Genomic DNA, 55,795 nt, shown 5'->3' with positions numbered 1-55,795 from the left:
GACCATCGTCGGCGCCGACTCCCCCGACGCCATCGACGGCTCGTACATCGTCGTCCTCGAGGACGACGCGACCGGGCTCGGCGCCCTCGCCGACGACCTCGGCGTCGACGTCGAGATCGAGCACACCCTCGACACCCTCAACGGCTACGTCGCCGAGCTCACCGAGTCCGAGGCCCTCGAACTCGCCGCCGACGAGGACGTCGCCTACGTCGAACAGGACCAGACCGCGCACGTGGCCGAGGTCCAGACCGACCCGCCGTCGTGGGGCCTCGACCGCCTCGACCAGGACGCCCTCCCGCTCGACGCCTCGTACGAGTACGCGCAGACCGGCGCCGGCGTCGAGGCGTTCGTGCTCGACACCGGCCTCAACGCCACGCACGCCGAATTCGAAGGGCGCGTGGGCGAAGGCTACGACTTCATCGACGACGACGCCGACCCCGCCGACGGCCACGGCCACGGCACCCACGTCGCCGGCACCATCGGCGGCACCGCCTACGGCGTCGCCAAGGACGTCACCATCCGGCCCGTCCGCGTCCTCGACGACAACGGCTCGGGCTCCTACTCCGCGATCATCGCCGGCATCGACTGGGTCGCCGAGAGCGCGACCGGCCCGGCCGTCGCCAACATGAGCCTCGGCGGGGGCTTCAGCCAGGCCCTCAACGACGCCATCGCCGCCGCCGTCGACGCGGGCGTCACCTTCGCCATCGCCGCCGGCAACGAGGGCCAGGACGCCTGCAACGTGTCCCCCGGCTCCGAGCCCTCCGCGATCACCGTGGGCGCCACCGACGAGAGCGACGCGGCCGCGTCCTTCTCCAACTTCGGCGAGTGCGTCGACCTCCTCGCGCCCGGCGTCGGCATCACCTCCGCGTGGATCGGCGCCGACGACGCCGAGAACACCATCTCCGGCACCTCCATGGCGACCCCGCACGTCGCCGGCGTCGCCGCCCTCTACCTGGAGACCGCCCCGGACGCCACCCCCGGCGACGTGGCGGCCGCGCTCACCGGCGGCGCCCTGGCCGACGCCGTCTCCGGCGTCAACGGCAGCCCGAACCTGCTGCTGAACACCGCCTTCCTCGGGTAGGCGCCGCGACCCGAACCGATTGGGATGAGGAGACAGGGCCCGCGCCTTCCCGGCGCGGGCCCTGCCGCATCCTCCGGAATCAGGTCTTGCGGGCGATCCCCGCCATCTGCGTGCGCTCGTACGGCTCCAGCTCGTCCACGTCGCGGACCGGCCGGTCCGGCTCCTCCGGGAACCAGCGCGGGATGTACTCCAGGCCCGGCGCGACCATCTCCATGCCCAGGAAGTGGCTCTCCAGCACCGGGACCGGCCGCATCCAGCCGTTCCCGAGCGTCTCGATGCACGCCGCCGACAGGGCCGCCTGCGCCGGCTCGCCCGTGTCCGGCCACGACGTCAGCAGCAGGTGGCTGCCGGCGGGCATCGCACCCATGAGCGCCGCGATGATGTCGTTCGGGCGCTGCTCGTCGCTGATCTGCATGATCATCCCGACCAGCAGCAGCGCGATCGGGCGGTCGAAGTCCAGGAACGCGCGGATCTCGGTGCGCGACAGGATGTAGTCGGGGTCGAGGAGGTCGGCCTCGACCACGATCGCGGACTCGTTCCCGGCCAGGAGCGCGTTCGCGTGGGCGATCACCATGGGGTCGTGGTCGACGTAGACGACCTTCGCGTCGGGGTTGATCCCGGCCGCGACCTGGTGCGTGTTCTGCGCGGTCGGCAGGCCGCACCCGATGTCGAGGATCTGGTCGATCCCAGCGGTGCGGACCAGGTACTCGACGCCGCGGATGAGCGCGCTGCGGTTGATCTTCGCGCACTCGCGGGCCTGCGGGATGTGCTGCGCGAACACGTCGGCGGCGACCCGGTCGACCGCGAGGTTGGTGGAGCCGCCCAGCAGCGCGTCGTAGACGCGCGCGGTGGCCGGGACGGAGGTGTCGGTGCCCGGCGGCAACTCGATGTCAGTGTCGTCGTGCATGGCCTGCCTTCCTGCAAGAACGCGACGGAGGCGCGGGGCCGCGGCCCCGCAGGGGTCTGCAGTCGACGGTACCGGCTCAGCGAGGACGGTGCCGGACACCAAGTGCGGCTTGACCTCTCAAGATCCGCTCGCTTCGCGCCACTCCCGCCACGTGCGTGCTCCCCCACCGAGCTGCTTGGCCCGGAACGAACTCCACGACGTCCGGCTCGGGCCCGGCCCGGCGGCGCGGCGCTCCTCGCCGGGTCACGGAACGGGCCCGGTGTGGCCGACCCGGAACGGGCTGTCGACGCTCAGCAGAAGCCCGGTTCGAGCTCCCAGTAGGTGAGGGTCACGGTCTCGTCGTAGTGGAGGGCGGTGCCGCCGGGCGGGCTCTGGGAGACCACGGCGCATTCGGTCTGGCCGCCGTCGGGCTCCTCGGTGACGGGGACGAGGACGACGGACTCCCAGCCGGCGGCGTCGAGCTCGTCGCGCGCGTCGGTGTACCAGATCCCGGTGACCCAGGGGAGGGTCGCGGCGCCGGGTTCGACCTGGCCGGGCTCGTCCTCCTCCTCGGACCCGCCGACGGTGCCGCCGTCGCCGCTGCCGCCGGTGTCGCCGTCCTGGCCCGTGGCGTCGGCCTCGGCGTCGTCCGCGGCGGCCGTGGTCGCCTCCTCCTCCGCGGACTCGCTCGCCGAGGCCCCGGGCGACGGGGAGCCGGCGCCGGTGCGGGCCTGGTCGGTCGTCTCCGCCGGCGTCCCTGCGGTGGCGGCCGCGTCGGCGACCCCGTCGCCGCCGTCGGGGCGGCTCCACGGGGACAGCGCGAACAGTGCGGCCGCCGCGAGGACCGCGACCGCGGCGGGCACGGCGAAGCGGCGGAGGCGGGGCCGGCGGGGCGCGGCGATCGGCGCGGTAGCGGGCTCGAACGGGTTGACCCCCGCGGGCGGCGTCCACGGCGCGGCGGGGACCGGCGGGACCGCTTGCGGGGTCATGGGATCGGCGGCGGCGTCGCGGCAGACGCGCGCGAATTCGTCGGCGGTGGGCCAGCGCCGCCCGGGGTCCTTGGCGAGGGCGTGCATGATCGCGGCCGCGGGGGCGGGCGGGACGCCGGGGCCGAGGGGCGGGGGCGGCTGGTTGAGGTGTCCGTTGAGGATGGTCCCGGCGGTGTCGCCGGTGAACGGCGGTGCGCCGGAGAGGCATTCGTAGGCGACGGCGCCGAGGGAGTAGACGTCGGTGGCGCCGGTGAGCGGGCGGCCTTCGAGCTGCTCGGGCGAGGCGTAGTAGAGGGTGCCCATGAGCATCCCGGACTCGGTGATGGTGCCGCGGCCGGGCGAGAGGGCGATGCCGAAGTCGACGAGGACGGCCCGGCCGCCGCGGTCGACGATGATGTTGGCGGGCTTGATGTCCCGGTGGACGATGCCGGTCTCGTGGGCGTGGTGGAGGGCGGCGGCGACGTCGGCGGTGAGGCCCATGGCCTCGGCGGGCGCGAGCGGGCCGCCGCGGAGCCGGGCGGTGAGGGTGGGGCCCTCGATGAGCGCCATGACGAGGTAGGCGAGGGTCTCGCCGTGGTCGCCGCCGGTCTCGCCGTAGTCGTGGAGGGCGGCGATGCCGGGGTGGCGGAGGGCGGCGACGGCCTGCGCCTCGTGCTGGAAGCGGGCGCGGGCGGTCGCGTCGGTTTCGAGGTCCGACTTGAGGATCTTGACGGCGACGTCGCGTTCGAGCCTGGTGTCGCGGGCCTTCCAGACGGAGCCCATGCCGCCGGTGGCGATCGGAGCGTCGAGTCGGTAGCGGTCGGCGATCATCGATCCGGTCTGCACGGCGATCCTCGCAAGCGGTCGGGCGGTGGCGGGTCCGCCCAGCATGGCGCCGGCCGCCACGATTCGCTCACGCGAACGTCATGACGGGGGCGGGCCCGACCGGTGATCCGGGGGTCTGCATGACTGCGCCGGGGCCCTTGCGGTTCGAGAATCGGGTGATCGGCTTCCGATGTGGAGGGAAACCATGACACCACGAGAGAAGAGCCTCAGCCGCCGGGTGCTGCTGGGGAGCGCCGCGGCGGTGGCGTCGGCCGGGGTGCCGGCGGTGGTCCATGCGGCGCTGCCGTTCAGCGGCGAGGACTTCGGGCTGTTCATGGACGGCCGGACCGGCACGTACACGTACCTCGGCGTCCAGGCGCCGGGCGCGGACATCGCGACGGCGTTCCCGCACTTCCCGGGGTTCGCGCCGGACGAGGCCGCGATCGGCCACGGGGTGCGCGCGATGTCGAAGTGGCTCATGGCGCGGGCCGGCCGCTGACGCGCGACGGGCGGCGGCCGATACGGCCGCCGCCCGTCCATTGTGGTTGTTCCTACGCGATGATGTTCATGCCGCCCCAGCCGGAGCCGACCTTCACCAGCGCGGTGTAGGAGCCGGCGCCGTTGCCCTTGTACAGGTAGAGGCTGCCGTTGGTGTGGCGGGCGACCCAGTCGACGCGGCCGTCGCCGTTGAAGTCGCCGGTCGCGGCGACGGTGTTCATGACGTCCCAGCCGCAGCCGATCTTCACGCCGTTCTTCACGCCGCCGGCGGGCTTGCCGGCGTAGAAGTACATGCAGTTGTCGGAGTTCTTCTTCGCGATGACGTCGGCGACGCCGTCGTGGTTGAGGTCCCCGACCGCGGTGATCAGCGACATGCCGTTCCAGCCGGTGCCGATGAGCACGCGGGTGCCGTGCGAGCCGGTCCCGGTGCCCGGGTAGAGCCACAGGTTGCCGGTGGCGGACTCGCGGGCGAGGAGGTCGGACCGGCCGTCGGCGTTGTAGTCGTACCCGGAGACGATGGCGCTCATGGAGTTCCAGCCGCCGCCGATGCGGATGCGCTCGGTGTGGGTGCCGGTGCCGGTGCCCGGGTAGACGTACAGGGTGCCGCCGGTGGTGCGGGCGAGGAGGTCGGGCCGGTTGTCGCCGTCGAAGTCGCCCGCGGTCTCCAGCAGGTTCATGCCGGAGAACTCGGTGCCCCAGGAGTACGCGCCGCTGTAGAAGGTCCCGGCGCCGGTCCCGTAGTACGCGAACGTGTAGCCGTCGGAGCGGCGCGCGAGCAGGTCGGAGCCGCCGTCCTCGTCGAAGTCGTGGGCCCGGTCGAGGGTGACCATCGGGAGGCTCGCGCCGGACCAGCCGGAGGACTGGACGGTCCGGTAGGAGTTCACCCAGCCGGTCAGGGAGAAGCCCTGGCGGTAGAGGCCGCCGGAGCGCGTGTCGAGCGAGAGCAGTTCGACCTGGCCGTCCCGGTCGAGGTCGCCCGCGCCGACGAGCTGGCGGAAGCGGCGGCCGTCGGGGTCGCCCAGCGTCTGGCTGAGTTCGACGGGCTCGGCCGCGGTGCTGGCGAACACCCAGTACTCCTGGGTCTGGCTGAGCCGGAACATGACGTCGTCGACGCCGTCCTTGTCGACGTCGCCGACCGAGACCATCGCGTCGATGAAGTTGTACCCGGTGCCGAGGAGGACGCCGCCCGCGAAGGTGCCGTCGCCGTTGCCCGCGTAGTAGTACAGGCCGCCGTCGGACTTGCGGACCGCCATGATGTCGGTCATCCCGTCGCCGTCGACGTCGAAGGTCGTGAAGACCCCCATCGTGTTCCAGCTCGTCCCGGAGCGGATGCGCGTCCTCAGGCCGCCGTCGCCGTCACCGGGGTAGGTGTACAGCGTCCCGGTCGCGTTGTCGCGCACCAGGAGGTCGGCGTGCCCGTCGGAGTTGACCTCGCCGGCCATGACGACGTCGTACCCGCCCCAGCCGGAGGCGGCCATGGTGGTCGCGCCGTCGAAGGTGCCGTCGCCGTTGCCGGTGTTCAGGCGCAGCGCGCCGTCGGACCTGCGTACGGACACGAGGTCTTCGAGGCCGTCGCCGTCGAAGTCGTTGCGCGCCAGCGGGACGCCGGGGCGGCCGTTGATGACCGTCCAGACGTCGTTCCAGGGCTGGGAGTCCAGGGTGTCGGTGTACTCGGTGGGGTAGGTCGCGGCGACCTCGAAGCGGCCGGGCTCGTTGGCGCCCTCGGTGATCCTCGTGCCGATCGACAGGCTCGCGTACTGGGTGCCGGCGAGGACCGACTCGAAGTAGCAGACGAAGTCGAAGCGGTCGAGCTGCGTGTCCTCGGTCCGCGCGTACTCGGCTTCGAGCTCGGACTCGTCGAGGCAGGACCACCTGGTGCTGTTGTTGGAGTTGACCGAGGTGAGCTCGATGCCGTCGGGCATCCGCCCGCGGAAGACGTAGGCCCCGGGGCCGTCCTCGGTCATGTCGAACGCGGTCGCGGGGCCCGCGTTGTTGACCGAGAGGCTGCGGCTCGGCTGGTCGCCGATGCTCCCGGTCCACTGCTCGAGGCCGCTCACGTAGAGGTCGAACTGCTGCTCGGTGGTCACGACGGTGATCGCGCCGGTGCCGGCCCCGGTCGCCGCGTCGGCGGGTTCGTCGAACGGCCGGTCGGCGAGGGCGGCGACCCCGATCAGGTTCGAGGAGGCGGGGTCCCAGGTGATGTGGCCGTATCCGGCGGCGAGCTCGTCGGCGTCGACCGCGGCGACGGTGTACTCGCAGCCGCAGATGTCGATCGGGCCCGGGGCCTTCGCGTCGATCGCGTAGCCGATCGGGCCGGTCAGGGTCAGCACGTCGCCGACCGCCCCGGTGTGGCCGGTGACGACGCAGGCGATCCCGCCGCCGGTGAGGTCGCCGCAGTTGTCGTAGGTCTCGGTGGCCTGCGCGGCCGGGGCGCCGAGCCGGTCGGCGACGGAGTCGGAGAACTCGATCACGACGGCGGCGGCGTCTGCGGGGAGGTCCTGCTCCTGGCGGAAGACCGGGGTGAGGTTCACGGTGGTGCCGGGGGCCGCCTCGGTGACTGAGACGTCGCCGGCGAGGAACGGCTCGGGCGCCTCCTGGGCGGCAGCGGGGGCCGCGAACGCGGCGGCCGCCATGAGGCCGACGGCGGCACCCGCGATCAGGCGCACTGGGGTGCGCCCGAGGGAATCGGGGTTCATTGAGCTCCTTGTTCAGTTTGCGGGGGTATCGCATAGGGGTGTCGTGGGGTCCGACGTGGACTACACGCGTTGTTTCCGAAACCGGTTGCAGTCCGGACGTGCGAAAGGCGGCCCCGCCGGAGCGGGGCCGTCTTCGACGCGTCGTGCCGGTGCTAGGCGAGGAGGTCCATCCCGTTCCAGCCGGAGCCGACGACCGACGAGGACGTGTACGTCCCCGCGCCGTTGCCCTTGTACAGGTACAGGCTCCCGTTGGTGTGGCGGGCGACCCAGTCGGCGTGGCCGTCGCCGTTGAAGTCGCCGACGCTTGCGACGGCGTTCATGACGTTCCAGCCGCAGCCGATCTTCACGCCGTTCTTCACCCCGCCGGCGGGCTTGCCGGCGTAGAAGTACATGCAGTTGTCGCTGTTCTTGCGGGCGATCACGTCGGCGGCGCCGTCGTGGTCGAGGTCGCCCACGGCGGTGATGAGCGACATCGAGTTCCAACCGGTCCCGATGAGCACGCGGGTGCCGTGCGAACCGGTGGCCGTGCCCGGGTACAGCCACAGGTTCCCCGTGGCCGACTCGCGCGCGACGATGTCGGTCTTGCCGTCGTTGTTGAAGTCCGAGCCGGACACGATGGCGCTCATCGCGTTCCAGCCGCCCCCGATCCGGATCGGGGGCTCCTCGTAGTCGCCGGTGTTCGTGCCGGGGAAGACGTAGAGGACGCCGCCGGTCGTGCGCGCGAGCAGGTCGAGCTTGCCGTCGCCGGTGAAGTCGCCCGCGGTCTCCAGCAGGTTCATGCCGCTGAAGGTCGGACCCCATGAGGAGCTTCCGGCGAACGCGCCGGTCCCGTCGCCGAAGTACAGGTACGTGGTGCCGTTGGCGTTCCGGCCGATGAGGTCGTTGCCGCCGTCCTGGTCGTAGTCGGTGGCGCGGTCGGTCGAGGAGGCGGCGAGGCGCATCGCGCCCCAGCCGCCGGCGCCGATCGTCGAGTGGTCGCCGAGCTCGTGCTCGCCGATGCCCTGGAGGTGCAGGGCGCCCGAGCGGGAGTCGACCAGGACGAGGTCGGTCAGGCCGTCCCGGTCCAGGTCGCCGACGCTCGTGAACTGCGAGTAGGTGCGGCTCTGCGAGCCGTCGCCCAGCCAGGTGTCCCACATGACCGCGCCGGTGGTGCTGGTCGAGGCGAACAGCCAGTACTCCTGGGTCTGCCCGATGCGCACGAGGAAGTCGTCCCGGCCGTCGGCGTCGACGTCGCCCACGCCCGTCAGGCCGTCGATCCAGTTGAACCCGGTCCGGGCCTGCTGCGCCGCACCGAAAGTGCCGTCGCCCCTGCCCGGGTAGAGGAGCATCGCGCCGTCGGAGTCGCGGACGGCCAGGATGTCGACCGTGCCGGACCCGTCGTAGTCGAGCGCCGTGAACAGGCCCATCGCGCCCCACCCGGAGCCGACCTTGACGGCGGCGCCGAGGCCGCCGTTCCCGTCGCCCGCACAGCGGTAGAGCGTCCCGGTCCGCTTGTCGCGGCCCAGCACGTCGGCGATGCCGTCGCCGGTCAGGTCGCCGGCCATGACGACGTCGTAGGTCGCCCAGCCGGTCGAGACGACCCGCGGGGACACGAGCGAACCGGCGGCGTCGCCGGAGTACAGCAGCAGCGAGCCGTCGGACTCGCGGACCGCGAGCAGATCCTGGAAGCCGTCGCCGTTGTAGTCGTTGCTGAGCTCCTCGGCCTCCTCGGCCATGTTCTGGAGCGCGCCGACGTTGTCGATGAAGTCCGCTTCGAGGCTCGCGCCGCCGACGCCGGTCGTGAGGCCGACGATCTCGACGTAACCGAGGTCGAACCCGCCCGCGGTGAGGTCCAGCGTGAACGTGAAGTCGACGGTCTCGCCCGCCGCGAGCGGCGTCATCAGGAAGCAGTACAGGTCGTACCGGTCGAGCACGGTCTCGGTGCGCTCGTACTCGTCGGCCAGCGACTCGGGGTCGAGGCAGGTCCAGTCGTCGGTGCCGTCGGAGTCGATCGAGTCGAGCGCGGTCCCGACGGGCAGCTCGACGCGGATCGAGGCGGAGCCGAAGTCGTCGGAGCGGTTGTACACCGTGGCGGGGCCGTTGTTGGTCACCGGGACGGTGACCTGGGAGGTCCGTCCGATCGAGCCTTCGACGTCGCCGCTGGGGACCGCGAGGTCGAACGGGTTCGCGGTGGTGGTGATCGAGATCAGGCCCTCCCACTGCGCCATCTCGGGGTCGGCCGGGTCGGTCCAGGTGTCGGTCGCCTCGATGCCGAGGAGGTCCTCGGACGCCGGGTCCCAGGTGATGTGGCCGTAGTCCTCCGCGAGTGTCGCGGCGTCGACCGTGCGAACGGAGTACACGCACTCGCAGACCTCGAAGGGCCCGAGCGCGTCGGCGTCGACCGCGTACTGGATCGGCTCGGAGAACGTGAACGCCGAACCGGTCTGGCCGGTGAAGCCGGTGAACACGCACTCGACGCCGCCGAAGATGTCCTCCTCGGTCTGCGGGGCGCAGTTGTCGTAGTCGGCGACGACCGACGCGCCCTCCTGGCTGATGCCGACGCGCGAGAACGGGTCGGAGATGGAGGCGACGACCGCGGCCGCGTCCGCGTCGAGGTCCCGCTCCTGGCGGAAGAGCGGCTCGACGGTGACGGTCGAGCCCGGGACGGCGCCGGTGACGGGCGCCGCGTCGCCGTGCAGGAAGGGCTTGTGCGGGTCGGGCTCGCCCTCGCCGATGACGAGGAGCGTGCCGGTCTCGGAGGCGAACTCGACGCCGTCGATGCTCGCGGTGACCGTGTACGGGTACGTGGTGTCCTCGCCGGGTGCATCGGCGGAGAGGTCGAAGCTGAAGACCCAGTAGGGGCCCGCGGTGGGATAGGTGCAGTAGATGCGCACGCCGGCGCTCGCGGAGCAGTCGTCGCCGGGATCGATGCCCAGCGTCCCGGAGGCGCCCTCGAACTCGATCTCGACCGTGACGGCGTGGTCGACGTCCTCGTACCCGGCCGTCGGGGTGTACTCGACCTGGACCAGAGCCCGCTCGGGGTCCTCGCCGGGGGTGATCGAGTACGGGAGGATCGGGTTGATGGAGGCGCTCGCGACACCGGTCACGATGTCCGCGTGGGCGGGAGCGGCGAAGGCCCCGGCGGCCATGAGGCCGATCAGGCCTGCCGCCGCCAGTCGCCTAGGCGTTCGCCCGGGCGCGGGGGGTTCGGAGTGCATGGGGCTCCTGTTCAGTTGGGTGAGTCAGGGTGCGTCGTGGGGTCCGACGTGGACTACACGCGTTGTTTCCGAAACCGGTTGCATCGCGGGCGCGGAAAGGGCGGCCCCGCACCGGCGGGGCCGCCCTCGAGAGCGCGCCGGTCACGCGATCTGGAGACCGCCCCAGCCGGTGCCGATCACCGTGTAGGAGGAGTACAGGCCCTGGCCGCCGGCGCCCTTGTACAGGTAGAGGTTGCCGTTGGCGTGCCTGGCGACCCAGTCGGTGTCGCCGTCGCCGTTGTAGTCGCCCACGGCCGCGATCGTGTTCATGACGTCCCAGCCGCAGCCGATCTTCACGCCGTTCTTGAGGCCGCCGGCGGGCTTGCCCGCGAACCAGTACAGGCAGTTGTCGGCGTTCTTGCGGGCGATGACGTCGGCGGCGCCGTCGTGGTCGAGGTCGCCCACGGTGGTGATGAGGGACATGGAGTTCCAGCCGGTGCCGATGAGGGTCCGGACGCCGTGGCGACCGTCGCCGGTGCCCGGGTAGAGCCACAGGTTGCCGGTCGCGGCCTCGCGGGCGACGATGTCGTGCTTGCCGTCGCCGTTGTAGTCCGAGCCGGAGAGGATGGCGCTCATGGTGTTCCAGCCGCCGCCGATGCGGGTGGAGAGGTTGACCGGTGCGCCGAAGTAGCCCCAGCCGTGGTCGACCCACAGTTCGCCGGTGGTGGTCCGCACGAGGCGGTCGGGCAGGTTGTCGCCGTCGAAGTCGCCGGCGTTCTCGACGTAGTCGACGGCGGTGCTGTAGGAGCCCATGGAGATCCGGGACCCGATGGCGCCGGAGTGGTGGCCCGGGTAGATGTAGGCCTGCCCGGACGAGGTGCGGGCGAAGAGGTCGGTGGTGCTGTTCATGTCGACGTCGTACGCGCGGTCCGCGGACGCCTCGGCGATGGTGTTGCGGTCCCAGCCGGTGCCGATGAGCGTGTGGTCGTAGATGAAGGTGATGTACTGGCTCGCCGACATGCGCCAGAGCTCGCCGGTCTCGCCGTCGACGCCGACGAGTTCGGTGTCGCCGTCCCCGTCGGTGTCGCCGAGGAACGTCACCTGGCTGATGAACGGGTCGGTCACGCCGTCGCTCAGGCCGAGGTCGGTGAGCTCCCAGTCCGAGCCGTCGCGGCCGCTGAGGTGGAACCGGTAGACCTGGAAGCCGATCCCCTCGAGGTCGTTGACGCGGACCATGAAGTCGTCCCGGCCGTCGAAGTCGAGGTCGCCGGTGCCGACGATGAGGTCGACCTGGTGGAAGTCCCCGGCCTCGGTCACCGGGGCGTCGAAGGTGCCGTCGCCGTTGCCGTGGAAGACGAACAGGCGGGTGTCGTGCCTTCGGGTCGCGAGCAGGTCGATGTGGCCGTCGCCGTCGTGGTCGATGTTCGACGCGAAGACCTCGATGTCGCCCAGGGGCATGCCGACGTGGTCGAAGGAGTCGAAGCCGCCCGCGCCGTCGCCGAAGCGGACGATCATGCCGCCGGTCTCGTAGTCGAGTTCGATGAGGTCGGCGTTGCCGTCGGAGGTGAGGTCGCCGGCCATGGAGAGGTTCAGGCCGCCCCAGGCCGCCGGCGCGAGGAGGGAGGGTTCGCCGAAGGTGCCGTCGGCGCGGCCGGGGTAGAGGAGGAGTGCGGCGTCGGCGTTGCGGACCGCGACGACGTCGGCGAGGCCGTCGCCGTTGTAGTCGTTGCGGGGCGGGTTCTCCTGGGCCGAGGCGGGCGCCGCGAAGGACGCGGCGGCCAGGAGGCCGGTCGCGGCGGCCGCCGCGGTGCGCATGAGGGTGCGGGATCGGGTGTGCATGGTGCTCCAGTCGTCTGGGGATGGCGGAGTGCACGGGGTCCACGGTGGAATATACGGCAGATCGGGCCCGTCCGGGGGCACGGCGAGGGCGGCCCCGCGGATGCGGGGCCGCCCTGTCGCGTTGCAGGCGTTACGCGGTGACGCGGTCGAGGACGATCGGGCCGCGCTCGGCGGGCTCGGCGCCGACGGTCCAGTTGCCCGCGAGGGACTCCTTCGCCGCGGCGAAGCGGTCGGGGGTGTCGGTGTGGAGGCGCAGGACCGGCTCGCCGGCCTTGACGGGCTCGCCCACGGTCTTGAGGATCTCGATCCCGGCGCCGAACTGGACGGGCTGGCCCTGGCGCTCGCGGCCCGCGCCGAGGCGCCAGGCGGCGACGCCCACGGCGTAGGCGTCCATGGAGGCGATGAAGCCGTCGGCGTCGGCGGTGACCTCCTCGGTCTCGCGGGCGACCGGGAGCGGGGCGTCGACCTCGCCGCCCTGGGCCGCGACCATCCTGCGCCAGGCGTCCATCGCGCGGCCGTCCTCGAGCGCGGCGGCCGGGTCGGCGTCGGGCTTGCCGGCGGCGGCGAGCATCTCCTTGGCGAGGGCCACGGTGAGCTCGACGACGTCGGCGGGGCCGCCGCCGGCGAGGACCTCGACGGACTCGCGCACTTCGAGGGCGTTGCCGGCGGTGCGGCCCAAGGGGACCGACATGTCGGTGAGCAGGGCGCGGGTGTCGACGCCGTGGTCGGCGCCGAGGCGGACCATGGTCTCGGCGAGCTCCTTGGCCTTGGCGAAGTCCTTCATGAAGGCGCCGGAGCCGACCTTGACGTCGAGGACGATCGCGTCGGCCCCTTCGGCGATCTTCTTGCACATGATCGAGGAGGCGATCAGCGGAATCGACTCCACAGTGGAGGTGATGTCGCGGAGGGCGTACAGCTTCTTGTCGGCCGGGGCGAGGTCGCCGGTCGCGGCGCAGATGACCGCCCCGATGTCCTTGAGCTGCTGGATGACCCGGGCCTCGGACATGTCGACCTGGAAGCCGGGGATGGACTCGAGCTTGTCGAGGGTGCCGCCGGTGTGGCCGAGGCCGCGGCCCGAGAGCTGCGGGACGGCGACGTCGAAGGCGGCCACGAGCGGGGCGAGCGGGAGGGTGATCTTGTCGCCGACGCCGCCGGTGGAGTGCTTGTCGACGCACGGCTTGCCGACCTCGGCGAGGTCGAGCGTGATGCCCGAGCGGATCATCGCGGCGGTCCAGTCGGCGATCTCGCGCGGCTCGGCGCCGTTGAGGAAGATCGCCATCGCGAGGGCCGACATCTGCTCGTCCGCGACGTCGCCCTTCGTGTACGCGTCGATGACCCAGTCGATCTGGGCGGTCGAGAGCGCGCCGCCGTCCCGTTTGGCGCGGATGACGTCCACAGCGGTGATCATTGGCGTTCCCTCACTAGTTCCGATGGTGAAAACCCGAACGGCATCGGAAGGGCCCGTGGGCCTTCCGATGCCGAGGGGCGCGATTCAGTTGGGCGACAGGTGGTCGGGGCCGAACGCGCCGGGGAGCAGGGCCCCCACGGTCGTCGGCTCCGGCCGCTCGTCCACGAGGCAGTCCGGGCCGCCGTGCTCGAACAGGAGCTGGCGGCAGCGGCCGCAGGGGGTGAGGGGCTCCCCCGCGCCGTCGACGCAGGCGACCGCCACGAGGCGCCCGCCGCCGGTGGCGGCGAGCCGCGAGACCATGCCGCACTCGGCGCACAGGGTCAGGCCGTACGAGGCGTTCTCGACGTTGCAGCCGGTGACGACCCGGCCGTCGTCGACGAGCCCGGCGACGCCGACCGGGTACTTCGAGTACGGCACGTACGCGTGGCGCATGGCCGCGCGCGCCTCGTCCCGCAGTACGTCCCAGTCGATGTCCATCGCTACTTGTCCCCCGGGTTGTACGGCACGCCGTCGGCCGCGGGGGCCTTGGCCTTGCCGATGAGGCCCGCCACGACCACGAGCGTGACCGCGTACGGGAGCATCTGGAGGAACTCGCCGGGCACCGAGGAGCCGGCGGCCGACAGGTCGCGGGCGATCTGCGTGGTGAAGCCGAAGATCAGGGCCCCGGCGAGGACGCCGAGCGGGTTCCAGCGGCCCACGATCATGACCGCGAGCGCCACGAAGCCGAGTCCGGCGGTCATGTTCTTGTTGAACGCCAGGGAGTTCCCGAGCGTGAACCAGGCCCCGCCGAAGCCGGCGAGGAGGCCCGCGGCGACCACGTTCCAGTAGCGGAGGCGGTTGACGTTGACGCCCATGGAGTCGGCGGCGGCCGGGTGCTCGCCGACCGCGCGGGTCCGCAGGCCCCAGCGGGTGCGGTACAGCAGGAACCAGACGACGGCGACCATGACGAGGCCGACGTACACGAACAGCTTCTGCTGGAACAGGACCGGGCCGATCACCGGGATGTCGGCGAGCGGGCCCCAGGAGATCACCGGCACGGAGAACGCGTCGTTGAACCCTTCGGCCTTCTTCAGCTGGTCGTACATGAAGCTGGTGAAGCCGAGCGCCAGCAGGTTGAGGATGACGCCGACGACGACCTGGTTGACCTGGTACTTCGTGGCCAGGAGCGCGAGGAGCATGGTCGAGAGCGACCCGGCGATCATCGCGCCGGCCAGGCCCGCGTAGATGCTGCCGGTGATGTTCGCGACGAGCACGCCGGTGAAGGCGCCCATGAGGAACTGGCCCTCGATGCCGATGTTGATGACGCCGGAGCGCTCGCAGACGACGCCCGAGAGCGCGCCGAAGATGTACGGCATCGACAGGAACAGGGCCCCGGCGAGGATCGACTCGGCGCGGAAGACCGTGCCCTCCTGGGAGTACGCCCAGAACAGCAGCGCGAGGACGAACGCGGTCACCGCGACCGCCGAGGCGGTCCTGAAGCGGCGCTGCGGGAGTCCGGCGATCATCCAGGCGCCGGCGAGGGCGCACACGGCGCCGAGCCCGAGCACGACGGCGAGCGTGGGCACGGCCCAGGTCGCGTCGGTCAGGGTCTTGTCGACCGCGATCGTGGTGGTGTGCCCGCCGAGCAGGGTCAGGGCGACGACGACCAGGAGCAGTCCGAGGACCGCGTACGTGATGCCCGCCTTCAGGTGGCGGGCCGGGGCGCGGTCGTCCGCGAGGGCCGGCGCCGGCGCGGGCGCGGTGTCCACTGCCATGGGGCTCACCAGCCTTTCGCTTCGAGGGTGACCAGGCCGCCGCGCGGTGTGCGCAGGTGGAGGATCGCCTTGACCAGGGCCGGTGCCGCGATGAACAGCACGATGGTGGCCTGGAGCAGGGTCGAGATGTCGACCGGGACGTCCGGCTGGGCCGAGAGCGCGCCGGCCTTCAAGGCGCCGAACAGGAGCGCGGAGGCGACGATGCCGCCGGGGTTGGCGCGGCCCAGGAGCGCGACGGTGATGCCGCTGAACCCGTAGTCGAGCGCGGTGTTCGTGGTGATGCCGCCGGAGGAGACGCCGAGCGCGAGGGCCGCGCCGCCGAGTCCGGCGAGGGCGCCCGCGGCGGCCATCGTGGTCGTGTAGGTCGAGCCGATGCGCATGCCCGCGGTCTGCGCGGCGTGCTCGTTGAAGCCGACCGCGCGGATGCGGAACCCGAACGTGGACTTCGACAGCAGCCACCAGGTGAAGACCGCGGCGGCGATGCCGATGACCAGCGCGAGGTTGACGCGCAGGCTCGGGTTGAGCGAGGACAGGAGCGTCGGGAGGACCGCCGACTCGTCGACCGACTTGGACACCAGGTCCGACTTGGTCTCGGAGTGGAGGAACGTCGTGCCGAGCGCCCACACCAGGAACAGCGCGGCGATGTTGTTCAGCATGATCGAGGAGATGACCTCGTGCGCGCCGGTGCTGGCCTTGAGGACGCCGGGGACGGCGCCGAAGAGGCCGCCGGCGACGGCGCCCGCGATGACGGCGAGCGGCAGGTGCAGCCAGATCGGCAGGTCGAGGCTGAAGCCGACGATGAGCGCGCCCATCATGCCGAAGATGAGCTGGCCCTGGGCGCCGATGTTGAACAGGCCGGCGCGGAAGGCGAGGCCGACGGCGAGGCCGGTGAAGATCAGCGGGGTCGCGTAGGTGAGCGTCTCCGACAGGGGCCGCAGGAGGTTCCCGAAGTCGGCCTGCCCGGCCTGGTAGGACTCGAGGGTGTTGAAGTTGAGGATCGCGCCCTCGAACAGCGCCGTGTAGGACTCGGCGATGAGGTCGCGGGAGGCGTACCAGGCGTCCTGGGGCCGCGCGAAGAAGTACGTGAACGTCGAGCGGGTGTACTCGTCGGAGACGATGAGGAGGATCGCGCCGATGAGGAACGCCAGGACCAGGGAGTAGATCGTGACCATGACCGAGTTGGCCTCGGTCAGGTAGCGCCCGAAGGTGCGGACGAAGCTCGGCTTGGGGGCCTCGCCGCCGTCGGCGTCCGGTGCGGGCGGCTGCGCCGGGGCCTCAGTGGTGGTGCTGTCGCTCATCGGTCACCTCCATTGGCGTCCTCGTCGGTCGGGGTTGCGGGCGTCGCGGAGGCGCCGACCATGAGCCGGCCGATGACCTCGCGGGGCGTGTCGGGTCCGACCTCGCCGACGATGCGGCCGTTGTAGATCACGGCGATGCGGTCGGCCAGGGCGTAGATCTCGTCGAGTTCGGACGAGATGAGGAGGACCCCGGTGCCGGTGTCGCGCTCGGCGACCAGGCGGGAGTGGATGAACTCGGTGGCGCCGACGTCGACGCCGCGGGTCGGCTGCGCCGCGACGAGGAACCGGCGGGGCCGGGAGAACTCGCGGGCGATGATGACCTTCTGCTGGTTGCCGCCCGAGAGCGACGAGGCGCTCTCCTCGGGCGACTGGGTGCGGATGTCGAACTCGGCGATGGAGTCGACGGCGCGCTTGCGGACGGCGGCGGCGTCGACGACGCCGCCCTTGGAGAACGGGGCGTCCTTGTACTGGTTGAGGACGAGGTTCTCGGCGACGGAGAACTCGGCGACGAGGCCGTCGCGGCCGCGGTCCTCGGGGATGTAGCCGAGGCCGTCGGCGATGCGCCTGGCCGGGGAGCGGCCGTGGGCGTCGCGGCCGTCGACGGCGATGCGCCCGGCGTCGGGCCTGACGAGGCCCAGGATCGCGCGGGCGAGCTCGGTCTGGCCGTTGCCCTCGACGCCGGCGAGGCCGACGATCTCGCCGGACCTGACGGTGAGCGAGAGCCCGTCGAGGACCTTGACGCCGGCGTCGGAGACGACGGTGAGGTCCTCGACCTCCAGGCGCGGCTCGCCGGGGGCGGCGGGGGTCTTGTCGACCTGGAGGGAGACCGCGCGGCCGACCATGGCCGAGGCCATCTCGGACTCCGACGCGGTCGGCGCCAGCTCGGCGACGACCTTGCCGCGCCTGATCACGGTGATCTTGTCGGCGACGGCCTGGACCTCTTTGAGCTTGTGCGAGATGAACAGGATCGAGGTCCCCGCCGCGGCGAGGTTGCGCATGATCTGGAGCAGCTCGGTGATCTCGGCGGGCGTGAGCACCGCCGTCGGCTCGTCGAGGATGAGCAGCTGCGTCTCGGGGCCCGAGAGGGCCTTGACGATCTCGACGCGCTGCTGGACGCCCACGGGGAGGTCCTCGCAGATCGCGTCGGGGTCGAGCCGGAGCCCGTACTGCTCCGACACGTCCAGGACGGCCTTGCGTGCGGCCCCGGCCGAGAGCACCCCCGCACCGCGGGTGTGCTCCCGGCCGAGCTGCACGTTGTCGGCGACACTGAAGGGCCCGACGAGTTTGAAGTGCTGGTGCACCATCCCGATCCCGGCGGCGATCGCGTCGCCCGGGCCCGAGAAGGAGACCGGCTCCCCGTCGATGAGGATCTCGCCGCTGGTGGGCGTGAGGATCCCGTAGAGCATGTTCATGAGCGTCGACTTGCCCGCGCCGTTCTCACCCAGAATCGCGTGGATCTGGCCGGGCTCGACCACCAGGTCGATGTCGTCGTCGGCGGTGAACGAGCCGAACTTCTTCGTCAGGCCCTTCAGTTCGAGTCGCAATGCACGTCCCTCTTGTGGATGCCGGTGCGGTCGGTTACGGAGCGACCGGGCTGGCCGGGGACTCGACGACGAGCGAGCCGTCGATGATCGCCGCCTGGAGGGCGTCGAGCTCGGCCTTGGTCTCGTCGGAGACCGCGGCGTCGAAGTCGTGGAACGGCGCGATCGAGACGCCCTCGTTGGCGAGGGTCCCGACGTAGGTGCCGTTGCCGGCGTCGCCGTCGTAGGCGGCGAGGACCGCGTCGCGGACCGCGTTGGCGAGGCCCTTCTCAGCGGAGGTGATGAGCTTGGAGCCGTAGTCGGTGGACTCGAAGCCGTCGGTGTCGACCCAGATCGCGTTGACCGCGTCGCCGGCCTCTTCGGCCGCGGTCAGCGCGCCGATGCCGGCGGGGCCGGCGACCGGGAAGAGGATGTCGGCGCCCTGCGAGATGAACGTGTCCGAGGTGCTCTTGCCGGCGGCGGCGTCCTCGAAGGAGTTCAGGAAGGTACCGGTCTGGGCGGCCTCGTCCCAGCCGAGGAGCTGCACGTCGGTGCCCTTGTCCTCGTTGTGCTTGGCGATGCCCTCGGCGAAGCCGTCCATGAAGATGGTCACCGGCGGGATCTGCATGCCGCCCCAGGTGGCGACGGTGCCGGTCTGCGTCTGCGACGCGGCGACGTAGCCCGCGAGGAACGCCGACTGGGCGGTGTCGAACTGGATGGAGTACACGTTCTCGGTCTCGACCGGCGCGCCCGAGGCGTCCGAAGGGGACCCGTCGACGATCGCGAAGCCGACACCGGTGTTCGCCAGCGCGGCGGTGGTGACGTTCGCGGCCATGAGCCCGCCGACGCCGACGATGAAGTCGCAGCCGTCGTCGACCGAGGCCTGGAGGTTCGGGTCGTAGTCGTCGGTGTTCGAGGACTCCTTGTAGCTGACCTCGATGTCGTCGTTCTCGGACTGCGCGGCTTCCATGCCGGCCCAGGCCGATTCGTTGAACGACTTGTCGTCGATGCCGCCGGAGTCGGTCACCATGCAGGCGCTGAACGAAGCGTCGGCGTTGTCGCCGCCGTTCGAGTCGGACGGGGCCTCGCCGCAGGCGGCGAGAGCGGCGAGGCCGACGGCGGAAAGGCCCGCCACGGCCAGCTTGAACGGCTTGACAGCCATTACGGTCTCCTTTGACGATCCAAGGGGGTAAGTCGATACCCGCCTAATCATGGCCGCACTTGTCGGCCTGTGACACGCTCCTTGATGATTTCGTTACCGAAACATCCTATGACTGAGACCAGGAGTGAACAGGTGTTTCGCCGCTCTTACGGCCGGATTGCGGCCCCGGGTGTGACCGGGCGGTGAACCGGGGCGGGCGCCTACTGCCAGAAGACGGCCACGCCCGCGGTGACGGCGATGAGCCCGCCGGTGGCCCAGAAGTGCCCGGCCGCGACCCGCTCGCGCTTCTTCCAGACGGGGATCGCGATCATGACGCCGAGGAGCAGCGCGAGGACGGCCTTGACGCCGATCTTCGCGTGGTTGGCGTCCGGTTCGGCGCTGGCCAGGCCCGCGAGGACGATGCCGGTGGCGAGCTGGACGGCGATGCCGTAGAGCATCGCGGTGTTGAAGTTGAACTTGCGCGACAGCCACGCCACGAGCCAGCCGCCGAAGACCGCGGCGAAGCCGAGCAGGTGGAGGTACCGCAGCACGAGGTGCACGAGATCCATGCCGCGGAGTATTCCAGAGTGCGGGATGCGTGACGCTGGAGCACCGGCGGTCCCGCAATCGCAGTCACATCGCGGACACCGGTGCGGCGCGGCGGGCCCTATCCTGGGCTGACCCCCACCTCCCAGAGGAGCTTTCATGACCGAGCCGTCGCCCGAGAACGAGCCGGAAGCGAAGCAGCGGACCGCGGCAGCGGACGAGCCGGAGGCCCGGTCGGAGGCCGAGGCGGAGCCGGAGGCCCGGTCGGCGCCGGTGCCCGAGACGGAGGCCGAAGCGGATTCCGAAGCGGAACCGGACTCCGGGACACCGGAACCGGGGGCCGCCGCCGCGTCCGACCCCGATACGCGGTCTGACGCGGAGGCCGAGCCGGAATCCGAGGCCGTCCTGCGGCTGCAGGTCGGACCGGAGGCGACGGAGTCGGAGTCCGGAGGCGACCTGCCGCCCGAGCTCGGTCCGATGCCCGGAGAGGGGAAGCTCGCCGTCGCCGCGCTGTGGCTGTTCGCGACCGGATGCTGCGTGGGCTTCCTGATCCCGGCTGCCATCCTCTTCTTCGACCTGGCCTCCGGGCAGACCCCGGCGGGCCAGATCGTCCGCAGCGTGCTCTCGGTGGCCGGGTTCGGCGCGCTCACGGTCCTGCACGTGGCCGTCGCGCTCAACCTGCGCGCGGGCGGGAACCGGGCGCGGATCGTCGCGGTGGTCCTCCAGGCCGCGGCGATCGGCGCGTGCCTGGTCGGGACCGCGGTCGCGGTCATGCCGCGGTTCGACCTCTCGACCCGGTATGCGGGGCTGTTCCTGCTCGCGAGCGTGCTGTTCGCCAGCCTCATCACGATGCTGTCCACGCACGCGATGCGCGACTGGTGCGATCCCTCGCGGGGCGTGCCGATGCCGGAGGGCAAGGTGTCGCGGCTCCTGCGGTGAGACGGGAACGGGGCCGGACGCGCGTCCGGCCCCGTTCCCGCTCTGCCTTATTTGACCCGGTGGGCGCCCTGGGCGGCGCGGGCCACGAAGACGCGCGGGACCGGGAGTCCGGCCTGGGCGGCCGCGGCGATGACGGCGTCCTCGACCTTCCCGGCCGAGGCGGCCTCGACGAGGGCGATCGCGGAGCCGCCGAAGCCGCCGCCGGTCATGCGCGCGCCGAGGGCGCCGGCGCCCAGCGCCGCGTCGACCGCGGAGTCGAGCTCGACCGATGAGACCTCGTAGTCGTCGCGCAGCGAGGTGTGCGAGGCGGTGAGCAGCTCGCCGATCCCGGCGATGCGCCCGCTCCGCAGGATCGCGGCGGTCTTGAGCACGCGGTCGTTCTCGGTGACGACGTGGTGCATCCGCTTGTTCAGCTGGTCGTCGTCGAGCTTCGCGTGGCGCGGCGCGTCCCGCAGGGAGGCGACGCCGAGCTGGCGGGCGGCCTCCTCGCAGTCGGCGCGGCGGGCGGCGTACTCGCCGTCGGCGTGCCGGTGCGGGGCCTGGGTGTCGATGACGAGCATCGCCAGGCCCTCGGCGGCCAGGTCGAAGGGGACCTGTTCGCGGGAGAGGTCGCGGCAGTCCATGAACATGACGTGCCCGGTCTCGCACAGCAGCGAGGCGGACTGGTCGAGGACGCCCGTGGGCGCGCCGACGTACTCGTTCTCGGCCTTCTGGGCGATGCGGGCGGCCTCGGCGCGGTCGATCTCGTGGCCGTAGAGGTCGGCGAGCGCGATGAGGACCGCGCACTCGATCGCGGCCGAGGACGACAGGCCGCCGCCGACGGGCACGTCCGAGTGCAGGGCGATCTTCGCGGGGCCGACCGGGTGGCCGGACTCGTTCAGGGCCCAGGCGGTCCCGGCGAGGTACGCGGCCCAGCCCTCGACGCCGTCGAGGTCGGCGGTGCGGAGGGTCTCGCCGTTGCCGTAGGTGGAGTGGAAGGACCACTCGTCGGCCTTGGAGGCGGCGACCGCGGCGTAGAACGGCAGCGCGAACGGCATCACGAAGCCGTCGTTGTAGTCGGTGTGCTCGCCGATGAGGTTGACGCGGCCGGGCGCGGCCCACAGGCCCTCGGGCTCTTCGAGGTGGGCGTCGCGGAAGGCCGCGGCGGCGGCCTCGGCGAGTTCGAGGGCGTGGGGGTCGGGGCTAAGGTCGGGCATGCTGGTAGTACTCCCAGGCGTCGGCGACCATGCGGTCGAGGGTGTCGCGGCTGGGCTTCCAGCCGAGTTCGTGCTTGGCGCGCTCGGAGGAGGCGACGAGCTCCGCGGGGTCGCCGGCGCGGCGGGGGCCGTACTCGACGGGGAAGTCGGTGCCGGTGACGTCCTTGACGACCGCGACGACCTCCTTGTTGGAGAAGCCGTTGCCGTTGCCGAGGTTGTAGATCTTGTGCTCGCCCGGCGCGGCCGCGCCGAGGGCGAGGAGGTGGGCCTCGGCGAGGTCGGCGACGTGGATGTAGTCGCGGACGCAGGTGCCGTCGGGGGTCGGGTAGTCGTCGCCGAAGATCGCGAAGGACGCGCGGCGCCCGGAGGCGGCGTCGAAGGCGATCGGGATGATGTGGGTCTCCGGCTCGTGGTTCTCGCCGTGCCAGATCCCGCTCCGGTCCTGGTAGGCGCCCACGACGTTGAAGTAGCGCAGGGAGACCGCGGCGAGGCCGTGCGCGGTGGCCTCGGACTGGATCGCCATGTCGCTGGAGAGCTTGGTGGCGCCGTACGTGGAGGTGGGGGCCTTGGCGGCCTCCTCCTTGATGGGCACCTCGAGGGGGTTGCCGTAGACGGCGGCGGTGGAGGAGAACACGAGGGTCCGCACGCCGGCGTCGCGCATGGCGGCGAGGAGCGCGAACGTGCCGTTGGTGTTGGCCTCCCAGTAGATCTCGGGCTTCTCCATGGACTCGCCCGCGGCGATGAGCCCGGCGAAGTGGAGGACGCCGTCGAAGGAGCCGTCGAGGACCTCCGCGATCCGCTGCACGGGCTTGCGCACGAGCTCGGCCCCGGCGGGGACGCGCTCGGCGGCGCCGGTCGAGCAGTCGTCGAGGACGACGACCTCGTGGCCCGCCTCGAGCAGCATCGTGGCGACGATCGAGCCGATGTAGCCGGCGCCGCCGGTCACGAGGTATTTCACAGTGCCCCCTTGAGCATGTCTGCGGCCGTCTCGGGACCGAGGTCGTGGACCCATCCGCCCATGACCGATTCCGAGGAGGCCAGGAATTTCACTTTGCCCGCGCCGCGGCGGATCGAAACGAGTTCGAGGCGAAGGCGCCCGAATTCGCGGTCCTCGCCGACCGGGGCCTGGTGCCAGCCGGCCATGTACGGCATCTGCTCGCCAGGGTAGGCGGCGTCGCAGCGTTTGAGGACCTCCAGGTACAGCGGCGCGAACGAGTCGATGTGCGCGTCGGGGAGCTCGGTGAGGTCCGCGAAGCGCTCGTTCGGGTAGAAGTGCACCTCGAAGGGCCAGCGGGCCGCGTACGGCGTGAAGGCGATCCAGTGCTCGTTCTCGGCGATGACGCGGGGGCCGCGACGCTCGGACGCGATGACGTCGTCGAACAGGTCGCGGCCGGTCGCGGCGCGGTGGCGCTTGTTCGCGTCGAGGTACTTGCGGGTCTGCGGGGTCACGTACGGGTAGCCGTAGATCTGCCCGTGCGGGTGGTGGAGGGTCACGCCGACCTCGACGCCGCGGTTCTCGAACGGGAAGACCTGGGCGATGTCGCCGCGCGCCGAGAGGGCGGCGGTGCGTTGGGCCTGGGCGCGCACGATGAGGGCGACCCGCTCGGGGCTGAGGTCGACGAGGGAGGAGTCGTGGTCGTCGGAGAAGACCACGACCTCGCAGCGGCCGGAGGCCGGGACCGCGGTCTCCATGCCCGTCACCTCGGCGGGCGGGAGCGGACCGGGCTCGGAGCATCCCCCGAACGAGGGAAAGCGGTTCTCGAAGACCGCGACCTCGTAGTCGGGCGCGGGGACCTCGGTCAGCTCGTCGCCGCCGGAGGGGCACAGCGGGCAGGCGACGGGGAGGGTGGGGCGGTTGGACCGCCCGGCCGAGACGGCCACCCACTCGTCGCGGAGCACGTCGTACCGGATCTCCCCGGCGCTGACGCGGTCGCCCAGGTCGCGCTTGTCGGCGAACGAGGCGCGGCCGGCGTCCGGCGCGGTGTTGAAGTAGAGGATCTGGCGGCCGTCGGCGAGGCCTCCGGTCTCCAAGTGGAACGAGGTCATGGTCTCTTCTCGGGTCGGTTCGCGGCGTCTTCGGTCGGTTCCGGGGCGGGGCGGCGCGCGTGCGGGCGCTTCGCGGGGCCGTGCGGCTCCGCGGCCGGGACGGGCGCGAGCACGACCTGGTCGACGTGCGCGCCGAGGGCCCGGCGGGCCTCCTCGTCGAGGAGGGAGTCGGTGACGACGACGTCGGCGTCGGCGAGGGACGCGATGGTGGCGATGCCGACGACGTCGAACTTGGTGTGGTCGGCGACGACGACGAGGCGGCGGCCCTTGGCGGCGAGGGTCGCGACGGTCTCGGCCTCGAGGAGGTTCGGGGTGGTGAACCCGGCCCGCTCGGACATGCCGTGGACGCCGAGGAAGACGGTGTCGACGTTGACCTTCTCGAGGGAGGCGACGGCGAAGGGCCCGACGAGCGCGTCGGAGGGGGTGCGCACGCCGCCGGTGAGGATGACGGTCTGGTCCGGGCGGCCGGCCCGGTAGAAGACGTCGGCGACGGGGACCGAGTTGGTGACGACGGTGAGGTCGGGGACGTCGGTGAGGCGGTGCGCGAGGGTCCAGGTGGTGGTCCCGGCGGAGAGGGCGATGGCCTGGCCGGGCCCGACGAGGGTCGCGGCGGCGTCGGCGATGGCCTGCTTCTCGGCCTCCTGGCGGACCTGCTTGACGGCGAACCCGGGTTCGGAGGTGGAGCCGAAGTCGACGGCGGTCGCGCCGCCGTGCACCTTGGCGACCAGCCCGCGGTCGGCGAGGGTCTCGAGGTCGCGGCGGATGGTCATGTCGGAGACGCCGAACTCCTCGACCAGCTCGGCCACCCGGACCGCCCCGGTCCGGTGGACGCGTTCGGCGATCCGGCTCTGTCGCTGCTGCGCCAGCATCGGCGGCTCTCCTTCCGATCCTGTCTTCCGATCAAGATCAAACACAATTGAACATCAGGATCGGCCGGGCCGCAATACCGGGTGGCCGCTCTCTCGGCCCGGATGTCAGAATCGGTCCATGACCACTGCCGACCGGAAGCCCCGTGTCTTCTCCGGGATCCAGCCCACCTCGGACTCGTTCCACCTCGGGAACTACCTGGGGGCGGTGCGGCAGTGGGTGGCGATGCAGGACACCACGGACGCGCTCTACTGCGTCGTCGACCAGCACGCGATCACCGTCGATCACGACCCAAAGGTATTGCACCAGCGCTCACGCGTCAGCGCGGCGCAGCTGCTCGCGCTGGGCCTCGACCCCGAGCGGTGCACGCTGTTCGTCCAGTCGCAGGTCCCCGAGCACGCGATGCTCTCCTGGATCCTCGGTTCGGAGACCGGTTTCGGCGAGGCGAGCCGGATGACGCAGTTCAAGGACAAGTCCGCCAAACAAGAACGCACAACCGTGGGGCTGTTCACCTACCCGATCCTCATGGCCGCCGACATCCTGCTGTACCGGACCGACCAGGTCCCCGTCGGCGAGGACCAGCGCCAGCACCTGGAGCTCACCCGCGACCTCGCGATCCGCTTCAACGGCACGTACGGCGAGACCTTCACCGTGCCCGAGCCCTACATCGTCAAGGAGACCGCGACGATCAAGGACCTCTCCGAGCCCGAGAAGAAGATGTCGAAGTCCTCCAGCGGCCCGCGCGGGTGCCTGTACCTGCTCGACGAGCCGAACCAGATGCGCAAGAAGATCAAGGGCGCCGTCACCGACTCCGAGGCCGAGGTCCGGTTCGACCCCGAGCGCAAGCCCGGCGTGTCGAACCTGATGAACATCTACACGGCCCTGGCCGGGACCACGACGGAGAAGCTCGAGGCGGAGTACGCCGGGCGCGGCTACGGCGACTTCAAGGGCGACCTCGCCGAGGTCGTGGCCGACACCCTCGGCCCGATCGCGCTGCGCACCAAGGAGATCCTGGCCGACAAGGCCGAGCTGGACCGCATCCTCACCCTAGGGGCGGAGAAGGCGCGGCACCTGGCGGTGCGGACCATCGCCAAGACGTACAAGAAGATCGGCTTCTACCCGCCGGTGGCGCTTTAGTGGAGGCGGGCGCGGCGCCGGCGGGCAGGCCGCCGACCGTGACCGTGGGCGTCGCCATTCCGGTGCCCGCGCCCTGGGGCGACCTCCTGGACCGGGCGCGGCTCGCCTCGGGCGACCCGCTCGGCGGAATCGTCCCGGCGCACCTGACGCTGCTGGGCCCGACCGAGATGCCGCGGGCGGCGCTCCCGGCGTTCGGCGAGCACCTCGCGTCGGTGGCCGCCGCCTGCCCGGTCTTCGACCTGCACCTGCGCGGCACCGGCTCGTTCCGGCCGGTCACCGAGGTCGTGTTCGTGGCCGTCGTCGACGGCATCGCCGTGTGCGAGCAGCTGGAGTCGGCGATCCGCAGCGGCCCGGCCGAGCGCGAGCGGACCTTCCCGTACCACCCGCACATCACCATCGCCCACAACGTGAGCACCGAGGCCCTGGACCGGGCGTTCAACGCGCTCGCGGGGTTCGAGGCGAAGTTCCGGGTCGAGTCGTTCACGCTCTACACGCACCCCAACCCGGGCGCTTGGAGCTTCGAGACCCTCGCCGGGGCCCCGGTCCCGTGGACCCCGAGAGGCGTCTTCCCGCTCGGAACATGAGGCGGCATCGTGTTACAAGTTGTGATACGATCACAGTATGAGCATGTTGAACGTACGCACCGACGAGGCGATGGACATCGCGATTGCCGAGCTGACCGCCGACGGCAAGACAAAGACCGAGGCCGTGCGTGAAGCTTTGCTCCACGCCTACCGCGACAAGCTCATCAAGCAGGCCAAGGCGGACGCCGACCGAGTCGAGGCGGACCCCGAGGACCGTGCCGAGATCCTTGCGATCCAGCGGTACATGGGTGTCGCCTAGTGATCTTCAGAGGAGCGATCTACGAAGTCAAACCGGCGAAGGACGCTACGGGGCACGAGCATAAGGGCAAGCGGTACGGCGTCGTGATCCAATCCGACGCATTCGCTTCCAGTACCGTCACACTCGCGCTGACCTCCACCAGCGCACATCACACGATCTACCGGCCCGCGATCGAGTTCCTGGGCGCGAAGTCCCGAGTCCTCACGGATCAGATCTACTCGGTAGACCACGGAAGACTCGGCGACTTCATGGGCGCCCTGGACTTCGATGAGATCGAGGTCCTCAATCGGGCCTTGCTTCTCAAACTCGGTTTGAGCTGAGCCGTCTAGAAGTCGAAGAGGTCCTCGAAGACGCTCTTGCGCTTCTTCTTCTTGTAGTGGTAGTCGTCGCCGTGGTGGCGGCGGTCGTCGTAGTGGTCGTCGCGGCGCCGGTCGTCGTAGCGGCGGTCGTCGTGCCGCCTGTCGTCGTGGCGGCGGTCGTCGTAGCGCGGGGGCGGGCCGGCGGGCGCGGCCGCCGCGGGCGGGCCCGCGTGGAACTTCGACTCGAAGTTCATCAGGTGCTCGAGTTCACCGCGGTCGAGGAAAATGCCCTTGCACTCGGAGCACTGCTCGACAACGACGCCGTTGCGCTCGTACTGGTGCATCGGGTTCTGACATTTCGGACAGAGCATCTGCATCATGACAACAACCTATCGTGAATCGGCCATGTATGCCCAACCGGAAGCGGGCGCCCCGGCTGTGAGTTCTCACAGCTAGAGCGCCCGATGGCGACGGATTCGTAGGTCGTGCGCCTTTTGCTCCGCGCAGTTCCTTCGTCAGTACTTCATCAGTGCGTACTGGACCTCCGCTTCACGCACTTCCTTCGTCAGTGCGTGAAGTGCCGCGTTCCGGTCAGGTACATCGTGACGCCGGCTTCCTTCGCGGCGGCGATGACTTCCTCGTCGCGGACCGAGCCGCCGGGCTGGACCACGGCGGTCACGCCGGCGTCGACGAGGATCTGGAGTCCGTCGGGGAACGGGAAGAACGCGTCGGAGGACGCGACCGAGCCGGCCGCGCGGTCGGCGCCGGCGCGCTCGACGGCGAGCTTCGCGGAGTCGACGCGGTTGACCTGGCCCATGCCGACGCCCACGGAGGCGCCGCCGGAGGCGAGGAGGATCGCGTTGGACTTCACCGAGCGCACGGCGCGCCAGGCGAACTCCAGGTCGGCGAGGGTGGCCGCGTCGGCGGGCTCGCCGGTGGCGAGGGTCCAGTTCGCGGGCGAGTCGCCGTCGGCGTCGACGCGGTCGGGCCGCTGGGCGAGCACGCCGCCGGAGATCGGCTTGAGCTCGATCGCGGCGGGGGTCCACTCGGGCGCGCGCAGCAGGCGCAGGTTCTTCTTCGCGGAGAGGATCGCCACGGCCTCGTCGGTGAACGCGGGGGCCACGACGACCTCGGTGAAGATCTCGGCGATCTGCTTCGCGGCCTCGGCGTCGACCTCGGCGTTCGCGGCGATGACGCCGCCGAAGGCGCTCAGCGGGTCGCAGGCGTGGGCCTTGCGGTGGGCCTCGGCGATCGAGGCGCCGGTGGCGATGCCGCACGGGTTCGCGTGCTTGATGATCGCGACGGTCGGCGCGTCGAAGTCGTGCGCGGCGCGCCAGGCGGCGTCGGCGTCGGTGTAGTTGTTGAAGCTCATGGCCTTGCCGTGGAGCTGCTCGGCCTGCGCGAGGCCGGGCGCGCCCGGGACGGCGTACACGGCGGCGTCCTGGTGCGGGTTCTCGCCGTAGCGCAGGTCCGCGAGCTTCTCGGCGGGCAGGGCGAGGAAGTCGCCGAGGCCGGCGGAGCCGTCAGTGCGCGCCGCGGACTGCTCGGCGAGCCAGGTCGCGACCGCGGCGTCGTAGGTGGCGAGGTGCGCGAAGGCCTTCGCGGCGAGGCGGAGCCGTTGCTCGGGCGTGGTGCCCTCCTTGGCGGCGTCGCGGATCCACGAGTAGTCGGCGGGGTCGACGACGACCGCGACGTTGGCGTGGTTCTTGGCGGCGCCGCGGACCATCGAAGGGCCGCCGACGTCGATCTTCTCGACGATGTCGTCGAAGCCCGCGCCGGAGGCGACGGTCTGCTGGAACGGATAGAGGTTGCCCACGAGCAGGTCGAACGCCTCGATGCCGAGGTCGGCGAGCTGGTCGCGGTGCGACTCGCGGCGCACGTCCGCGAGCAGGCCGGCGTGGACCTTCGGGTGGAGGGTCTTGACGCGGTCGTCGAGGATCTCGGGGAAGCCGGTCAGCTCCTCGACCTTCGTGACGGGGATGCCGGCCTCGGCGATGCGCGCCGCGGTCGAGCCGGTCGAGACGAGCTCGACGCCGGCGGCGTGGAGGTCCCTGGCGAGGTCGATGACGCCGGTCTTGTCGAAGACCGAGACGAGGGCCCGCTTGATGAGCTTCCGCTCAGACATGTATGCACTGCTCCTGATCGAAGATGACTGCGGCCCAGGCGTTCGACCGCAGTAACAGGTTCAGCAGCGCCGCTCCCCGGTGGTACTCCACCCGTGGCGTCTTCTGAAGGTCTCCCCTCAACAACGAGCTGCCCGGTCCGTGCCACGGGAAACCTCGAAAGACGTCACTCGCCAGTCGCGACCAGCCGAGCGTAACACGGCCGCCCGGGGCTCCGGAGCGGCCGACTCGCGTGTGCGCCGCCACCACGGGCGGGAGGCGAGTGCCGCGAGGACCGCGCCGAGGGCGTTCATGAGCGCGTCGTCGACGGAGACGACCCGGCCGGTCAGGAGCGCGAACTGGAGCGCCTCGAGGGTCACGGCGGCCGCGGCGCCCCCGAGCGCGACCGCGCCGAGCCCGATCCGGAAGCGGACGGGCAGGAAGAAGCCCGCCGCGGCGAACACGAAGAGGTTCCCGGCGAGCTGCTCGACGATCCTGCGCGGCGAGGCGCCGGCCAGGTCGGCGAGGTCCACGAGCGGCACCAGCTGGACCGCGTTCGCGCCCTCCCGCGAGGTGAGGCCGAGGAACAGCAGCGGCACCGAGCCGACGACCGCGCCGACCTCGGCGAGGGAGTGCAGCCAGGCGTCGCGGCGGGAGCGCCCGGCGCGGACGCGCCGGGCCGCGAGGGCCCAGGCGACGCCGAACGCGAACGGCAGCAGGGCGAACGCGATGTAGAGGGTGTTCGCTTCGAGGGAGTTGACGGCGAGGGGCATGCGGCGATGCTAGCCGAGCCTGACGCGGCGCCCCTCGGTCTTCCAGCCGTCGCGCATCATGCGGCCGACGGACGCCACGAGCTGGGCCCGCTCGGCCTCCTTGATGCGCTCGGTCAGGGTCTCGACGGTGTCGTCGTCCTCGACGGGGACCGCGCACTGGGCCACGATCGGGCCGGTGTCGACGCCGGAGTCGCAGATGAAGAGGGTCGCGCCGGCGATCTTGACGCCCGCGGCGAGGGCCTCGCCGGGGCCGTTCATTCCGGGGAACGCCGGGAGCAGCGAGTTGTGGGTGTTGACGTACCGGCCGGGGAACGCGGCGAGGAAGCGCGGCCCGCAGAGCTTGAGGAACCCGGCGGAGACGACCAGGTCGGGCTCGTACGAGGCGACCTCGGCGGTGAGGGCGGCGTCCCACTGGTCGCGGGTGCCGTAGTCCTTGACCTTGTGCACGAAGGTCGGCACGCCGAGCTTCGCGGCGCGCTCGGCCCCGTACGTGCCGTCGCGGTCGGCGCCGACGGCGACCACCTCGGCCCCGTAGGCGGGGTCGGCGCAGGCGTCGAGGAGGGCCTGGAGGTTCGAACCGGAGCCGGAGACGAGCACGACGAGTCTGGAGGTCACGTGTGACACGGTAACCCGTCGTCGCGGCCGGGCGCGGGTTCGGGGATGACCACCGTGTCTCTGCGCACGAGCTCGGCCTCGGCGGCGCGGCGGTGGACGGCGAAGAGGCGCGCGACGAGCGCGGCCCCGACGAGGCCGATGAGGAACTGGACGCCGGAGATCCAGGCGACCGCGAGCGGGTCGGGCCCCAGGTCGGCAAGGAGGTCGCGCCCGGCGGCGCCGCCGGACAGGAACGACAGGAGCCCGAGCGTGAGGGCCGCGCCCGCGGCGGCGACGATCGACGCGGTGGTGACGCGCGGGAGCCGCAGGTCCGGGGACCGGTACGTGAGGATCACGCCGAACACGGCCGCGAGCATGAGCGGGAGTCCGACGAGGACGGTCGCGTAGTCCGGGAGCGGCGCGTTCGGGACCGCGGCGAACACCGGGAACGCCGGGAGCGGCCCGAGTTCGACGAGCTCGGTCTGGACGGCGGTGCCGGCGCCGACGGCGAAGCCGGGACCGGCGATGTACGCGGCGGCCCACACGGCGAGGTTCGGCAGGTACACCAGGGTGAGCAGGGCGACGATCCACGAGGCGTTCCCGTAGAGCCCCAGGGTGTCGGCGACGACGGGGCCGCGCACGGCGAACGCGGCGCCGACGGCGGCGGCCCCGAACGCGAGGAGCGCCCCGGCGGTGATGAACCCGGTGCGCAGGCCCCGGCGCAGCCACACCGACGCGGTGGTCCACGGCAGGACCCCGGCCTCGCGGGCCGAGCCGTACGCGGTGGCGGCGACGACGAGCGGCACCGCGTGCAGGAGTGCGGGGAGCACGTCGACGTCGAACGGGCCGCGCGCGCTCAGCGCGGCGGCCGCGGCGACGAGTCCGGTGTAGAGGATCGTGACGAGCCCGGCGGCGGCCCGCACGGCGGCGGCGTCGCGGCCGCCGATCGCGCGCGTGGTCCCGGCGGCGGCCTTCGCGAGGCGCCAGGCGACGAGGACGGTGATCGCGAGCGGGGGCACGCTCAGGTGCATCGGTCCGATGTCGACGGGCACGCCGTGCCCGGAGAGCCAGGCGACGCCGGCCGCGGCGGCGACCACGGAGACCGGGCCCTCGGCGCCGGCCTGCCACCAGCCGAGGATGACGCACACCAGGATCGGCGTGAACACGACCGTGGCGCACCAGACCGCGGTCGCCAGCGCGGAGGCGAGGAGCGCGCGGGGGCGCTTGGGCCGGGGCCGGGCGGCGAGGGCCTCGGTCTCGCGGCCGGTGGCGCGCTGCCGCGGCGTGGAGTCGTTGATGCGCACGGTGTCGCGCTGCGCGGACCCTGAGCTGCCAGGGCGTCGGTTCGGTCGTCGCTCCACGCCGACCAGTCTGTCACAGGGGGGCACGCGGAGCACGGTTCCCATGACGGGCGGGCGAATGCGAGGATGGGTCCGGGTTGTCCGGCCGCGGGGGCCGGCCCGAGGAGGCTGCAGATGGAAGGTCCGGGCGACTTCTACGCCACGGTGGACGTCGAGGAGGTCGTGGACGGTGACACGTTCCGCGCCTACATCGGCGGCGAGAAGATCCGGGTGCGGATCATGGGGATCAACTCCCCCGAGTCGGGCGGGTTCCGCGACGAGGAGGACTGGGGCGCGGAGGCGAAGGTGTACGCCAAGGCGAAGCTGGAGGGCCGCACGGTCTCGCTGTTCACGGACCCGGGCGATCCGATGTACGACCAGTTCGACCGGCTGCTCGCGCACGTGGTGATGGAGAACGGCATGAACTACGGGGTCCTCGCGGTCGCCGAGGGCATGGCGCACGCGTACATCATGCGGCACCAGGAGCTGACGATCGGCGACACGCTGCGCAAGGCCGAGCGGCTGGCGAAGGGCGCGCGGCTCGGGATGTGGAAGTCGCTGCAAGACGACGAATAGCCCCCGGAGGGGCTGTTCGTCGGTGCCGGCGCTAGAGCGCCGAGGAGGTCTGGACGTCGGTGTCGTCGGGCTCGGGTTCGCGGCCGTACATCCACAGCTGGGCGGCCGCGCCGAGGGCGCCGCCGAGGAGCGGCGCGACGATGAAGACCCACACGTGCTCCAGGGGCGCGCCGCCGGCGAACAGGGCCGGGCCGAGCGAGCGGGCCGGGTTGACCGAGGTGCCGGTGAGCGGCAGGCCCACGAGGTGGATGATCGCGAGCACGAGGCCGATGGCGGCGCCGGCGGCGGGCGTGGCGCCTTTCTTGCCGGTGACGGCGAGGACGGTGAACACGAGGAGGAACGTCAGCAGGGTCTCGATGACGATCGCGCCGGTGAGGTTCACGGTGGCGCCGTAGTCGTTCGAACCGAGGGCCCCGGTCTGGTCGGTGACGTCGCCGCCGGTGGTCATGAACTTGAGGAGCGCGGCGGCGATGATGCCGCCCGCGAACTGGGCGATCCAGTAGCCGACGGCGGTGCCGATGTCGACGCGGCGCGCGAGGAGCGCGCCGAGCGTGACGGCGGGGTTGACGTGGCAGCCGGAGACGGGTCCGACGGCGTACGCGAGTGCGAAGAGGACGAGGCCGAAGGCGAAGGCCACGCCCACGAAGCCGATCGCCTCGCCGTCGATGCCGTACACCGCCGCTCCGACGGCGAAGAAGACCAGGCAGAAGGTGCCGACCAGCTCGGCCCAGATCGCGCGCATGACGTCCCCCTTGAGACCGTTTCCTACGTCTGTTCCAGAGGATGGCAGGATCGGCGGTCCTTTGTGAGCGTTTTGCGCTATTCGGACGGTCGGGTGCGGCGGTTCAGGCGCGTTCGAGGTAGTGGAGGACGGCGGCGACGCGGCGGTCGGTCTGGTCGTCGGGGGTGAGGCCGAACTTGAGGAAGATGTTGCGGATGTGCTTGTGGACGGCGTTCTCGGTGATGAACAGCCGCTGCGCGATCGCGCCGTTGCCGAGGCCCTCGGCCATGACCGAGAGGACCTCCTTCTCGCGGGGGGTGAGGCGTTCGACGGGGTCGTCGGCGCGGCGCTGCGCGAACAGCTGGGCGACGACCTCGGGGTCGATGGCGGTGCCGCCGCCCGCGACGCGGTGGAGGGCCTCGACGAACGCGTCGACGCGGCCGACGCGCTCCTTCAGGAGGTAGCCGACGCTGCGGGCGCCGTCGGCGAGGAGGTCGGTCGCGAAGGACTGCTCCACGTAGGCGGAGAGGACGAGGACGGCGAGGCCGGGGTGGGCGCGGCGGGCTGCGACGGCGGCCTTGATGCCCTCGTCGGTGTGGGTGGGCGGCATGCGCACGTCGACGACGGCGACGTCGGGGCGGTGCTCCTCGACGGCGGCGAGGAACGCGGCCGGGTCGCCGACGGAGGCGACGACGTCGAAGCCCTCGCCCCGCAGCACCAGGTTGAGGCCCTCCCGCAGGAGGGTGTCGTCCTCGGCGATCACGATCCGCACGGCAGCTCCACTCTGATCTCGGTCGGCCCACCGGGTGGGCTGGTCACCGTCGTCGACCCGTCGAGGGCCTCGACGCGGCGCGTGATGCCGGCGAGGCCGGACCCGGCGGCGGCGTCGGCGCCGCCGCGGCCGTCGTCGACCACGGTCACGGTGAGCGTATTCCCCCGCCGCCGCACCTCGACCGACGCGCTCTCGGCGCGGGAGTGCTTGGCCACGTTGGTGAGGGACTCGGCGACGACGAAGTAGGCGGTGGCCTCGACGCTGGCGGGGCACCGGCCCGGCACGTCGACGTCCACGGTGCAGGGCACGGAGCAGTCGGAGGCGAGCGCGTTCAGGGCGCCGGCGAGGCCGCGGTCCTCCAGGACCGGGGGGAGGATCGAGCGCACGACCGCGCGGAGCTCTGCGAGGGCGTCCTCGACGGTGTCCTGGGCGCGTCCGAGGATGTCGACGGCCCGGTCGGGGTCGCGCGGGATCTCGCGCTTGGCGGCGCCGACGAGGACGGCGACGGCGACGATCCGGTTCTGGGCGCCGTCGTGGAGGGCCCGCTCGATCCGGCGGAGCTCGACGGCGTGGGCGTCGAGGGCGGCCGCGCGGGTGGCGGTGAGGCGGGCGACGCGCTCGGACAGGTCGATGTCGGGGTCGGGGCCGAGGTAGTGGACGCCGGGGCGGGCCTGGAGGTCGAGGAGCTTGGGCCCGAACAGGAGCCAGAGCGCGAACACCGCGATGCCGGTGGCGAAGCCGAGGACGGCGGTGCCCTGCGACTGGGTCTCGATGAAGCCGTTGAGGATCCGCTGCTCGGAGTCCGGCGCGAAGGTCCACCACAGCGGGTAGGTGGCGTCGCGGACGGCGATGAACGGCATCTGGAGGAGGGTCGCGCCGATGATGAGGCCCCAGGTGCCGTGGAGGAACACCCAGACGAGGTCGCGGCGCGCGGACGGGTCGGCGCGGAGTTCGCCGAGGCTGCGGGGCGGGTCGGCGTCGGGGCCGGCGTAGGGGGAGTCGACGTCGTGGCCGAGCCGCTGGAGGCGGCGCCGTTCGAGGCCGGCGAGGGTGCGGACCCACTGCATCGCGGGGTGGACGAGGACGCGGCCGAGGCCCAGGAGCGAGAGGAGCCCGGCGAGGAGCAGGAGCGGGACCGTGTAGAGCGCGAGGATGCCGAAGCCGGCGCCGACCGCGCCGTACCCGGAGGCGCGCAGCGACGCGAGGAGCAGGGGCGCGAGCCCGGCCCTGACGTCGCCGTCGGGGCGCAGCTGGGCGCCGAACCACGCCTGCACGCGTTCGCGCCTCGATACCGCCATGTCGCTCCCCTCCGAATCCGCCCGGGCCGGCCGGCGCCGGGCGTCCGCTTGGAACGTACCCGCGAACGCGGGCGGCGTCGCTACAGCCAGCTGTACCCGGGCGCGGAACGGGGTACTACAGCTGACTGCACCCCGCCGACTCCGGTTGGCCCCACCCCTGATCGGGCAGCTGACCGCATTGGAACGGGACGCCGATCGCCATAGCGTGCAGTCATACCAGGAAACCCGGAGGCACACCCTATGACCACCGTCCTCACCGCTCCGCTCAGACCCGCGACGGCCGCTCCGGCGCTGGCGCTGCGCGAGGTCTCGAAGACCTACGACGGGGCGCACACCGTCCTCGACCGCGTCAGCCTCGACGTCCCGGGCGGCGCGTTCATCGCCGTCATGGGCGCCGACGGCGCCGGCAAGTCCACGCTCGTGCACTGCGCGGCCGGCCTCGACGACCCCACCGGCGGGGAGGTCCGGATCGCCGACCGGCGGATCACCGGCCTCGGCGAGGCCAAGCGGACCCTGCTGCGGCAGGGCCGGATCGGCTTCGTGTTCCAGTCGTACAACCTCCTCCCCTCGCTGACCGTGGAGGAGAACCTGGCGATGCCACTGCGGCTCGCGGGGGCCGGGGAGGACCGCGACTGGCTGCGGCACCTCGCGGAGCGGACCGGCGTCGACCGGTTCCTGCAGCGCCGGCCCGGGGACCTCGCGGCCGTGTGCCAGCAGCGGGCGGCGGTGGCGCGGGCGTTCGCGTCCCGGCCCGACCTGGTCGTGGCCGACGAGCCGACCGGCGCGCTCGACGCGGACGAGGCCGCCGAGGTCCTCGACCTGATGCGGGCGCTCGTCGACGAGTGGGCGCCGGGGCTGCTCATGGTCACGCGCGACGCGGCGGCGGCCTCGCGCGCGCACGCGACGTTCGCGCTCGAGGGGGCGCGGCTGCGCCCGGTCCTGACGTCGGCCCTCGCGGCCTGACGCAGCGGGACGCGGCAGGGCCCGCCGTCCGGGGGACGGCGGGCCCTGTCGCGCGGGTGTTCGGTTGCGGTGGCGGTTACGCGGCCTCGACCACGGCCTGGCGGCGGCCCAGCAGCGCGGTGGCGCTGGCGAGCAGGCCGACCGCGGCGACCGCGGTCACCAGGTAGAGGCCGGGGCGGTACTGGGCGATCGAGGTGGCGGCGCCGCCGGAGATCAGGCCGGTGACGACGGCCAGGACGACCGCGCCGCCGATCTGGCCGGAGGTCTGGACCAGGCCCGAGGCCAGGCCCTGCTCGTCGTCGGCGATGCCGTCGGTGGCCTGGACCATCGTGGCGGAGAAGCCGATCGCGAAGCCGAGGCCGAGCAGCAGGAACGCGGGCAGGTAGTCCGCGAAGTAGTTCGGCTGGGCCGAGCCGCCGCGCAGGATGAACCAGAGGTAGCCGAGAACGAACGAGGCCATCGAGGCGATGATCATCGACTTGGTGCCGTAGCGGTCGATGAACTTGCCGGCGATCGGCGACAGGACGGCGACGATGACGCCGGCGGGGGCCAGCGCGAGGGCCATCTGGATCGGCTCCCACTGGAGCGTGTTCTGGAGGTACAGGGACACGATCGTCTGGAAGCTGATGTAGGAGCCGAAGATCGCCATGGCGGCCAGGTTGGCGCGGACGATCGATTTGACCTTGAAGATGCTCAGGCGGACCAGCGGGTGGGCGACCTTGTTCTCGATGACGAAGAACGCGCCGAGGAGGACCGCGGCGGCCGCGGTGGTCGCGGTGACGAGGGGCGTGAAGCCGGTCTCGGGGACCGTGACGATGGTGTAGACCGCGGCGAGCATGCCGCCGGTGAGCGTGGCGGAGCCGAGGAAGTCGATGTGCCCCTTCTCGCGCTCGGCGTTCTTGGGGACCACGACGAAGGCGGCGACGAGGACGACGGCGACCACGGCGACGGGCGCGAAGAAGGTCAGGCGCCAGTCGACGCTGGTGAGCAGGCCGGAGGCGATGAGGCCGGAGGCGTACCCGGTGGCGCCGAAGACCGTGAAGATCGACAGGGCCTTGTTGCGGTCGTGGCCCTCCTTGAAGGTGGTGGTGATGATCGACAGGGCGGCCGGGGCGGTGAAGGCGGCGGCGACGCCCTTGACGATGCGGGAGGCGATGAGGAGGCCCTCGTGCTCGACGAGGCCGCCGACCAGGGACGCGGCGCCGAAGACGACGAGCGCGGTGAGGAAGACCTGGCGGCGTCCGAGCAGGTCGGCCATGCGTCCGCCGAGGAGGAGCAGGCCGCCGTATCCAAGGATGTAGCCGTTGACGATCCACTGGAGGGACGAGGTCTCGAGTCCGAGTTCGGCGCCGATCGACGGGAGCGCGACGCCGACCATGGAGACGTCGAGCGCGTCGAGGAACATCGCGAGGCCGGCCACGAAGAGGACGGCCCACAGCTTCGGTCCCCATCTGCTCGGGGTGTGTGGGGCCGTATCGGGGGTGTCGGTGAGGAGGTCGGCCTGCGGTTTCGGTTCGGTGATCGTCATGCCGAGAAACTTACATGCACGTGCATTGGATGTCAACACATCAAATGCACGGACATTAAATGTCTTGACATGGTAATCTCCTAGTCATGGAGGCCGTAGTAGACGAAGACGTGTGCACCAAGTGGTCTGAAACACTCCGCGTGTACCACACCACATCGTGCGAGTTGGAGAACGAGCTGCAGGACGGGCACGACCTGGGCCTGAGCGAGTTCGAGGTGCTCAAGATCCTGTCCCGCAGCTGCGGGAAGCACGGGGGCAAGGCCAAGATGAAGGAGCTCGAGGCCGAGATGTACCTCAGCCAGAGCGCCCTCTCGCGGACCGTCACCCGCCTGGAGAAGGACGGCCTGGTCACCCGCGCCACCTGCGACTTCGACCGCCGGGCCATGTTCCTCATGCTGACGCCCGCCGGGCAGGAGCGGTACACCGCGGCCGAGCCGACCTACCGGGCCGTGCTCCGCCGCCAGTTGGCGTGAGCGGGTTACCGCTCACCGGGTCGGACCGCCGAAGCCGTTGCGGCGCTTGTGCACATGGGCGCTTTCGGACGGCATACCCCCTTGCGCCGTGACGGTCGGTAAGGTGAGGTGGAGAGCAGTCACAACCGATCCGGCATGGAGAGTGGATGTCATGACTCCCCCAGAGAACGACCGACCCGACGACGAGGACGGCGGCACCTTCAAGCTGAAGCCCGGCGCCGGCGCTCCGACGCCGCCCGCGGCTCCGGCCCCCGCAGGGGACGAGTCCGGCCTCGACCGCACCATGAAGATCTCGCGCGCCGACGTCCAGCAGGGCACCCCGCCCCCGCCCCCCTCGCCCCTCGGGAACCCCACCGGCCCGGCGGACCCGCCCGGCGCCCCTTACGCCGAGACCACGGTCATGCCGCAGTCCGGCACCTCCCAGACCGGGTTCCAGCCCGCGGGCACGCCCCCGCCGGCCCCGAACCCGCTCGGCTCCGGGCAGTTCCCCCAGACGGGCCAGCAGCCGTACGGCCAGCCGCAGGGCCAGCAGCCCGGCGCCTACCCGCCGCCCCCGCCGCAGGCGGGCTTCCCGCAGCCGCAGGCCACCGGCCCGCTCGGCGACGCCCCCGAGGGCATCAAGAAGATCGGCCTCATGGCCCTCATCGGCGCCGGCATCGGCGTGGTCTCCTTCGTCTTCTCGGTCATCACCAACCCGTTCGCGATCTTCTTCGGCGTCATCGGCCTCCTCATCGCCGCCGCCATGGGCTGGTACGGCTGGGCCCTCCCGAAGGGCAAGATCGCCTCGCCCGGCCTGCGCCTGACCGGCGTCATCGTCATGATGGTCGCCGCGGGCCTCTCGCTGATCGGCGCGCTCGGCGGCCTCGGCGCGCTCGCGCTCGTCGGCGGCGTCGCCGTGGTCGGCCTGGTCTTCAACCTCGCCGGCGCCGGCGTGTACGGCTACGCCAGCTTCATCTACCTCAAGGACGAGCAGGCCAAGGCCTACATCAAGGGCCCGCAGGCCGCGGCCCCCGGCGGCTACCCGCCGCCCGCGTACGGGCAGCAGCCCGGCGGTTACCAGCAGCAGCCGCCGCCCGGATACGGCCAGCCGCAGGGCCAGCAGCCCGGCGGCTACCCGCCGCCGCCCCCCGGGTACCCGCAGCCGGGCCAGCAGCAGCCGCCGCAGCCGCCCTACGGCCAGTAGCACTTCCAACCCGCACCGGTCGCGACTAAGCTCATTCGTATGAACTGGCCGCGGCGCCGATGATCGCCACGAGCGACGCAGGCGCCGCGGCCTCCGTACGAGGAGGTACACCTATGTCTGCATCGGGCGCGCCCATACGCGTGGTCGTGGCGAAGGTCGGGCTCGACGGCCACGACCGCGGAGCGAAGGTCGTGGCGCGGGCGCTGCGGGACGCGGGCATGGAGGTCGTGTACACGGGCCTGCACAACTCCCCCGAGCAGGTCGTCGCCACCGCCCTCGCCGAGGACGCCGACGCGATCGGCCTGAGCATCCTCTCCGGCGCCCACATGACGCTGTTCCCGCGGGTGCTGAGACTCCTCGACGAGAACGACGCCCGCGACATCGTCGTCTTCGGCGGCGGCATCATTCCCGACGAGGACGCCGCGCAGTTGCGCGAGGCCGGAGTGGCGCAGATATTCGGCCCCGGCGCCTCGACCCAGGCGATCGCCGAATGGGTCCAGGGCCATGTGCCCTCACCCGATCAGGGACGCCCCGCCACCGTCTGAACGGCGCTGACCAGGCAAGACGCCCGGGTCAAAAAATTCTTTTGAGAGACCGTAACCGCGTCCCGCGGCCCTCGTTCTTATAGGTGTCGGACGCGGAAGCAACACCGCGGAAGACGCATCAGCAGTCGGCCGAAAGGCCGCCGGACAATAACGCAGCCGCTTCATCGGGAGTTCACTTCCGCAAGCGCCGGGTTATTGAGCTGTGCCACAAGCTGCCGATGCCCTGTCGATTGAGGGGTGGCGATAGGGCATCGTGCCTAAGGGAATCAAGCCATTGAGGGGTGGGCTTGGTTCCCGCTAAGGGGACCGGACGCCTGAGGGGTGCGTCCGGTCCCCGCCTCTATGCCCGCCTCCGCTCAGCCCGGAGGCACCGGTGCTCACCTGAAGGCCCCGGCACCACCCGGCCCCGGGGGCCGCTGGACCGCACGTCCTCCCCGTTCCGGCCGTGAAATCCTCGACCTCGTCACACCTGCCGCACGCCGGAGTCCTCGGCGCCTCGCGCGGGGTTACCCTGCGATAACGGGCACCTGTACCTGCTCCCCCGTCCGACCGGACCCGGTTCGCCGAGCCCGCGGCCCGCACCGGGCACGGACGGGGAGGCCCCAGGCCGTCCGGTCAAAGAAGACTAGCTAGTGGAGCGGACTCTACAGTGGATCTGTACGAATACCAGGGCCGCGCACTGTTCGCCCGGCACGGAGTGCCGGTTCTGGACGGCGGCGTCGCCACCACCACACAGGAGGCCGTGGAGCTCGCCGAGCGCCTCGGCGACCGGGTGGTCGTCAAAGCGCAGGTGAAGGTCGGCGGACGCGGCAAGGCCGGCGGCGTCAAGCTCGCCGACACCGTCGCCGAGGTGAACACCCACGCGACCAACATCCTGGGCATGGACATCAAGGGCCACACCGTCGAGAAGGTCATGCTCACCGTGACCGCCGACATCGACGAGGAGTACTACTTCTCGTACCTGCTGGACCGCGCGAACCGCACCTTCCTGTGCATCGCGTCGACCGCCGGCGGCATGGAGATCGAAGAGGTCGCCCACACCGCCCCCGAGAAGGTCGTGAAGCTCCCGATCGACGCCGGCGAAGGCGTCACCCCGGAGATCGCGAACGCCATCGTCACCCAGGCCGGGTTCCCCGAGGACCTGCGCGACCAGCTCGTCGACGTGTTCGTCAAGCTCTGGGGCGCGTTCGTCGCCGAGGACGCGACGCTCGTCGAGGTGAACCCGCTCGTGCGCACGCCTGAGGGCAAGGTCCTCGCGCTCGACGCGAAGGTCACGCTCGACGAGAACGCGGACTTCCGCCACCCCGAGAACGCCGAGTTCGAGGACAAGTCCTCGGTCGACCCGCTCGAGCAGCGCGCCAAGGACTCCGGCCTCAACTACGTGAAGCTCGACGGCTCCGTCGGCATCATCGGCAACGGCGCCGGCCTCGTCATGTCCACCCTCGACGTCGTGTCGTACGCCGGTGAGGCCCACGGGGGCGTCAAGCCCGCGAACTTCCTCGACATCGGCGGCGGCGCCTCCGCCGCCGTCATGGCGAACGGCCTCGAAGTGGTCCTGTCGGACCCGCAGGTCAAGGCCGTGTTCGTGAACATCTTCGGCGGGATCACCGCCTGCGACGAGGTCGCCCGCGGCATCCTCGGCGCCCTCCAGACGCTCGCCGACCGCGGCGAGGACGTCACCAAGCCGCTCGTCGCCCGTATCGACGGCAACAACGCCGAGGAGGGTCGCCAGATCCTCGCCGACGCGAACCACCCGCTCATCACCGTGGTCGAGACCATGGACGCCGCGGCCGACAAGGCCGCCGAGCTCGCGAACAAGGGGGCCTAGGCACCATGGCTATCTTCCTCAACGAGAACAGCAAGGTCATCGTCCAGGGGATGACCGGCTCCGAGGGCATGAAGCACACCCGCCGCATGCTCAAGGCCGGCACCGAGATCGTCGGCGGCGTGAACCCGCGCAAGGCCGGCACCAAGGTCGACGTCGACGGCGTGAGCCTCCCCGTGTTCGCCTCCGTGCAGGAGGCCATGGCCGAGACCGGCGCGAACACCTCCGTCGTGTTCGTGCCCCCGGCGTTCTCCAAGGCCGCCGTGGTCGAGGCGATCGACGCCGAGATCGAGCTCGTCATCGTCATCACCGAGGGCATCCCGGTGCACGACTCCGTGACGTTCTGGAACTACGCCGAGTCCAAGGGCAACAAGACCCGCATCGTGGGCCCGAACTGCCCCGGCATCGCGAGCCCCGGCAAGTCGAACGCGGGCATCACCCCCGCCGACATCACCGGGACCGGCCCCATCGGCCTCGTCTCCAAGTCGGGCACGCTGACCTACCAGCTCATGTACGAGCTGCGCGACATCGGCTTCTCGACCTCCGTCGGCATCGGCGGCGACCCGGTCATCGGGACCACCCACATCGACTGCCTCAAGGCGTTCGAGGCGGACCCCGAGACCAAGGCGATCGTCATGATCGGCGAGATCGGCGGCGACGCCGAGGAGCGCGCCGCGGAGTTCATCAAGAACAACGTGACCAAGCCGGTCGTCGGCTACATCGCGGGCTTCACCGCGCCCGAGGGCAAGACGATGGGCCACGCCGGCGCCATCATCTCGGGCTCGGCCGGCACCGCCGAGTCGAAGCAGGCGGCCCTCGAGGCCGCGGGCGTCAAGGTCGGGAAGACCCCGAGCGAGACCGCCCGCCTCATGCGCGAGGTCATCGAGAACCTCTAAGCACCAAGGCGAACGCACGGGCCGGACGGCGATGCCGTCCGGCCCGTCGTCGTTCCTGGGACGGGACGGCGCGGGCCGGTCCCAGCCGCGCCCTGATTCGTCGGGGCGGCCTCGCGCGGCAGGTCGTTACGATCGGGCCATGCCCTCCACGCCCCGCCCGTCGCCCCGCGGGCCCCATCCGGCCACGTTCGGGTGGGCGCTGCTGCCGCTCCTGGTCCCCGGCGCCGGTGCGCCCCTGGCGTTCGGCGTCGCCGCCGGGCGCCGCCCCGCGGCCGCGACCGTGGCGCCGCTGATCGCCCACACCGCCGCGTTCCTGGGGTTCTTCGCGCTGATCCTCCCGTTCGACGTGGGCGAGACGCCCGATTGGGCGATGTGGAGCGCGTTCCTGGTGATGATCGCCGGCACCGTCGGCGCGACCGTCCACCTGCTCGCGATCCGCCGGTACGTCTGGGGTGCGGTGGAGGCGAGGCCCGCGCCGAGACCGGGGCCGACCGGGGACTGGGTGGCCCCGGCCCTCGACCAGGCCGCGCGGAACCGCGAGGACGCCCGGCGGCTCGCGGAAGGGGACCCGCTGCTTGCCAAGCGCACCGGCGTCGGCCGCCCCGACCTGGAGCGGCGCCTCGACGATGGCGGGCTCGTCGACCTCAACCACGCGCCCGCCGAGGTCCTGCGCAAGCTGCCGGGGTTCAACGCCGCGCTCGCCGAGCAGGTGCGCGAGCGCGTGGAGCGCGAGGGGCCGTTCCAGAGCATCGACGAGGTGATCCTGGAGGTCGGCGTCTCGCCCGGGTTCGAGCGGCACCTGCGCGAGTACGCGGTGCTGATCCCCTGAGGCGCTTAGGACTCCTCGATCCAGAAGTTGTCGTGGAGGGCGAAGAACGCCTTGCGCTCCTCGTCGTCCATGTCGCCGAGGGTGAGCAGGCCTTCGAAGTAGTCCTCGCGGGGCGCGCCCGGGTGGAACATGAGGAGCATCGAGGCGGGCTCGCCGGACTCGTTGCGGAAGCCGTGGACGCCGCCTTCGGGGACGTGCACGAAGTCGCCGGGCACGTGGTCGACCCACTTGGCGCCGTTGTAGATCCGGATGGTGCCGGTGAGGATGTAGAAGGACTCCGAGATGGTGCGGTGGAAGTGCGGGTCGGGCCCGGAGCGGGCGCCGCTCATGTTCCACTGGTAGAGCCCGAACTGGCCGTTCGTGGTCGTGCCGGTCGCCAGGTAGCCGGCGGTGCCGCCGTTCGGGTAGGTCAGGTCCGGCGGGGCCGACGCGGGCCTGAAGTAGGCGCTGATGTCGCCGTCGTCGCCGAAGTACCTGGGTTCGGGATAGGACATGTCGCTCGCTCTCTCTCGTGCGCGGTCTGCCGGTGAAGACGATCCTGGACCCCGCGACTCATCGCCCGGCGCCGGGCCCGTGTCCGACGCTACCGGGCGGTCCGGCATATTGGTACCCGGCGCTAGCCGGGCGGCTAGCCGGTTGGACCGTGAGGAGAGGCCGATGACCGAAACCGTGCTGTTCGTGGACGCCGCGGTGCTGGACACCGCCGCCGGGGCGATCGTCCCGGGGCAGCGGGTGCTGGTGCGCGGGGGCGAGGTCGCCGCGGTCGGGGCCGATGTCGAGGCGGAGGCCGCCCGGGTCGTGGACCTCGGGGGGAAGACCCTCATGCCGGGGCTCATCGACTGCCACGTGCACGTCAACGCGCACACCGCGGACCTGGCGGGCCTGGGCGACCAGTCGCCCGCGTACGTGGCCGTCAAGGCCTCCGTGGAGCTTCGGGAGATGCTCCACCGCGGGTTCACGACGGTGCGCGACCCCGGCGGGGCCGACTTCGGCATCCACGACGCGGTCGCCGAGGGGCTCATCGACGGGCCGCGGATCTTCTTCGGCGGCAAGGCGCTCTCGCAGACCGGCGGCCACGTCGACATGCGCCCGCGCGGGCGCTCGGTCCACGACGACCACCAGTGCTGCCCCGACCTGGGGCTGGTGTGCGACGGCGTCGACGGCGTGCGCAAGGCCGCCCGCGAGCAGCTGCGCACCGGCGCCCACCACGTCAAGATCATGCTGTCGGGCGGCGTCGCCTCCCCCACCGACCGGATCGACTCGACCCAGTTCTCCCTCGACGAGATCCGCGCGATCGTCGACGAGGCCGAGGCCGCGAATCGGTACGTCGCCGGGCACGCCTACACCGCGCGGGCCATCAACCGCGGCCTCGCGGCCGGCGTGCGCTCCATCGAGCACGGCAACCTCCTCGACCAGTCCAGTGTGGACCTGTTCTTGGAGCACGGCGCGTTCCTGGTGCCCACCCTGGTGACCTACCAGCGGATGGCGGTCGAAGGCGCCGAGTACGGGCTCTCCGCCGCGAACCTCGCCAAGAACGAGCTCGTCCTCGACGCCGGCCTCAAGGCGCTCGAACTCGCGCACGCCGCGGGCGTGAACCTCTGCTACGGCTCCGACCTCCTCGGCGGCATGCGCCGGCACCAGCTGCAGGAGTTCGCCATCCGCGGCGCCGTGATCCCCGCCGCCGACGTCGTCCGCTCCGCGACGGTCACGGCCGCGAAGCTCCTCGGCGAGGAGGGGCGCCTCGGCGAGATCGTCCCCGGGGCGGCCGCCGACCTCCTCGTGGTCGACGGCGACCCCCTCGCGGACCTCTCGGTCCTGACCGATCCGGAGACGCATCTGAAGCTGGTCATGCAGGGCGGCAAGGTGAAAGCGGGATCACTCGGCTGAGGCCGCCGGAGGCGGCCGCTGCGGGGGACGGGGTGGCGGCGGACTGGTAACTTTCGAAGCGCCCCGAACCGACCCAGACCGACACCGAGGAGCCTTCATGAGCTCACCCGAATCCCCCGGCATCGCCGACGCCCTCGGGCAGGCGCTCCAGATCGCGCGCGACGGGCAGCGCGCGCAGGAGGAGGCCGGCGGCCGACATGTCGAGGTCGAGGCCGCCGAAGGCATGATCCGGGTCTCGGCCACCTTGGCGGGCAAGGTCACCGTCGACCTCGTCGACCCGCGCGCGATGCGCCTGAGCAAGGAGTACCTGGGCGAGGAGATCAGCGCCGGCGTCAACGCGGCGCTCGACGCCGCCCGCGAGCAGGCCGGCATCCCCGGCGCCGTCGACCTCGGCGCGCTCAGCGAGCAGGTCGAGCAGCTCCAGCAGCAGTCGGTCCAGCGGCTCTCCTCGTTCATGAACACGCTCACCGCGTCCCACGCCCGGATCGTCGACGCCGCCGCCGACGGCAAAGGGGTGCAGTGATGCCCGACCTCCAGATCGACCCGGAGGCGCTCGACCGGTCCGGGCAGACCATCGAGGCCACCGCCGAGAAGTTCTTCACCGCCGTCGACACCTTCGCCTCCAGCATCGAAGGCGTCACCGCCGCCTGCGGCACCGACGAGATCGGCGGCCTCATCGAGCAGGCCCACACGGCCGTCTTCGAGTTCGCCAAGGAGTGCTTCACCGAGGCGGCCCAATCGATGGCCGACGCCGGCGTCGACGTGCGGGACTTCGCCAAGACCCACCTCGACGGCGACGACGCGGTCTCCCAGGCGTTCAACCAGATCGCCTCCTCGATCGGCGGGGGCGCCTGATGGCCATCATGCTCCCCTCCGAGCTCTCGGGCCTGCTCGGCATCCTCGGCTTCGACTGGCCGCAGTCGAACGAGGACAACCTCATGACGTTCGGCGAGGCCTGGATGCAGTTCGGCGACGACCTCTCCGGCCTCGGCGGCGAGGCCAACGAGAACGCCGCCTCCGCTTGGACCGACCAGATCGGCCAGGACATCGAGGCCTTCAAGACCTGGTGGGAGAGCGAGGACGGGCCCGCCCACATCCTCGACAACGGGTCGGTCGGCGCGATGATCGCCGGCGTGGGACTCATCATCTGCTCGGTGATCGTGCTGGTCCTCAAGATCATGGTCATCGTGCAGCTCGTGATCCTCGCCGTGCAGATCGCCATCGCTATCGCCCAGGCCGCCGTCACCTTCGGCGCCTCCCTCCTCCAGGTCCCGGTCTTCCAGCAGATCGCCCGCACGGTCGTCGGCAACCTCATGCAGGAAGCCGTCTTCAAACTCCTCGACGCATAGGCGGAGCATGGGACGCAAAAGCGGCGGCAAGCTCATCAGTGCCGCACTCGACTTCTTCAAGAAGGCGAAGAAGCAGCGCGCCGGACGCGCGCAGCAGAACAAGATGGACTACGACAAGCTCCAGCACGCCCTCGTCGGCGACGTCCGGCCCGGACGCCCCACCGGCAGCGGCTACCACTGGCGGCCCGGCGGCAACGACTTCGACGGCCGCCGCATCCGGCCCGACTCCCGGGTCGACGTCGGCGACAACGGCGTCTACCAGGCCGACCCCGAGTTCTTCGACGCCGGCCCGCCCCCGATCTGGAAGCCCAAGGGCGGCAACGGCGGCACCTCGACGTTCTTCCCCGACTCCTGGACGGGCGAGGACGTCGACAGGAACATCGCGACCGCGTTCCGCAAGAGCCAGCCGCACCCCAACGACCCCAACATGTGGGTCGGCGAGTCCGGCGGCGTCCGGATCTCCGGATACTATGACAACAACAATGGCCGCGGATACACTCACGGCTTCCCATCCGACCAGCAGTAACGAAAGGCGCCGCTGAACAATGCGCTTCCGAATGGACGACTATTACGGCCCGGTCGTGGACGCCGTGCCGGCCGGACAGGAAGTCCTCGCGGCCTGGATCTGCACCGACATCGGCCGGAAGTTCCGCGTCCTCCTCGACGCGCTCGCGATGGTCGACGACGTCCGTGAAGGCGGCGCGCCGTTCGAGCTGTGGGACTCCGAGGGGTGGGACGTCGAGTTCACGCCCGACGGCGTGACCGTTCAGGCCGTGTACGGGAACCGCCAGCGCGCGGCCTACTCCGTCGACGAGGTCCGGATCGCCCTGGAGGACTTCTGGGAGTTCATGGCCGAGACCCCCGAGCGGGCCAACGCCCGCCGGGCCTTCCGCCCCGACCTGGCCGAATGGCAGGCCGGACTGCTCCAGTGGGAGCAGACCTGGCAGCTGCGCCACCCGTACCGGGGGCGCCTGGGCATCCCGGCCGACGGGCCAGCATAGGACGAGACGCCGAAGGCGCGGAACGCGATCGCGTTCCGCGCCTTCGGTGTTCGTTCGATCGGCGGGTCGTTGTGCGGCTGTTCGATCAGAGATCGGTGTGCGCTGTGCGATCAGAGATCGCTGCGCCTCTGTTCGATCGGAGATCGCTGTACCGCTGTTCGATCAAAGATCGCTGTACCGCTGTTCGATCAAAGATCGAAGTGACACGCCACCTTGTGTCCGCTCGCGGCCTCGCGCCACTCCGGCTCCACCTCCGCGCAGATGTCCTCCGCCCAGGGGCAGCGGGTGCGGAAGCGGCAGCCCGAGGGCGGGTTGGCCGGGGACGGGAGGTCGCCCTTGAGGATGATGCGCTCGCGGGTGGCCTCCTTCTCCGGGTCCGGCTGGGGCACCGCGGAGAGCAGGGCCTTCGTGTACGGGTGGCGCGGGTGCTCGTAGATCGACTCGGAGTCGGCCTCCTCGACGAGCTTGCCGAGGTACATGACCCCGACCCGGTCCGACAGGTGCCGGACCACCGCGAGGTCGTGCGCGATCACCAGGTAGGTGAGGCCGAACTCGTCCTGGAGCTCGTCGAGCAGGTTCATCACCTGGGCCTGGATCGACACGTCGAGCGCGGAGACCGGCTCGTCGCAGACGATCAGGTCCGGGCGCAGCATGAGCGCCCGCGCGATCCCCAGGCGCTGGCGCTGGCCGCCCGAGAACTCGTGCGGGAAGCGCTCCAGCACGGTCTTGGGCAGGCCGACCGCGTCGAGGGTCTCGACGGCGAGCTTGCGGCGCTCCTCCTTCGAGCCGACGCCGTGGACCTTCAGCGGCTCCGATAGGAGCATGTCCACGTTGTGGCGCGGGTTGAGCGAGCCGAGCGGGTCCTGGAAGACCATCTGCATGCGGGAGCGGAACTTCCGCAGCCGCTCGCCGCGCAGGGCCGTCACGTCGTCGCCGCCGAGGGCCACGCGGCCCGAGGTCGGCTCCTCCAGCCGCAGCACGGCCCGCCCGAAGGTGGTCTTGCCGCAGCCGGACTCGCCCACGAGGCCGAAGGTGCCGCCCTGCGGGACGCGCAGGCTGACGCCGTCGACCGCGCGCACGTGCCCGACGGTGCGCTCCACGACCACGCCGCGGCGGATCGGGAAGTGCACCTTGAGGTCCTCGACCTCCAGGAGGGCGGGGGCCTCGGCGGGGGCGGCGGGCTCGGGCTCCTCGGCGCGCTGCGCCGGGATCTCGGGCTCCACCGCTGCTGCCTGCGGCGCTTCGTCTTGCGGCTCAGTGCTCATGCGACCTCCTCGGCCAAGACGCAGCGGTGGGCGTGCAGGGAGCCGACGAGCGGGGGCTCGCCGGCGACGCACGCCTCGGCGACGCGGTCGCAGCGGGGTGCGAACGCGCAGCCGTCCTTCCAGCGGATGACGTCGGCGATCGAGCCGCGGATCGGCGTCAGCGGCTCGTGGATCGGCAGGTCCAGCTTCGGGATCGACCCGAGCAGCCCGACCGTGTACGGGTGCGTGGGCCGCGCGAACAGCTCCCGCACCGGCGCCGACTCGACCACGCGCCCCGAGTAGAGCACGTTCACCTCGTCGCACATGCCCGCCACGACCCCGAGGTCGTGCGTGATCATGAGCAGCGCGGTGCCCTCGTGGTCGACGAGGTCCTTGAGCAGCTCCAGGATCTGCGCCTGGATCGTCACGTCGAGCGCGGTCGTCGGCTCGTCGGCGATCAGGAGCCGCGGGGCGCAGGCGACCGCGATCGCGATGAGCACCCGCTGGCGCATGCCGCCGGAGAGCTGGTGCGGGTACTCCTTGAGGCGCCGCGTCGGGTCGGGGATGCCGACCCGGTCGAGGAGGCTCGCCGCTTCTTGGGACGCCTTGGCGCCCTTGAGGCCCCGGTGGCGTTCGAGGACCTCGGTGATCTGCCGGCCCACGGGTACGACCGGGTTCAGGCTCGAAAGCGGGTCCTGGAAGACCATGGCGAGGTCCTTGCCGCGGCGGCGGCGCATCGCGGCGGGTGCGAGCGCCAGGAGGTCGGTGCCGTCGAACACGGCCCGGCCGCTGACGTCGGCGCCCCCGCCCCGGCCGTGGCCGCCCCCGGCGGGTACCGCCTGCGGTGCGGCCGCGGTGGCCTTGACCGCGCCCGGCGCGGGCTCCTCGGCGGCGGCCTGCACCGGCTGCGGGGCTCTGCCGCGCTTGGCGCCGCGGCCCTTCGGGAGCAGGCCCATGACGGCGAGGCTGGTGACGGACTTGCCGCAGCCGGACTCGCCGACCAGGCCGACGATCTTGCCCTCCTCCACGGAGAACGAGACGCCGTCGACGGCGGTGGACGTGCCGAACGCGACCCGCAGGTCCTCTACTTCGAGCAGTGCCACTACTCCTGCCTCCTCAGCCTCGGGTCGAGCGATTCGCGCATGGCCTCGCCGAGGAGGGTGAAGCCGAGGGCGGTGACGATGATGCCGACCGCCGGATAGATCGCGAGTTGCGGTGCGCCGGAGAGGAACCGCTGCGCGTCGGCGAGCATGGTCCCCCACTCGGGGCTGCCGGGGTCCGGGTTCCCCAGGCCCAGGTACGACAGCGCGGCGGCCTCGATGATCGCGGTCGCGAGCACCAGCGTGGCCTGCACGATGACCGGGCCCAGCGAGTTCGGCAGGATGTGCGACACCACGATCCGGCCCTTGGGCACGCCCAGGGAGATCGCGGCGAGCACGTAGTCCGAGTGCGCCTGCGCCAGCATCGAGCCGCGCAGCAGCCGCGCGAAGATCGGGATCTGCGCGACGCCGACCGCGATCATGACGGTGCTCAGCGACGGGCCGAGCAGCGCCGCGACGCTCAGCGCCAGCAGCAGCATCGGGATGGCGAGGGCCACGTCCACGGTCCGCATGATGACGGCCTCGACGCGCTCACCCCACCGGCCCCCGAAGGTGCCAGCGGCGGCGGCCACGCCGCCGATCGCGGCCCCGGCGACGAAGCCGATCAGGGTCGCCACGACGCCCACCAGGAGCGTCTGGCGGGCCCCGACGATCATGCGGGAGAACATGTCCCGGCCCAGGTGGTCCAGGCCGAACCAGTTCTCCGCGCGCGGTCCGGGGAAGATGTTCCGGTTGAGGAACACCTCCTTGCCCCACGTCTGGGCCGTCGGGTCGTACGGGGCGATGAGCGGCCCCAGGACCGCGACCACCACGAACAGGCCGACGATGACGCCGCCGGTGACGGCCATCGGGGAGCGCTTGAGCCGCCGGAACGACTGGCGCAGCAGCGAACCGGTCTGGGCCTCGCGGGCCGAGACGCTCGCCTCGATGAGCCGGTCGAGCTTTTCGATCCGGGCGATTGTCATGACCGCACCCGCACTCTCGGGTCGAGGAGGCCGTAGGACAGGTCCACGAGCAGGTTGATGACGACGTAGAACACGGCGATCACGAGGATGAAGCCCATGAGCGCCGGGTAGTCGCGCTCGGTCGTCGCCTGGTACACGAAGGAGCCGATGCCGCCGAAGGAGAACACCGACTCGGTGAGCACCGCGCCCGCGAACAGGCTGCCCAGGAGCAGGCCGATGATCGTGGCGATCGGCAGCATCGCGTTCCGCATGACGTGGCGGCCGCGGACCACGGACGGCTTGAGGCCCTTCGCGTCCGCCGTGCGCACGTAGTCCTCCCCGACGACGTCGAGGACGCTCGCGCGGGTGATCCGCACGATGACCGCGAGCGGGATCGAGGAGAGCGCGATCGCGGGCAGCACCAGGTGCAGCGTCGCGTCCCAGGCGATGTCGAACTCGCCGGTGACGAGCCCGTCGAGGACCCGCAGGCCCGTGACCTCCGTGTACTGGGAGCCGGCGGAGAGCCGGAACGTCGTGGGCAGCCACCCGAGCTCCTGCGCGAACACCACTTTCAGCATGGCCGCGAGGAAGAAGATCGGGATGCAGGTGCCCAGGAGCGAGCCCGAGACGGCCGCGAAGTCCAGCCACGACCCGCGGCGCTTCGCCGCGAGGTAGCCGAGCGGGATGCCCACGCCGACGGCGATGAGCATGGCGGCGAAGGACAGTTCGATGGTGGCGGGCAGCCGGTCGGCGAGCTCCGTCGCGATGGGCCGCCCGCTCGACAGCGAACTGCCGAAGTCGAGGCGGACGGCCCGTGCGAGGAAGTCGCCGTACTGGACCCAGAGGGGCTCGTCGAGCCCCAGGGCGGCCCGCAGCGCCTCCCGCTGCTGGTCGGTGGCGTTCTCGGGGAGCAGCTGGTTCTCGGGTCCGCCCGGAAGGGCCTTGAACCACGCGAACAGCAGCAGAGTGAGTCCCAAGAGCGCCACGGCCAGCTGCAGGAGGCGCTTGACGGTGTAGCGCAGCATGTTCCGCTATTGAGTGTCTGGTCAGGAACCGGTGGTGAAGGAGACCTGCGAGAAGTCCTCACGCGTCAGCGGGGAGACGTCCGGCGGGTACACGTTCGCGGCGAACGCGATCGACGGCGGCGACGACGAGATCGGGAGGCCCGGGAGCTCGGTCATCACGGCCTCGTTCGCGGTCTTCCACAGGTCGACGCGGGCGGCCGGGTCGGGCTCGGTGTTCGCCGCGGCGATCGCGTCGAAGACCTCGGCGCTGTCGAAGCCCCACTCGGTCGAGGGAGCGGCGAACCACGTGCCCAGGAAGTTGTACGGGTCGGCGAAGTCGCCGGTCCAGCCGAGCAGGTACAGCGGGCACTCGCCGCTGCGCGTGGTCGGGATGTACTCCACCCAGGTGATCGGGCGGGCCTCGACGGTGACGCCCGCGGCCTCCAGGTCGGACGCGATGATGTCGAAGATGTCCTTCGGCGCCGGCATGTACGGCCGGGTCACGTCGGTCGGGTAGCAGAACGTCAGGGTCAGGTCCTCCGCGCCGGCCTCGGCGAGCAGTTCCTTGGCCTTCTCCGTGTCGTAGTCGTAGGTCGCGACGTCCTCCGAGTAGCCCTCCAGGCTGGGGGGCATGAACTGGGTCGCGACCATGCCGCCGGCGGGGAGCACCGAGTCGACGATGCGCTGCCGGTCGACGGCGTACGAGAGCGCCTCGCGGACCGCGTGGTCCTCGAGCGGCGCGTGGCCCTGCGTGTACGCCAGGTACAGCAGGTTGAAGACGCCGCGGATCGGGACCTGGAAGCCCGCGTCCAGGAGCGCCTGCGCGTCGGCGGGGGCGGCCAGGTCGTAGCCGTGGATGTCGCCGGCCTCGAGGGCCTGGCGGCGGGCGGTCTCGTCCGAGATCGTCTTGAAGATCACGGTCTTGACCTTCGCGGGCTCGCCCCAGTACTCGTCGTTGCGGACGAGGGTGACTTCCTGCTCGCTGTGGTTCCAGTCCTGGAGCTTGTACGGGCCGGTGCCGGCCAGCGTGCCCACGGTCTGGGTGTACTCCGGCAGCGGCGAGTCGGCCGCGGGGAGCACGACGTCGGCGACCGCGTCGATCGAGAGCGGGCTGATGATCGAGAGCGACTCGAGCGTGAACGCGCCCGGGAAGCTGGACGTGTAGTGGCTGATCGAGATCGTGGCGGTCATGCCGTCAGCGGTGCAGCCCTTGAAGAGCGACTCCGTCTCGATGCCCATGGCCGGGTCGTTCTCGGCGAAGCCGCCGAAGACCGACGAGTAGTAGTAGGTGAAGTTCGGGGACTGGAAGCCGCCCTTGAAGTTCGCCCACCGGTCGAAGTTCTTGCAGACCGCGGCGCCGTCGAGCGGGGCGCCGTCGTGGAAGGTCACGCCCTCGCGCAGGTGGAAGGTCCACTCCGTGCCCTCGGGGTTCTGCTCGAACGACTCGGCGAGGCCCGGCACGGTGTCGGTGCAGTCGGCGTCCAGGAGCGTGTCGAACACCTGGCGGTTGACGCGGAAGGTCTCGCCGTCGGAGGCGAGGATCGGGTCCAGGCTGGTGGGGTCGCCGGGAGTGCCGAACACGAACGGCTGCGACTCGTTGGCCGCCTCGTCGACCTGGGGGTCGCCGTCGGTCCGTTCGGGACAGGAGAAGTCGAAGTCCTCGGCGGTGTCGGCGTCGCCGCCGGTGTCGCCGTCGGATCCGCAGGCAGCGAGCAGGCCCACTGCCATCGCGGCGCTCGCCGCGGCGGCCAGGGCGCGCCTGACTGGGGTTGGGGACGTGCGCATAGGTTGTCTCACCCGTCGGTCGTTGGGTATTCGGAGGTACCACACAGACTAGGACACGGTGAGTTACACCACTGTTAAGCGTTATGCGATCGTGACCGTTCCGCAGGCTATTGTTACCGAATCCGCACGAAATACGCGCAACCCAATCCCGTTGTGCCGCAACGGATCTGAAAAACGACCGGGCGCGGCCGAACCGCGCCCCGAACGTCCACTCAGTCCATGTCGCGGCGGCCCGAGAAGGCCCGCCCGAGGGTCACCTCGTCGGCGTACTCCAGGTCACCGCCCACGGGGAGCCCGCTCGCCAGCCTGGTCACCTTCAGCCCCATGGGCTTCAGGAGCATCGCCAGATAGGTGGCGGTGGCCTCGCCCTCGGTGTTCGGGTCGGTGGCGAGGATGAGCTCGGTCGTCTCGCCGCCCTGGAGCCGGATCATGAGCTGCCGGATGCGGAGGTCGTCGGGGCCGATCCCCTCCAGCGGGTTGATCGCGCCGCCGAGCACGTGGTACCGGCCGCGGAACTCGCCGGTGCGCTCGATCGCGAGGACGTCCTTGGGCTCCTCCACGACGCAGATGAGCGCCTCGGAGCGCCGCGGGTCCCGGCAGATGCCGCACTGCTCGGCCTCGGTGACGTTCCCGCAGACCTCGCAGAACCGCACCTGCGCCTTGACGCGCTCCAGCGCCGACGTGAGCCGCTCGACGTCCGAGCTCTCGGACGCGAGCAGGTGGAACGCCAGCCGCTGCGCGCTCTTCGGGCCGATTCCGGGCAGCTGCCCGAGCTCCTCGATGAGGTCGCCCAAAGCCCCGTCGTACAAGGATTCTCCTCTGTTGTCGCGCGTGGTGGGTGCGGCGGCGCCGCGGGTCCGCAGGGCCGGGCGCGGCGCGCGGGGCCCTGCGGGGGTACGGGGTGCTACATGCCGGGGAGGCCGAGGCCGCCGGTCATGCCGCCGAGGGCGTCGCCGAGCGGGCCCATCTTCTCGGCGGCGAGGCGCTTCGCGTTGTCGCCGGCGGCCTGCACGGCCGCGATGACGAGGTCCTCGAGGGTCTCGACGTCCTCGGGGTCGACCGCCTGCGGGTCGATCTTGATGGCCTTGAGCTCCCCGTCGCCGGTGACGGTGGCGGTGACGAGCCCGCCGCCGGCCGAGGCGCTGACCTCGGACTGGGCCAGCTCGGCCTGGGCCTTCATCATGTCGGTCTGCATCTGCTGCGCCTGCTGCAGCAGCTTCTGCATGTCTCCGCCTGGGAACATGTCCATTCCTCGCCCTCCGAATCCGGATCACCTGGTCTGGGGCCAGCCTAACCGCACGGGACGACGCCCGGCGGCCGAGCACGCCCGGGGGCGAAGCGACCCACACGGGGCCGGGCCGCGCGGGCGGCCGGGAGGGTCAGGCGATCTGCTTGGCGCCGAAGGCGTTCTGGAGGAGCTCGACGGCCTGCTGCTCGCTGGTGCCGAACCCGCCCGGGGCGACCGGGTCGTCGGGGCTGGCCTCGTCGTAGTCGTCCGGCGGGGGCTCCTCGACCGCCTCGGCGGCGGGCGCGGCGGCCTGGCGGCCCGGGGCGGGCCGGGACGGGGCGCCGCGGGGCGCGGCGGCCCTAGCCGCCGGGCCCGGCCCCGAACCCGACGGCGCTTTTGGGAGGCTGCCCGCCTCCCCCACTTCGCACCGGATCTTCCAGGTGCCGCCGAGGACCTCGCCGAGGACGCCCACGACGATGCCGTAGGCGGGCTCCTTCTGGAGGTTCTCGGCGTGGAAGGCGTGCTTGAAGGCGAGGACGACCTCGCCCTCGACGGCGTCGGCGATCGTGGCGTCCTGCAGGAGCGCGGCGGTGGTGCGCTTGCGGTCCTTGACGGCCATGAGGATGCGGTCCCACTGGCGGCGGACGGAGGCGGCGGAGGTGCCGCCTCCGGCGGGCTCGGGCGCGGGCTCGTAGACCGGGGCCGGCGCGGGCTCGGACCAGTCCTCGGCCGGCGGCGCGGCGGGGGCCGGTTCGGCGGGCGCGGGCTCGGCGGCCTTCGGGGCCTCGTCCTCCCAGGGCGGGACCTCGGCGGGGGCCTGCGGAGCCGGGGCCGCCGCCGCGGGGGCGGTCTCGGCGCGGACCTCGGGCGCC

At 71.5% G+C, this 55,795-nt stretch carries 53 protein-coding genes, 2 pseudogenes and 1 riboswitch (1 of these 56 cut by a window edge); of the genes and pseudogenes, 21 read left to right on the top strand and 34 right to left on the bottom strand.

What is annotated here, in order from left to right; translation table 11 throughout:
* Window positions 1-1,081 carry the 3' portion of a S8 family peptidase gene (locus ABD419_RS23175; RefSeq protein ID WP_344491903.1) on the top strand. Its footprint begins 137 nt before the window's first position, so the window shows 1,081 of its 1,218 coding nt (coding positions 138-1,218); the start codon falls outside the window, past its left edge; the stop codon is at window positions 1,079-1,081.
* A gap of 79 nt (window positions 1,082-1,160) precedes the next feature.
* On the opposite strand, the gene ABD419_RS23170 is transcribed toward ABD419_RS23175, so the two are convergent.
* Window positions 1,161-1,988, bottom strand: coding sequence for an SAM-dependent methyltransferase (locus ABD419_RS23170; protein WP_344491900.1), 828 nt, complete (start codon window positions 1,986-1,988; stop codon window positions 1,161-1,163).
* Between the two features lie 290 nt (window positions 1,989-2,278).
* Window positions 2,279-3,781: a serine/threonine protein kinase gene (locus tag ABD419_RS23165; RefSeq protein WP_344491897.1), complete on the bottom strand. Its 1,503-nt coding sequence runs from the start codon at window positions 3,779-3,781 to the stop codon at window positions 2,279-2,281.
* Window positions 3,782-3,965: 184 nt separating this feature from the next.
* On the opposite strand from ABD419_RS23165, the gene ABD419_RS23160 reads away from it, so the two are divergent.
* Complete coding sequence (locus tag ABD419_RS23160) at window positions 3,966-4,259, top strand: hypothetical protein (protein WP_344491895.1); 294 nt, start codon at window positions 3,966-3,968, stop codon at window positions 4,257-4,259.
* A 52-nt stretch (window positions 4,260-4,311) separates the two neighbouring features.
* Here the strand turns inward: ABD419_RS23160 and ABD419_RS23155 are convergent, their stop codons facing one another.
* From ABD419_RS23155 to ABD419_RS23110, 10 genes are all read right to left on the bottom strand, one after another.
* Window positions 4,312-6,954, bottom strand: coding sequence for an FG-GAP-like repeat-containing protein (locus ABD419_RS23155; protein ID WP_344491892.1), 2,643 nt, complete (start codon window positions 6,952-6,954; stop codon window positions 4,312-4,314).
* 152 nt (window positions 6,955-7,106) lie between these two features.
* Window positions 7,107-10,151, bottom strand: a complete 3,045-nt coding sequence (locus tag ABD419_RS23150) for an FG-GAP repeat domain-containing protein (RefSeq protein ID WP_344491889.1) — start codon at window positions 10,149-10,151, stop codon at window positions 7,107-7,109.
* Between the two features lie 141 nt (window positions 10,152-10,292).
* A complete protein-coding gene (locus ABD419_RS23145; RefSeq protein ID WP_344491886.1) occupies window positions 10,293-11,969 on the bottom strand; it encodes an FG-GAP repeat domain-containing protein in 1,677 nt (558 codons plus the stop codon).
* 130 nt (window positions 11,970-12,099) lie between these two features.
* Entirely contained in the window at window positions 12,100-13,377 is a 1,278-nt protein-coding gene (locus ABD419_RS23140) for a thymidine phosphorylase (RefSeq protein WP_344491883.1), read from the bottom strand.
* Window positions 13,378-13,461: 84 nt separating this feature from the next.
* Complete coding sequence (locus ABD419_RS23135; protein WP_344491880.1) at window positions 13,462-13,854, bottom strand: cytidine deaminase; 393 nt, start codon at window positions 13,852-13,854, stop codon at window positions 13,462-13,464.
* A gap of 2 nt (window positions 13,855-13,856) precedes the next feature.
* Window positions 13,857-15,131: an ABC transporter permease gene (locus ABD419_RS23130; RefSeq protein WP_344491877.1), complete on the bottom strand. Its 1,275-nt coding sequence runs from the start codon at window positions 15,129-15,131 to the stop codon at window positions 13,857-13,859.
* Window positions 15,132-15,136: 5 nt separating this feature from the next.
* Window positions 15,137-16,429, bottom strand: a complete 1,293-nt coding sequence (locus ABD419_RS23125) for an ABC transporter permease (RefSeq protein WP_344491874.1) — start codon at window positions 16,427-16,429, stop codon at window positions 15,137-15,139.
* Complete coding sequence (locus ABD419_RS23120; protein WP_344491872.1) at window positions 16,426-17,973, bottom strand: ABC transporter ATP-binding protein; 1,548 nt, start codon at window positions 17,971-17,973, stop codon at window positions 16,426-16,428. The genes ABD419_RS23125 and ABD419_RS23120 overlap by 4 nt, the downstream gene beginning before the upstream one ends.
* A gap of 34 nt (window positions 17,974-18,007) precedes the next feature.
* A complete protein-coding gene (locus tag ABD419_RS23115; protein WP_344491870.1) occupies window positions 18,008-19,111 on the bottom strand; it encodes a BMP family lipoprotein in 1,104 nt (367 codons plus the stop codon).
* Window positions 19,112-19,311: 200 nt separating this feature from the next.
* On the bottom strand, window positions 19,312-19,659 hold the full coding sequence (locus tag ABD419_RS23110) for a hypothetical protein (protein WP_344491867.1): 348 nt from the start codon (window positions 19,657-19,659) through the stop codon (window positions 19,312-19,314).
* A 136-nt stretch (window positions 19,660-19,795) separates the two neighbouring features.
* Here ABD419_RS23110 and ABD419_RS23105 point away from each other — a divergent pair, with 136 nt between their 5' ends.
* The gene (locus ABD419_RS23105) at window positions 19,796-20,575 is read left to right on the top strand and encodes a hypothetical protein (protein ID WP_344491864.1); all 780 of its coding nucleotides are present in this window, start codon (window positions 19,796-19,798) and stop codon (window positions 20,573-20,575) included.
* 47 nt (window positions 20,576-20,622) lie between these two features.
* Here ABD419_RS23105 and galK read toward each other — a convergent pair whose 3' ends face one another.
* From galK to ABD419_RS23085, 4 genes are read right to left on the bottom strand one after another with little or no spacing between them, the layout of a single operon-like run.
* Complete coding sequence (galK, locus tag ABD419_RS23100) at window positions 20,623-21,771, bottom strand: galactokinase (protein WP_344491861.1); 1,149 nt, start codon at window positions 21,769-21,771, stop codon at window positions 20,623-20,625.
* Window positions 21,758-22,675, bottom strand: coding sequence for a UDP-glucose 4-epimerase GalE (gene galE / locus ABD419_RS23095; protein WP_425556177.1), 918 nt, complete (start codon window positions 22,673-22,675; stop codon window positions 21,758-21,760). The genes galK and galE overlap by 14 nt, the downstream gene beginning before the upstream one ends.
* Window positions 22,676-22,725: 50 nt before the next feature.
* Entirely contained in the window at window positions 22,726-23,817 is a 1,092-nt protein-coding gene (galT, locus tag ABD419_RS23090; protein ID WP_344491855.1) for a galactose-1-phosphate uridylyltransferase, read from the bottom strand.
* Entirely contained in the window at window positions 23,814-24,686 is an 873-nt protein-coding gene (locus ABD419_RS23085) for a DeoR/GlpR family DNA-binding transcription regulator (protein ID WP_344491852.1), read from the bottom strand. The genes galT and ABD419_RS23085 overlap by 4 nt, the downstream gene beginning before the upstream one ends.
* 118 nt (window positions 24,687-24,804) lie before the next feature.
* Here ABD419_RS23085 and trpS point away from each other — a divergent pair, with 118 nt between their 5' ends.
* From trpS to ABD419_RS23065, 4 genes are read left to right on the top strand one after another with little or no spacing between them, the layout of a single operon-like run.
* Complete coding sequence (trpS, locus tag ABD419_RS23080) at window positions 24,805-25,821, top strand: tryptophan--tRNA ligase (protein ID WP_344491849.1); 1,017 nt, start codon at window positions 24,805-24,807, stop codon at window positions 25,819-25,821.
* A 38-nt stretch (window positions 25,822-25,859) separates the two neighbouring features.
* Window positions 25,860-26,405, top strand: coding sequence for a 2'-5' RNA ligase family protein (locus ABD419_RS23075; RefSeq protein ID WP_344491846.1), 546 nt, complete (start codon window positions 25,860-25,862; stop codon window positions 26,403-26,405).
* 37 nt (window positions 26,406-26,442) lie between these two features.
* A complete protein-coding gene (locus tag ABD419_RS23070) occupies window positions 26,443-26,664 on the top strand; it encodes a hypothetical protein (protein WP_344491843.1) in 222 nt (73 codons plus the stop codon).
* Complete coding sequence (locus tag ABD419_RS23065) at window positions 26,664-26,984, top strand: type II toxin-antitoxin system PemK/MazF family toxin (protein WP_344491840.1); 321 nt, start codon at window positions 26,664-26,666, stop codon at window positions 26,982-26,984. The genes ABD419_RS23070 and ABD419_RS23065 overlap by 1 nt, the downstream gene beginning before the upstream one ends.
* A 5-nt stretch (window positions 26,985-26,989) precedes the next feature.
* On the opposite strand, the gene ABD419_RS23060 is transcribed toward ABD419_RS23065, so the two are convergent.
* The 5 genes and pseudogenes from ABD419_RS23060 to ABD419_RS23040 all read right to left on the bottom strand — a co-directional run bounded on the left by ABD419_RS23060 (window position 26,990) and on the right by ABD419_RS23040 (window position 31,793).
* A complete protein-coding gene (locus ABD419_RS23060; protein WP_344491837.1) occupies window positions 26,990-27,343 on the bottom strand; it encodes a TFIIB-type zinc ribbon-containing protein in 354 nt (117 codons plus the stop codon).
* Window positions 27,344-27,528: 185 nt separating this feature from the next.
* Entirely contained in the window at window positions 27,529-29,088 is a 1,560-nt protein-coding gene (gene purH / locus ABD419_RS23055; protein ID WP_344491834.1) for a bifunctional phosphoribosylaminoimidazolecarboxamide formyltransferase/IMP cyclohydrolase, read from the bottom strand.
* Window positions 29,089-29,113: 25 nt separating this feature from the next.
* Window positions 29,114-29,277: riboswitch (ZMP/ZTP riboswitch) on the bottom strand.
* 78 nt (window positions 29,278-29,355) lie between these two features.
* Window positions 29,356-29,838 (bottom strand): annotated as a pseudogene (locus ABD419_RS23050) (VanZ family protein); the annotation flags it as partial.
* 9 nt (window positions 29,839-29,847) lie between these two features.
* On the bottom strand, window positions 29,848-30,453 hold the full coding sequence (gene purN, locus ABD419_RS23045) for a phosphoribosylglycinamide formyltransferase (protein ID WP_344491831.1): 606 nt from the start codon (window positions 30,451-30,453) through the stop codon (window positions 29,848-29,850).
* Window positions 30,450-31,793, bottom strand: coding sequence for a cell division protein PerM (locus ABD419_RS23040; RefSeq protein WP_344491828.1), 1,344 nt, complete (start codon window positions 31,791-31,793; stop codon window positions 30,450-30,452). Before ABD419_RS23040 ends, purN begins: the two co-directional genes overlap by 4 nt.
* Before the next feature lie 114 nt (window positions 31,794-31,907).
* On the opposite strand from ABD419_RS23040, the gene ABD419_RS23035 reads away from it, so the two are divergent.
* Window positions 31,908-32,348, top strand: coding sequence for a thermonuclease family protein (locus ABD419_RS23035; RefSeq protein WP_344491825.1), 441 nt, complete (start codon window positions 31,908-31,910; stop codon window positions 32,346-32,348).
* Between the two features lie 31 nt (window positions 32,349-32,379).
* Here the strand turns inward: ABD419_RS23035 and ABD419_RS23030 are convergent, their stop codons facing one another.
* From ABD419_RS23030 to ABD419_RS23020, 3 genes are all read right to left on the bottom strand, one after another.
* The gene (locus ABD419_RS23030) at window positions 32,380-33,090 is read right to left on the bottom strand and encodes an MIP/aquaporin family protein (RefSeq protein ID WP_344491822.1); all 711 of its coding nucleotides are present in this window, start codon (window positions 33,088-33,090) and stop codon (window positions 32,380-32,382) included.
* Between the two features lie 103 nt (window positions 33,091-33,193).
* The gene (locus tag ABD419_RS23025; RefSeq protein WP_344491819.1) at window positions 33,194-33,841 is read right to left on the bottom strand and encodes a response regulator transcription factor; all 648 of its coding nucleotides are present in this window, start codon (window positions 33,839-33,841) and stop codon (window positions 33,194-33,196) included.
* Window positions 33,829-35,139 (bottom strand): sensor histidine kinase, encoded by a 1,311-nt coding sequence (locus tag ABD419_RS23020; RefSeq protein WP_344491816.1) that lies wholly within the window; start codon window positions 35,137-35,139, stop codon window positions 33,829-33,831. Before ABD419_RS23020 ends, ABD419_RS23025 begins: the two co-directional genes overlap by 13 nt.
* Window positions 35,140-35,379: 240 nt before the next feature.
* Between ABD419_RS23020 and ABD419_RS23015 the strand changes: the two genes are divergently transcribed.
* On the top strand, window positions 35,380-36,102 hold the full coding sequence (locus tag ABD419_RS23015) for an ABC transporter ATP-binding protein (RefSeq protein WP_344491814.1): 723 nt from the start codon (window positions 35,380-35,382) through the stop codon (window positions 36,100-36,102).
* Between the two features lie 76 nt (window positions 36,103-36,178).
* Here ABD419_RS23015 and ABD419_RS23010 read toward each other — a convergent pair whose 3' ends face one another.
* Complete coding sequence (locus ABD419_RS23010) at window positions 36,179-37,630, bottom strand: MFS transporter (RefSeq protein WP_344491811.1); 1,452 nt, start codon at window positions 37,628-37,630, stop codon at window positions 36,179-36,181.
* Between the two features lie 86 nt (window positions 37,631-37,716).
* On the opposite strand from ABD419_RS23010, the gene ABD419_RS23005 reads away from it, so the two are divergent.
* The 6 genes from ABD419_RS23005 to ABD419_RS22980 all read left to right on the top strand — a co-directional run bounded on the left by ABD419_RS23005 (window position 37,717) and on the right by ABD419_RS22980 (window position 43,381).
* Entirely contained in the window at window positions 37,717-38,103 is a 387-nt protein-coding gene (locus tag ABD419_RS23005) for a MarR family winged helix-turn-helix transcriptional regulator (protein ID WP_344491808.1), read from the top strand.
* Between the two features lie 151 nt (window positions 38,104-38,254).
* Window positions 38,255-39,286 (top strand): hypothetical protein, encoded by a 1,032-nt coding sequence (locus ABD419_RS23000; protein ID WP_344491805.1) that lies wholly within the window; start codon window positions 38,255-38,257, stop codon window positions 39,284-39,286.
* Window positions 39,287-39,399: 113 nt separating this feature from the next.
* Window positions 39,400-39,831 carry a coenzyme B12-dependent isobutyryl CoA mutase small subunit gene (gene icmB / locus ABD419_RS22995; protein WP_344491802.1) on the top strand — a complete coding sequence of 144 codons (432 nt, stop codon included), beginning with the start codon at window positions 39,400-39,402 and terminating at the stop codon, window positions 39,829-39,831.
* 649 nt (window positions 39,832-40,480) lie between these two features.
* A complete protein-coding gene (sucC, locus tag ABD419_RS22990; RefSeq protein ID WP_344491799.1) occupies window positions 40,481-41,659 on the top strand; it encodes an ADP-forming succinate--CoA ligase subunit beta in 1,179 nt (392 codons plus the stop codon).
* A 5-nt stretch (window positions 41,660-41,664) separates the two neighbouring features.
* Entirely contained in the window at window positions 41,665-42,552 is an 888-nt protein-coding gene (sucD, locus tag ABD419_RS22985) for a succinate--CoA ligase subunit alpha (protein ID WP_344491797.1), read from the top strand.
* Window positions 42,553-42,691: 139 nt separating this feature from the next.
* Window positions 42,692-43,381, top strand: coding sequence for a ComEA family DNA-binding protein (locus tag ABD419_RS22980; RefSeq protein WP_344491794.1), 690 nt, complete (start codon window positions 42,692-42,694; stop codon window positions 43,379-43,381).
* 5 nt (window positions 43,382-43,386) lie between these two features.
* On the opposite strand, the gene ABD419_RS22975 is transcribed toward ABD419_RS22980, so the two are convergent.
* Window positions 43,387-43,875: a cupin domain-containing protein gene (locus ABD419_RS22975; RefSeq protein ID WP_344491791.1), complete on the bottom strand. Its 489-nt coding sequence runs from the start codon at window positions 43,873-43,875 to the stop codon at window positions 43,387-43,389.
* Between the two features lie 142 nt (window positions 43,876-44,017).
* Here ABD419_RS22975 and ABD419_RS22970 point away from each other — a divergent pair, with 142 nt between their 5' ends.
* The 6 genes from ABD419_RS22970 to ABD419_RS22945 all read left to right on the top strand — a co-directional run bounded on the left by ABD419_RS22970 (window position 44,018) and on the right by ABD419_RS22945 (window position 47,618).
* Entirely contained in the window at window positions 44,018-45,268 is a 1,251-nt protein-coding gene (locus ABD419_RS22970; protein WP_425556171.1) for a metal-dependent hydrolase family protein, read from the top strand.
* Window positions 45,269-45,365: 97 nt separating this feature from the next.
* Window positions 45,366-45,791, top strand: a complete 426-nt coding sequence (locus ABD419_RS22965; protein WP_344491785.1) for a YbaB/EbfC family nucleoid-associated protein — start codon at window positions 45,366-45,368, stop codon at window positions 45,789-45,791.
* Window positions 45,791-46,123: a hypothetical protein gene (locus ABD419_RS22960; RefSeq protein ID WP_344491782.1), complete on the top strand. Its 333-nt coding sequence runs from the start codon at window positions 45,791-45,793 to the stop codon at window positions 46,121-46,123. Before ABD419_RS22965 ends, ABD419_RS22960 begins: the two co-directional genes overlap by 1 nt.
* Window positions 46,123-46,617: a WXG100-like domain-containing protein gene (locus ABD419_RS22955; protein ID WP_344491778.1), complete on the top strand. Its 495-nt coding sequence runs from the start codon at window positions 46,123-46,125 to the stop codon at window positions 46,615-46,617. The genes ABD419_RS22960 and ABD419_RS22955 overlap by 1 nt, the downstream gene beginning before the upstream one ends.
* 7 nt (window positions 46,618-46,624) lie before the next feature.
* Window positions 46,625-47,143, top strand: a complete 519-nt coding sequence (locus tag ABD419_RS22950) for an EndoU domain-containing protein (RefSeq protein ID WP_344491776.1) — start codon at window positions 46,625-46,627, stop codon at window positions 47,141-47,143.
* A gap of 31 nt (window positions 47,144-47,174) precedes the next feature.
* Window positions 47,175-47,618, top strand: a complete 444-nt coding sequence (locus tag ABD419_RS22945; protein WP_344491773.1) for a hypothetical protein — start codon at window positions 47,175-47,177, stop codon at window positions 47,616-47,618.
* A gap of 188 nt (window positions 47,619-47,806) precedes the next feature.
* Here the strand turns inward: ABD419_RS22945 and ABD419_RS22940 are convergent, their stop codons facing one another.
* The 8 genes and pseudogenes from ABD419_RS22940 to ABD419_RS22905 all read right to left on the bottom strand — a co-directional run.
* Entirely contained in the window at window positions 47,807-48,883 is a 1,077-nt protein-coding gene (locus ABD419_RS22940) for an ABC transporter ATP-binding protein (protein ID WP_344491770.1), read from the bottom strand.
* Complete coding sequence (locus ABD419_RS22935; protein ID WP_344491767.1) at window positions 48,880-49,965, bottom strand: ABC transporter ATP-binding protein; 1,086 nt, start codon at window positions 49,963-49,965, stop codon at window positions 48,880-48,882. Before ABD419_RS22935 ends, ABD419_RS22940 begins: the two co-directional genes overlap by 4 nt.
* Window positions 49,965-50,927: an ABC transporter permease gene (locus tag ABD419_RS22930; protein ID WP_344491764.1), complete on the bottom strand. Its 963-nt coding sequence runs from the start codon at window positions 50,925-50,927 to the stop codon at window positions 49,965-49,967. Before ABD419_RS22930 ends, ABD419_RS22935 begins: the two co-directional genes overlap by 1 nt.
* Window positions 50,924-51,931: an ABC transporter permease gene (locus ABD419_RS22925; RefSeq protein WP_344491761.1), complete on the bottom strand. Its 1,008-nt coding sequence runs from the start codon at window positions 51,929-51,931 to the stop codon at window positions 50,924-50,926. Before ABD419_RS22925 ends, ABD419_RS22930 begins: the two co-directional genes overlap by 4 nt.
* 21 nt (window positions 51,932-51,952) lie before the next feature.
* The gene (locus tag ABD419_RS22920; RefSeq protein ID WP_344491758.1) at window positions 51,953-53,695 is read right to left on the bottom strand and encodes an ABC transporter substrate-binding protein; all 1,743 of its coding nucleotides are present in this window, start codon (window positions 53,693-53,695) and stop codon (window positions 51,953-51,955) included.
* Between the two features lie 212 nt (window positions 53,696-53,907).
* Window positions 53,908-54,504 (bottom strand): recombination mediator RecR, encoded by a 597-nt coding sequence (gene recR, locus ABD419_RS22915; protein ID WP_344491755.1) that lies wholly within the window; start codon window positions 54,502-54,504, stop codon window positions 53,908-53,910.
* A 95-nt stretch (window positions 54,505-54,599) separates the two neighbouring features.
* Window positions 54,600-54,938, bottom strand: coding sequence for a YbaB/EbfC family nucleoid-associated protein (locus ABD419_RS22910; protein ID WP_344491752.1), 339 nt, complete (start codon window positions 54,936-54,938; stop codon window positions 54,600-54,602).
* A 136-nt stretch (window positions 54,939-55,074) separates the two neighbouring features.
* Window positions 55,075-55,795: pseudogene (locus tag ABD419_RS22905) on the bottom strand (DNA polymerase III subunit gamma and tau); the annotation flags it as partial.

This window comes from Glycomyces endophyticus (assembly GCF_039531525.1).
Classification (GTDB): domain Bacteria; phylum Actinomycetota; class Actinomycetes; order Mycobacteriales; family Micromonosporaceae; genus Glycomyces; species Glycomyces endophyticus.
The sequence above is the reverse complement of the archived record's forward strand: the minus strand, read 5'-3'. Positions and strand labels throughout refer to the sequence as shown.

Coding starts and splice junctions, on each gene's coding strand:
- ABD419_RS23170 (WP_344491900.1), bottom strand. CDS start 1,988: ATGCACGACGACACTGACATCGAGTTGCCGCCGGGCACCGACACCTCC.
- ABD419_RS23160 (WP_344491895.1), top strand. CDS start 3,966: ATGACACCACGAGAGAAGAGCCTCAGCCGCCGGGTGCTGCTGGGGAGC.
- ABD419_RS23155 (WP_344491892.1), bottom strand. CDS start 6,954: ATGAACCCCGATTCCCTCGGGCGCACCCCAGTGCGCCTGATCGCGGGT.
- ABD419_RS23150 (WP_344491889.1), bottom strand. CDS start 10,151: ATGCACTCCGAACCCCCCGCGCCCGGGCGAACGCCTAGGCGACTGGCG.
- ABD419_RS23145 (WP_344491886.1), bottom strand. CDS start 11,969: ATGCACACCCGATCCCGCACCCTCATGCGCACCGCGGCGGCCGCCGCG.
- ABD419_RS23140 (WP_344491883.1), bottom strand. CDS start 13,377: ATGATCACCGCTGTGGACGTCATCCGCGCCAAACGGGACGGCGGCGCG.
- ABD419_RS23135 (WP_344491880.1), bottom strand. CDS start 13,854: ATGGACATCGACTGGGACGTACTGCGGGACGAGGCGCGCGCGGCCATG.
- ABD419_RS23130 (WP_344491877.1), bottom strand. CDS start 15,131: ATGGCAGTGGACACCGCGCCCGCGCCGGCGCCGGCCCTCGCGGACGAC.
- ABD419_RS23125 (WP_344491874.1), bottom strand. CDS start 16,429: ATGAGCGACAGCACCACCACTGAGGCCCCGGCGCAGCCGCCCGCACCG.
- ABD419_RS23115 (WP_344491870.1), bottom strand. CDS start 19,111: ATGGCTGTCAAGCCGTTCAAGCTGGCCGTGGCGGGCCTTTCCGCCGTC.
- ABD419_RS23110 (WP_344491867.1), bottom strand. CDS start 19,659: ATGGATCTCGTGCACCTCGTGCTGCGGTACCTCCACCTGCTCGGCTTC.
- ABD419_RS23105 (WP_344491864.1), top strand. CDS start 19,796: ATGACCGAGCCGTCGCCCGAGAACGAGCCGGAAGCGAAGCAGCGGACC.
- galK (WP_344491861.1), bottom strand. CDS start 21,771: ATGCCCGACCTTAGCCCCGACCCCCACGCCCTCGAACTCGCCGAGGCC.
- galE (WP_425556177.1), bottom strand. CDS start 22,675: ATGCTGCTCGAGGCGGGCCACGAGGTCGTCGTCCTCGACGACTGCTCG.
- galT (WP_344491855.1), bottom strand. CDS start 23,817: ATGACCTCGTTCCACTTGGAGACCGGAGGCCTCGCCGACGGCCGCCAG.
- ABD419_RS23085 (WP_344491852.1), bottom strand. CDS start 24,686: ATGCTGGCGCAGCAGCGACAGAGCCGGATCGCCGAACGCGTCCACCGG.
- trpS (WP_344491849.1), top strand. CDS start 24,805: ATGACCACTGCCGACCGGAAGCCCCGTGTCTTCTCCGGGATCCAGCCC.
- ABD419_RS23070 (WP_344491843.1), top strand. CDS start 26,443: ATGAGCATGTTGAACGTACGCACCGACGAGGCGATGGACATCGCGATT.
- ABD419_RS23060 (WP_344491837.1), bottom strand. CDS start 27,343: ATGATGCAGATGCTCTGTCCGAAATGTCAGAACCCGATGCACCAGTAC.
- purH (WP_344491834.1), bottom strand. CDS start 29,088: ATGTCTGAGCGGAAGCTCATCAAGCGGGCCCTCGTCTCGGTCTTCGAC.
- ABD419_RS23035 (WP_344491825.1), top strand. CDS start 31,908: ATGGAAGGTCCGGGCGACTTCTACGCCACGGTGGACGTCGAGGAGGTC.
- ABD419_RS23030 (WP_344491822.1), bottom strand. CDS start 33,090: ATGCGCGCGATCTGGGCCGAGCTGGTCGGCACCTTCTGCCTGGTCTTC.
- ABD419_RS23020 (WP_344491816.1), bottom strand. CDS start 35,139: ATGGCGGTATCGAGGCGCGAACGCGTGCAGGCGTGGTTCGGCGCCCAG.
- ABD419_RS23015 (WP_344491814.1), top strand. CDS start 35,380: ATGACCACCGTCCTCACCGCTCCGCTCAGACCCGCGACGGCCGCTCCG.
- ABD419_RS23010 (WP_344491811.1), bottom strand. CDS start 37,630: ATGACGATCACCGAACCGAAACCGCAGGCCGACCTCCTCACCGACACC.
- ABD419_RS23005 (WP_344491808.1), top strand. CDS start 37,717: ATGGAGGCCGTAGTAGACGAAGACGTGTGCACCAAGTGGTCTGAAACA.
- ABD419_RS23000 (WP_344491805.1), top strand. CDS start 38,255: ATGACTCCCCCAGAGAACGACCGACCCGACGACGAGGACGGCGGCACC.
- icmB (WP_344491802.1), top strand. CDS start 39,400: ATGTCTGCATCGGGCGCGCCCATACGCGTGGTCGTGGCGAAGGTCGGG.
- sucD (WP_344491797.1), top strand. CDS start 41,665: ATGGCTATCTTCCTCAACGAGAACAGCAAGGTCATCGTCCAGGGGATG.
- ABD419_RS22980 (WP_344491794.1), top strand. CDS start 42,692: ATGCCCTCCACGCCCCGCCCGTCGCCCCGCGGGCCCCATCCGGCCACG.
- ABD419_RS22975 (WP_344491791.1), bottom strand. CDS start 43,875: ATGTCCTATCCCGAACCCAGGTACTTCGGCGACGACGGCGACATCAGC.
- ABD419_RS22965 (WP_344491785.1), top strand. CDS start 45,366: ATGAGCTCACCCGAATCCCCCGGCATCGCCGACGCCCTCGGGCAGGCG.
- ABD419_RS22960 (WP_344491782.1), top strand. CDS start 45,791: ATGCCCGACCTCCAGATCGACCCGGAGGCGCTCGACCGGTCCGGGCAG.
- ABD419_RS22955 (WP_344491778.1), top strand. CDS start 46,123: ATGGCCATCATGCTCCCCTCCGAGCTCTCGGGCCTGCTCGGCATCCTC.
- ABD419_RS22950 (WP_344491776.1), top strand. CDS start 46,625: ATGGGACGCAAAAGCGGCGGCAAGCTCATCAGTGCCGCACTCGACTTC.
- ABD419_RS22945 (WP_344491773.1), top strand. CDS start 47,175: ATGGACGACTATTACGGCCCGGTCGTGGACGCCGTGCCGGCCGGACAG.
- ABD419_RS22940 (WP_344491770.1), bottom strand. CDS start 48,883: ATGAGCACTGAGCCGCAAGACGAAGCGCCGCAGGCAGCAGCGGTGGAG.
- ABD419_RS22930 (WP_344491764.1), bottom strand. CDS start 50,927: ATGACAATCGCCCGGATCGAAAAGCTCGACCGGCTCATCGAGGCGAGC.
- ABD419_RS22925 (WP_344491761.1), bottom strand. CDS start 51,931: ATGCTGCGCTACACCGTCAAGCGCCTCCTGCAGCTGGCCGTGGCGCTC.
- ABD419_RS22920 (WP_344491758.1), bottom strand. CDS start 53,695: ATGCGCACGTCCCCAACCCCAGTCAGGCGCGCCCTGGCCGCCGCGGCG.
- ABD419_RS22910 (WP_344491752.1), bottom strand. CDS start 54,938: ATGTTCCCAGGCGGAGACATGCAGAAGCTGCTGCAGCAGGCGCAGCAG.